Raw genomic sequence first — 56401 nt, 5'->3', positions numbered from 1 at the left:
CGACGTGCTCCGGCACGATCTGCGCCTGACCGGCACCCACGTCGGCTGCGAGCACGGCATCTGCGGCGCGTGCACGGTTCTGGTCGACGACCGGCCCGTGCGTGCGTGTCTGATGTTCGCGGCGCAGGCCGAGGGCGCCCGGGTCCGGACGGTCGAGTCCCTTGCGGACGGGACCGAACTGAGCGATCTGCAAAGGGCGTTCAGCGAACACCACGGCCTGCAGTGCGGCTTCTGCACCCCCGGCTTCCTGATGCTCGCCGAGGGGTTCCTCGACGAGCGGCCCGATGCGACCAAGGACGAGATCCGCGAGGTCGTCGCCTCCAACCTCTGCCGGTGCACCGGCTACCAGACCGTCGTCGAGGCGATCGACGGTTGCGCCGTCGCCCGGCGCTGCCCCAAGGAGTTCTGATGCAGCTCACCAACTCGGTCCCGGTCAAGGCCTCGCCGGACGAGGTCTTCGCCCTGCTGAACGACGTCGAGCGGGTCGCCTCGTGCATGCCGGGCGCGGCGCTCGACGGGCGCGACGGGGACGCCTGGCAGGGCACCGTGAAGATCAAGGTCGGCCCGATCAGCGCCGCGTACGCCGGTACGGTCCGCTTCCTGGAGGTCGACCAGCAGGGGCGGCGGCTGCGGGTCCAGGCGCGCGGCGCCGACACCCATGGGAGCGGCGACGCGGAGGCGGAGGTCGCGCTCGACGTGCTGGCGGCGACCGAGGGCACGCTGCTCAAGATCTCCACGGATCTGGTGATACGGGGCAAGATCGCGCAGTTCGGGAAGGGGGCCATCGCGACGGTGTCCGACCGCATCCTCCAGCAGTTCGCACAGAACCTGGGCAGTCTGCTCGACCAGGAGCGGACACCGGCCGCGCCTTCTTCCCTCCTGTCCGCCGCGTCCGCCCCGTCCGCCGTGTCCGCCCCGTCTGCCGCGGCTCCCCACGCCGCGCACCCCGCGGCACCGGCGGCAGCCGAACTCGACGGCCTGTCCATGCTGCTCGGACCGGCCGCCGCCAAGTACGGCGCCGTCGCCGGCGCCTTCGCCATCGGCCTCTTGGAGGGCTGGCTGCTCGGCCGGCTCGGGGCGCAGGCGCGGGAGCTGCGGGCCCTGCGCGCGCCGAGGAGGGCGTCGTGAACTACGGGCAGGAGACGGAACGTACCTATGAGCGAGCGGGATTCGGCGCCCCCGTGCGACGGGGCAGCCGCCCCGCCATTCTGGTCGTCGACCTCACCCGCGGCTTCACCGAGGACGGCTTCCCCTCGGGCGCCGACTTGACCGAAGTGGTGCGCTCGGTGGGTGAGTTGATCGAGAGCGGACGCCCCGCCGACGTACCCGTCGTCTTCACGGCGATCTCCTACACGCCCGCCGAGGCCACGGGTGACGCCGTCACCTGGCTGCACAAGGCGCAAGGCATGCGGTCCCTGGTCGAGGGCAGTGAGGAAGTCGCGCTCGACCCCCGACTCCCCCGTGACCCAGGGGACTTGATGGTGGTGAAGAAGGGTGCGTCGGCCTTCTTCGGGACCTCGCTCGCCGCCCTGCTCACCGGTCTCGGCTGCGACACGGTCCTGGTGTGCGGGGCGACGACCAGCGGCTGTGTGCGGGCGACGGCGGTGGACGCCGTGCAGAGCGGGTTCTCGGTGCTCGTGCCGCGCGCCTGCGTCGGCGATCGCGCCGCGGGGCCGCACGAGGCGAGCCTCTTCGACATCCAGGCCAAGTACGGCGACGTCATCGACCTGAAGGAAGCCGTCGACTACCTCGGCACCCTCGCGCACGCCAGGAGGAACGCATGACCCCGCCCGACCGCTGCCTGCCGCAGTCCGCACTCGCCGACCTGGCCGACGTCCCCGCCACCAGCCGCTGGGTCCGCTCGGGCGCCACGCGCCTGCACGTGCTGGACTACGGCGGCACCGGCGCCCCGCTCCTCGTCCTGCCCGGCATCACGAGCCCCGCCGTCACGATGGACTTCGTGGCACGTGCACTGACCGACGTCGTACGGCCGTTGATCCTCGACGTACGAGGGCGGGGGCTCTCCGACGGGGGCGGCTCCTACTCCCTCGATGAGTACGCCGAGGACGTCGAAGCCGTCGTCACGGGCCTCGGACTCGACCGGCCGATCCTGTTCGGGCACTCCATGGGCGCGCGCATCGCCGCCGTCACCGCGGTGCGCGCCAAGGTGGCGCTGCGCGGCACCGTGCTCGGGGACCCGCCGATGAGCGGCCCCGGGCGCGGACCCTACCCCACCCCCCTGGAGGCCTTCCTCGACCAGCTCGCGCAGGCCCGGCGCGGCACCGACGCGGACGAGGTGGCCCGGTCCTGGCCGCGCTGGCCGCGCCGGGAGCAGGAGCTGCGGGCCCGCTGGCTGGCGAGCTGCGACGCGGAGGCGATCGCGGCCACCCACCGCGGCTTCGAGAACGAGGACTTCTTCGCCTGGTGGCCCTCCGTGCCGGGGCCCACGGCGCTCCTGTACGGCGCGGACAGCCCCGTCGTCACCGCGGCGGGCGCCGCCGAGGCCGCGCGGCTGCACCCGTCGGCCGTCTTCGCCGGCGTCCCGGACGCGGGTCACATGCTGTTCTGGGACAGCACCCGCGCGGCGATCTCCGCGCTGCGCGAGGCACTGCGACCGATGCTGACCTGATCGTCCGAACCGATCAACCCCCGTGCTTAAGTGGGCTCCATGGCTGACGAAACCTCCACCACGACGCCTACGACGGCTACGAGATCCACGCAGCCCGGGCCGCCCGCCGCCCTCACGGCCGCACCCGGATACCAGGTACGGCGCCTGTACCAGGCCTACCTCGCGGTCTGGATCCGCGCGGTGGACCCGACCCTCACCGGACCGCAGTTCGCCGTGCTCCAGGCGGTGGACGCCTCGCCCGGCCACGACCAGCGGTCGATGGCGTCGGCGGTGGCCCTGGACACGTCGACGATGGCGGACGTGGCGCGGCGCCTGGAGAACCGGGGGCTGATCGTGCGCAGGACGGCCGCCGACGACGGCCGCCGCAAGCTGCTCTATCTGACCGAGGAGGGGGAGCGCACCCTCCACGACTCCAACCGTCGCGCCCGTGAGCTCGACGAGCGGCTCCTCGAACCGTTCGGCGACGAGCGGCGCGAAGAAGTCATGCATCTCCTCACGTCCCTCGCCGATCACTGGGAGGGGCTGACCGAGGGCTCATAGCCGTACGGACTGCCGTACGGGCAGCCCGTACGACACCATCCGGAGGATCCCGTGGCAGTGACCGCGACGCCCGCGACAGCGACCGACCACCACATCGGCATGATCGTGCCCAGCTCGAACCTGACGATGGAGACGGAGCTGCCGCGCATGCTGCGCGACCGCGAGGCGGTGGCCCCGCAGGATCGGTTCGTCTTCCACAGCAGCCGGATGCGCATGAAGCACGTGACGCCCGAGCAGCTGAGGGCGATGAACGCGCAGACCGAGCGTGCCGCGCTCGAACTCGCCGACGCCAGGCCCGACGTGGTCGCCACCGCCTGCCTCGTCGCGATCATGGCGCAGGGCCCCGGCCACCACTGCACGGCGGAGGACGAGATCACCGCGGCCCTGCGCTCCGAGGGCGCGCAGGCACCGGTGATCTCCAGTGCGGGCGCCCTGCTCGACGGCATCAAGGCGCTCGGTGCCGCCCGGGTCGCGATCATCACCCCGTACATGAAGCCGCTGACGCAGTTGGTCGCCGACTACATCGAGGACGCCGGGGTCGAGGTCGTGGACGCGCTCAGCCTGGAGGTCCCCGACAACCTGGCGGTCGCCCGGCTCGACCCCGCCGACCTGCGCGACCACTGGCGCCGCGTGGACCTGGGCCGCGCCGACGCGCTCGTCCTCTCGGCGTGTGTGCAGATGCCTTCGCTGGCGTCGATCCAGGCGGTGGAGGACGCGGCGGGCCTGCCCGTCCTGTCGGCGGCCACCGCGACGGCGTACCGCATCCTGACCGAGCTGGGCCTGCCGCCGCACGTGCCGGGCGCGGGCAGCCTGCTGCGGGAACCTCTCGACGCTTGAGCCCGGTAACGCTTGAGCCCGGTGGGGCGAGCGGGCACGATGACCGGACGCACGCGCCGTACGTGCGTCCGAACGCCCGCCGCACCTATGGGAGTTGACCCATGTCCGCGATCCCGCCGCCCGTGACCCAGCTGATCGACACCAGCAAGCCGCACCCCGCCCGCGTCTACGACTGGTTCCTGGGCGGCAAGGACAACTACCCGGTGGACGAGGAGCTCGGGCTCCAGATCGTGTCGCTCGAACCGCAGACCAAGTACTGCGCGCAGCACAACCGTTGGTTCATGCAGCGCGCCACGCGCCGCCTCGCGGGCGAAGAGGGGATACGCCAGTTCCTGGACATCGGCACGGGGATTCCCACCGAACCGAACCTCCACCGCATCGCCCAGTCGGCCGCCCCCGAGGCGCGCGTCGTGTACGTGGACAACGATCCCATCGTCCTCGCGCACGCGGAGGCGCTGTTGCGGGGGACGCCCGAGGGGGCGACGGAGTACCTCCAGGTGGACGCGCGCGAGCCGGACAAGATCCTCGAACAGGCCGATGGCGTACTGGACTTCACGCAGCCGATCGCGCTCTCGCTGATCGCGCTGCTGCACTTCATCAGCGATGACGACGGTGCGTACGACGTCGTGGAGCGGCTGGTGGCAGCCCTCGCGCCGGGCAGTCATCTGGTCCTGTCCCAGATGGCGGGCGACGTCGATCCGGAGCGGACCGAGCAGGCGGTCCAGATGTACAAGGCGGGCGGCGTCACGCTCGTGCCGCGCGCACGGGCCGAGGTGGAGCGGTTCTTCGAGGGCCTTGAGCTCCTCGACCCCGGCATCGCGTGGCTGCCGGACTGGCATCCGGAGCTCGGCGTCGACGAGGTCAGGAACGGCACGCCGGTGCCGCTGTACGCGGGGGTGGGCCGCAAGGCGTAACCGGTCGACGTCGTTCGCCGCGGAACCCCCCCTTTTAAGTCACCTTGACTATAAAGGCAGACCCTCATATCGTCGGCATGACGAAAACGGGGAGGGATTCCACCATGGCCGACATCACCCGCCGCCTGGGACTGCACCACCTGCGCTCCGCGCCCACCGCCCACATCCGCCACCACCGGCGCGGCCGGCTGGTGCACGAAGGGCCGGGGCTGAGCTTCTGGTTCCGTGCGCTCAGCGCCGCGCTCTCCGAAGTGCCGGTCGACGACCGCGAGTTGGCGGTCACCTTCCACGCACGCACGGCCGACTTCCAGGACGTCGCCGTGCAGGCCACGGTGACCTACCGGATCAGCGACCCGGCGCTCGCCGCGTCCCGTCTGGACTTCGCCGTCGACCCGGACACCGGCTCCTGGCGCGGCGCACCGCTGGAACAACTCGCCGCCCTGCTCACGGAGTCCGCCCAGCAGAACGCCCTCGACGTACTGGCCCGCACCCCGCTGGCCGAGGCACTCGCGGACGGTGTCACCGCGGTCCGCGAGCGGATCTCCGAAGGCCTCGCCCAGGAGCCCAGGCTGCCCGCCACCGGCATCGAGGTGGTTGCCGTCCGAGTGATCGCGATCCGTCCGGAGCCCGAGGTCGAGCGCGCCCTGCGCACCCCCGCGCGGGAGCGGATACAGCAGGACGCGGACCGGGCGACGTACGAACGACGGGCCGTGGCCGTGCAGCGGGAGCGGGCCATCGCCGAGAACGAACTCACCAGCCGCATCGAACTCGCCCGCCAGGAACAGGAGTTGGTGGAGCGGCGCGGCGCCAACGCACGCCGCGAGGCGGAGGAGAACGCGGCCGCCGACGCCGTGCGCGCCGAGGCCGAGGCCGCCCGCACGGAGCGCCTCGCCCGTGCCGAGGCCACCTCCGCGCGCACGGTCGGCGAGGCGAAGGCGGCGGCCCAGGCCTCCTGGCTCGCGGCGCACTGCGCGGTGGACGCCGCAACCCTGCACGCCCTGGCGGCCACCCGGCTCGCCGAGAACGTCCCGCGCATCGAGAGCCTCACCCTCTCCCCCGACGTCCTCACCGGCCTGCTCGCGAAGCTGGGACACGGCGCCCAGGACGGAGGCGCGCGGTCATGAGCCTGGCGCCGCGTGCGGTGCTCGTCCACCGCACCACCGAGTACGAGGAGCTGCTCGCCCGGCACGGCACCCACGGCCAGGCCGAGTTCTTCCTCGCCGCACGCGGCCGGAGCCTGCGGGAGGTGGCCGAGCGCCATCACCGGGCGCACCGCACGCTCGCCGACGTGGCGGCCGCGGTGCCCCGGCAGTGGCGCCGGGCCCGCGTGGAACGCGCCGATCTCGACCGCTTCCTCTTCGGCCCCGAGGACGTCGTGGTCGTCGTCGGCCAGGACGGCCTGGTCGCCAACGCCGCGAAGTACCTCGCCGGACAGCCGGTGATCGGCATCGACACCGAGCCGGGGCGCAATCCCGGAGTGCTCGTACGCCACCGGGGCGCGGACGCGGCCAAGCTGCTCCCGGCGGCGGTCGGCTCCGGGGCCCGGGTGGACGAACTCACCATGGTGGAGGCGGTGTCCGACGACACCCAGCGGCTGCTCGCCCTCAATGAGATCTACCTCGGCCCGCCGGGCCACCAGACCGCCCGCTACCGCATCGGTCCGGACACCGATACGGCCGTCCCCGAGGCGCAGGCCTCCTCCGGCGTCCTGGTCGGCACCGGTACCGGCGCCACCGGCTGGCTGCGTTCGCTGTGGCAGCAGAGCGGCAGCGCGTTGCCGCTCCCGGGTCCCGCCGAACAGCGCCTGGTGTGGTTCGTACGGGAGGCGTGGCCTTCGCCCGCCACCGGGACGTCACAGGTGGAGGGGGCGCTCGGGGCCTTGGAGCGGCTGCGGGTCACCGTGGAGTCGGACCGGCTCATCGTCTTCGGCGATGGAGTGGAGAGCGATGCGGTGGAACTGACCTGGGGTCAGTCAGTGGTGATCGGGATGTCTGATATCGCCCTGCGCCTGGTGAGTTGACGGCAGGGTGGGTGCGGGCCCCCGGCTAAGGCGCCGCACCCATGGGGCAGGATGACGCTCGCGCCGGACCGCGAACATACGTCCGGTGCGCCCGCACAACCTGGAGAATGAACTGATGGAGCGAGCCCTCACATGGCACGACCTGATCACCGCGGGCATCGCGGTGGCCGCCGGCATCGCGGCGGGTCTGCTGCTGCGCATGATCCTGCGGTGGCTGGGCGAACGGGCCAGCAGGACCCGGTGGAGCGGCGATGACGTCATCGTCGACGCCGTGCGCACGCTGGTCCCCTGCGCGGCGATATCCGCGGGCGCGGCCGTCGCCGCCGCGGCCCTGCCGCTCACCCCCAGGACCGGCCGCAACGTCACGATGACGCTGACCGCCCTGCTCGTCCTCGCCGCGACGCTGACGGCGGCCCGCGTGGTCACCACCCTGGTGAAGTCCCTCGCGCAGTCCCGGTCGGGCGTCGCGGGCTCGGCGACGATCTTCGTGAACATCACCCGTGTCGTCGTGCTCGCGATGGGCTTCCTCGTCGTCCTGCAGACGCTCGGCGTCTCCATCGCCCCGCTGCTCACGGCGCTCGGCGTCGGTGGCCTCGCGGTGGCCCTGGCCCTTCAGGACACCCTGGCCAACCTCTTCGCGGGCGTACACATCCTCGCCGCGAAGACCGTGCAGCCGGGCGACTACATCAGGCTCAGCAGCGGTGAAGAGGGCTACGTCGTCGACATCAACTGGCGCAACACGGTGGTGCGGCAGCTGTCGAACAACCTCGTCATCATCCCCAACGCCCAGCTCGCGGGCACGAACATGACCAATTTCAGCCGCCCCGAGCAGGACCTGTCGATCATGGTTCAGGTCGGCGTCAGCTTCGACAGCGACCTGGATCATGTCGAGCGCGTCACGACCGAGGTCGTGGAGAGCGTCATGAAGGACATCGACGGCGCCCTGCCCGACCACGAACCGGCCGTGCGCTTCCACACGTTCGGCGACTCCAGGATCAGCTTCACGGTGATCCTGGGCGTCGGCGAGTTCAGCGACCAGTACCGCATCAAGCACGAGTTCATCAAGCAGCTCCACCAGCGCTACCGCGCCGAGGGCATCCGGGTGCCCGCCCCGGTCAGGACGGTGAACGTCCAGCAGGGCGAGCTGCCGCCGGGCCTGATCCCGCACCAGCGTGAGGTCACGGCACCCACGAAGTCGATGCCGTAGCCGCCTCGGCCCTGCTCCACCATCTGCTGCCCGCCGGAGGAACCGGCGGGCAGCAGTCGTTTGACAGGGCCCTGCCGCGCAGATCATGATTCCATTAATTGTTTAATGGAATCGAGAGAGGCGCGCGTGGACATGACCCTTGCCGACCCCACCGAGGCCGCAGGCCCCCTGGGCGCGACCGCGCTCGAGGCCCGCGGCCTGGGCAAGCGCTATCGCCGCGGCTGGGCGCTGCGCGACTGCTCCTTCCGGCTGCCCGCCGGGCGGATCTGCGGTCTCGTCGGCCCCAACGGAGCTGGGAAGAGCACCCTGTTGGGGCTCGCTACCCGCCTGGTGACACCGACCGAGGGCGAACTGCGCGTCTTCGGAGTGCCGGTGGACGACCCGGCCGCGATGCCCCGCTTCGCGTTCCTCTCGCAGGACAAGCCCCTGTTCAAGCGGTTCACGGTGGCCGAGACGCTGCGGATGGGCCGCGAGCTCAACCCCGGCTGGGACATGGCCGCCGCCGAGCGGATCGTGCGCTCCGGCAACGTCCCGCTGAACGCCAAGGTCGGCACGCTCTCGGGCGGCCAGCGCACCCGCGTCGCCTTCGCGCTCGCCTTCGGCAAGCGGCCCGACCTGCTGCTGCTCGACGAGCCGATGGCCGACCTCGACCCGCTGGCCCGGGACGAGATGAGCTCCCTGCTGATGTCCGAGGCCGTCGAGCGCGGCACGACGGTGGTGATGTCCTCCCACATGCTGGCCGAGCTCGAGGACATGTGCGACTTCCTGCTGGTCGTCGCGGACGGCCGGGTCCGGATGGCCGGCGACACCGACGAACTGGTCCCGGCCCATGCCCTGGTGACCGGGCTCGCCCCCGACGGCCTGCCGCCCGCGGACCTCACCCCGCACACGGTGGTCGAATTCCGGCTCCAGGGGCGGCAGTTCCGTGCCCTCCTGCGCCCCGGCGGCCCGCTGGCCCCGGACTGGGAGGTCTCCGAGCCGAGCCTGGAGGAGATCCTCCTCGCCCACCTCCGCTCGCCGGACGCGGACCCGCTGTTCACCCAGGACGCCCGCATCGAGGCCGAAGGAATGACCGCCGCATGAGCACCACCCTCACCGAGAAGCCCCGCACCGGGCAGGCCGCCGTGAAGACGGGGCTGCTGCACGGGCTCACCTGGCTCGTCCTGCGCCAGCACCGCACCACGACGTGGATCGTCGTCGCCCTGGTCGTGCTCGGCGCGGGCGCGATCGTCTACGAGCGCGGCGAGATGGCCGACATGCTCGCCGGGCTGGGCTGGCCGGGCAAGGACGTCAGCCTGACCACGTCCCCGCGGAGCTACGACTACATCGCCGAGGCGCTGGGCGCCCTGCCCGTCGTCCTCGCCGTCTTCATCGGCGCCCCGCTGATCGCGAGCGACCAGGAGCACGGCACCGCGCAGCTGGTCACCACGCAGTCCGTGCCGCGCCGCCGCTGGCTCGCCGCCAAGCTGGCCTGGTGCCTCTCGCTCGTCCTGCTGTCCACCCTCGTACTCTCCACGCTGTTCTTCTGGTGGTGGGAGCCCTACCGCGCCCTGCTCCTCTCGGAGTGGCTCTCGGGCTCGGTGTTCGACAACACGGGTCCCATGCTGGTGGCGCTCTCCCTCTTCCTCACCATCAGCGGCATCGCGATCGGCATGCTGCTGCGCAGGGTGCTGCCCGCCATGCTGGCCACCTTCCTCTTCGCTCTGGTCGTCCAGGTGGCCTGGGGCGAGTTCCGTGGCCGCCTCGCCACCCCGCGTCTGATCACCTGGCCGCTGAACGCCGACACGCCGGGCATCGTCAACAGCAGCAGCGTCGTGGAGACGGACCGCTGGGTCGGCACCGCCGACGGGCAGCTCTACGGCTGGGGCATCTGCGCCGAGCCGACCGAGAAGGCCACCAACGCCTGCATCAAGGACCACGGCATCGTCAACAACGTGGTCGAGTACTTCGGCTACGACCAGATGCCGGGCATGCAGTGGACCGGCGCCGCCCTGCTGCTCGGCGGCACCGCCGCCGTGGCCGTCTTCGTCCTGTGGTGGGCGTCGCGGCGCCCCCTCTAGGACGGCCGTGACGGTGAGTACGTAAAGTGTCCGCAGACAAGCAGAGAGTGGGGACAGTGGTCGAATTCCGCATCGACCGGCGCAGCGGTGTGGCCACGTATCTCCAGATCGTGCGCCAGGTCGAACAGGCCCTGCGCATGGGCGCGTTGGAGGAGGGCGACCGGCTGCCCACGGCCGCGCAGGTCGCCGCGGCCACGAAGGTCAACCCGAACACGACGCTCAAGGCCTACCGCGAGCTGGAGCGTGCGGGCCTCGCCGAGGTCCGCCAGGGAGCGGGCACGTTCATCACCCGCTCCCTCGCCCGGCCCCGTTCGGGCCCCGACTCCCCTCTGCGGAGCGCCCTCGCGGAGTGGATGCGGCAGGCGCGGGCCGAGGGATACACCGGGCAGGACGTCACGGCGCTGTTCGAGGCCGTGCACGCGGCCACCTTCCAGGAGGACCCGCGGCCCTGAGCCGGCCGCCCGGAGCCTGCCGTATGGAGGCTGTCGCCGGGGCCGCCCTCGACAAACCCCATAAGCAACCGCTTAGTATCGGGTGTGCGGGGCTCCCTGCCCCGGGATCGGTACCGCCGTCACCGCATGGAGAATCCGCATGGCATCCCTGCTCCTGTCCCGTCGTGACCTCGAGTTCCTGCTGTACGAGTGGCTCGACGTGCCCGCGCTCACCGGCCGGGAGCGGTATGCGGACCACTCCCGCGAGACCTTCGACGCCGCCCTCGAGCTGAGCGAGCAGATCGCCACGCGGCACTTCGCCCCGCACAACAAGAAGAACGACGCCCAGGAGCCCACCTTCGACGGTGAGCGGGTGCACATCATCCCCGAGGTCAAGGAGGCCCTGCGGGTCTTCGGGGACTCGGGGCTGCTCGCCGGCGCCATGGACCACGAGATCGGCGGCGGGCAGCTGCCGGCCGTGGTGGCGCAGGCCTGCTTCGCGTGGTTCCAGGCGGCGAACGTCGGCACCGCCGCGTACCCCTTCCTGACCATGGGCAACGCCAATCTGCTCCTCGCGCACGCGTCGAAGGAGCAGATCGAGACGTTCGTACGCCCGATGGTGGAGGGCCGCTTCCTGGGCACGATGTGCCTGTCGGAGCCGCAGGCCGGTTCGTCGCTCGCCGATGTGCGCACGCGGGCCGAGGCGCAGGACGACGGGACGTACCGCCTCTTCGGGAACAAGATGTGGATCTCCGGCGGTGAGCACGAGCTCTCGGAGAACATCGTGCATCTGGTCCTGGCGCGCATCCCCGGCGGTCCGCCCGGCGTGAAGGGGCTCTCGCTGTTCATCGTGCCCAAGGTCCTGGTCGGCGAGGACGGTGCGCTCGGCGAGCGCAACGACGTCGTGCTCGCGGGCCTCAACCACAAGATGGGCTACCGAGGGACCACGAACACCCTGCTGAACTTCGGTGAGGGCGTCCACCGGCCCGGCGGTGCGCCCGGCGCGGTGGGCCACCTCATCGGGGAGGCGAACCACGGCCTCGCGTACATGTTCCACATGATGAACGAGGCCCGCATCGGCGTGGGCCTGGGCGCCACCGCGCTCGGCTACACCGGCTACCTGCACGCCCTGGACTACGCGCGCGACCGCCCCCAGGGGCGCCCCCTGGCAGCCAAGGACCCCGCGTCGCCGCAGGTCCCGATCATCGAGCACGCCGACGTACGCAGGATGCTCCTGGCCCAGAAGGCGTACGTGGAGGGCGCGCTGGCGCTCAACCTGTACTGCGGGCGGCTGCTCGACGAGCAGAACACCGGCACGTCGCCGCAGGCGCGCGACGAGGCCAGGCTGCTGCTCGACGTGCTCACGCCCATCGCCAAGAGCTGGCCGTCGCAGTGGTGCCTGGAGGCCAACAACCTGGCGATCCAGGTGCACGGCGGCTACGGCTACACGCGCGAGTACAACGTCGAGCAGTTCTACCGCGACAACCGCCTCAACCCCATCCACGAGGGCACGCACGGCATCCACGGCCTCGATCTGCTGGGGCGCAAGGTCGTCATGAACGGCGGCGCGGGCCTCGCGCTGCTGGGCAGGCGCGTCTCGGAGACGACCGCGCGGGCCGCGGAGGCGGGCGGTGACGCCGCCGCGTACGGGGCCTCGCTCGACGCGTCCGTACGCCGGGTGGCGAGCGCGACCGGGCGGCTCTGGTCGACCGGCGACCCGCGGACGGCCCTGGCCAACGCGAGCGTCTACCTCGAAGCGGTCGGGCACGTGGTCGTCGCCTGGATGTGGCTGGAGCAGCTGCTGGCGGCCGAAGGCGGCACCGAGGACGTCCACGCGGGCAAGCGCGGCGCCTGCCGCTACTTCTTCCGCCATGAACTGCCCAAGACCGACGCCCAGTTCACGCTCCTGGAGAGCCTGGACCGGACCGCGCTGGAGCTGGCCGAGAGCGCCTTCTGACCCAGAAGTACAGGACCACCGAGCACACGGCCGCGAACGCGCACCACGTGGAGATGTACTCCCGCTCCCACAGCGCCAGGCACACCGCCGCCCCGACGGCGACCAGGACGCCGAAGAGGACCAGGCCCCGGTCGCCGGAGAGGAGCAGGGCGCCGACGGTGGCGAGGAGGTATCCGGCGACGACCACCTCAGGGTGGGGCAGACCGAGGGAGTAGCCGACCGTGTGGCCGCGGATCTCGGCGCTCACGGTGCGGGTCGCCAAGTAGTAGGAGAGCGCCGCCGCCGTCGCGATCCCCGCCGCGAGCGGGATCAGGAGGCGGCGGCGTGCGCTCGGCGGCGCCGCGCACAGCACCGCCACGGGCATCCACAGCGCGAGCAGCGGCATGGCGATCACGGCCCAGGCGACGGTGGCGGGACCCGTCCCGCCGTCATTGCGCCAGACCTCGGACTCGATGATCTGGTGGGCGCCGAGAAGCAGCGGGAGCGCGGCGAGCGGCAGGTCGCCCGGGCGGGGTCCGCGGGCCGCCCGGGTCACACACGCGACCCCCACGGCTGCGACACCCACGCCCGCCACGAGATCGGCGGTCGCGCTCCAGCACATGGCCCTCACGCTAAGGCCCCCGGCGCCCGGGGGCGCGGCGGGCGGGCCGCCGGAGTTACGCGGGGCCGCGCGGGTCGGGCTCGATGTTCTGGTTGAGACGGAAGACGTTGTCCGGGTCGTAGGCGGCCTTGACGCGGGCCAGGCGCGGGTAGTTGTCGCGGTAGCTCGCCCGTACGCGCTCCTGCCCCTCGTCCATCATCATGTTCACGTAGGCGCCGCCCGCCGAGTACGGGTGCAGCGCGTCGAAGTAGTCGACGGTCCAGCGCCTGATCAGGTCGGCCTTGGCCGGGTCTGTGTCCACTCCCGCGTAGACGCAGGCCCAACGGGCGCCCCGGTAGCTCCAGGCGGTGTCGGCGGAGCCGTGGTCGTGGGCCGCGCCGTCGATGGGGTACAGGTGCATCGTCGACTTCATGGTCGGCACCTCGGGGCCGAACTTGGCGTGCAGGGCGACGGCGCCGTCCGGGATGGTGTCGACGAAGTCCGCGCGCCAGTACCACTGGTCGCCGGGTGGGTAGAGCCCGTCGAACATGGACTGGAGCACGGGGTGCGGCATCTCCGACACGGCGTGCAGGAGCGGGTCGGGCAGCGCTTGGAGCAGGGGCGCCATGGCGTGGGCCGCCGCTTCGGGGTCCGCGGTGGTGTGGCACCACACGACGCCGCAGACCTTGCGCAGATGGAGGCTCGCGGGGAAGGGCGGGGCCGGTGGCACGGTGCCGTACATGAAGAAGCCGTTCACCTCGCGGGGTGCCTGCGGCAGGAAGTCGCGGTAGGCGGCGAGGACTTCGGCTCCGCGCTCGGCGGGCCAGAAGGTGGGGCCAGCGACGACCGTGCTCAGCTCGTGCAGCCGGAAGAGGAAGGAGGTGACGACGCCGAAGTTGCCGCCGCCCCCGCGAATCGCCCAGTACAGGTCGGCGTTCTCCTCGGCGCTCGCCCGCACCTGCCGGCCGTCGGACAGGACGAGGTCGGCCTCCAGGACGTTGTCGACGCTCAGCCCGAACCTGCGGGTGAGGTGGCCGAGGCCGCCGCCGAGGGTGAGGCCGCCGACGCCGGTCGAGGAGATGATGCCGCTCGGCGTGGCGAGGCCGTGCTCGTGTGTGGCGCGGTCCACCTCGCTCCAGACGCAGCCGCCGCCGACCCTGGCCGTGCGGGCCCGCGCGTCGACCTCGATGGCCTTGAGCGGTGACAGGTCGGCGACCACGCCGCCTTCGACGGTGCCGAGGCCCGCTCCGTGGTGGCCGCCGCCGCGGACCGCGAGCGGCAGGCCGTGCGCGCGGGCGAAGCCGATGACGCGGGACACGTCGTCGGCGTCGGCGCAGCGGGCGACGAGCGCGGGGCGCTTGTCGGCCATCGCGTTGTAGACGGCGCGCGCTTCGTCGTACCCGGCGTCGTCCGGTCCCGTCAACTCCCCCTTGAAGCCCGCCAGTTCGTGCCGTGCAGCCTGTGCCGCCGTCATGGACATGTAATCCCCCGTTGGATCGGCGCATCCGATCAGCCCGTTCTAGTGCCGTCCCGGGCGCACCGATATCCGTGCCCGCCACCCAGCTCGCGTCCGGCGACTGCCTACTTTTCGCGGCCGATCTCCACTCCCAGCTGCGCGGCACGTGCGGCGACGTCGCGCCGGGTGCGGGCGCCGAGCTTCTCCAGGACCGCGCGGACGTGGTTGTCGACCGTGCGCACGGACAGATAGAGCCGCCCGGCGATCTCGATGTTGGTCAGGCCCTCCGCCAGGAGCCGTCCGACCTGGAGCTGGCGGCCGGTGAGGCCCGCGGGGTTGCGGCGGGTCGCCGCGTGCGGGCCGCGCGGGATCCGGGCGACGCCGAGGGCGCGCAGCTCCGTGCGGACGATCCGGGCCAGGGGGTCGGCGCCCAGCGCGTCGAGACCGGCGAGCGCGGCGAGCTTGTCCGCCGGGTCCGGGCTCTCCGCCAGGGCGGCGGCGTGCTCGTAGGGGCAGCCCGCCGCCCGCCAGGCATCGGCCGCCCTGCTCCACTGCCCGGCGGCCTGCAGGGCATAGGGATGGTCCAAGTCGTCCACCGGCACGGGCTGGCCCGCCTTCGCCAGCCAGTGGCCGAGCTCCGCGCGGTAGGGCGTGGCGGCCAGGCCGCGCGCCTGCACGTACAGGGGGCCGACGGCGTCGATCACGGCCGCGCGGTCGCCGCGCAGCCAGGCGGCCTCCGCCCGGGCGGCCGCGACCGGGCCGGTGCGCTGGAGCTCCCGGGTCCGCGCCGCGACCTCCCAGGCCCGGGCGAGGAGTTCGTCGCCGCCCTGCGCGCCCCGCCGGATCCGTACCCGCGCCAGGACGGTCAGGGCGGGGCAGCGGGCGGGCGCGAACTCGTAGGCGTCACCGGACTCGGCGTGCTTCTCCGCCTCGTCCCACTTCCCTGCGGCGAACTGCCGCAGGGCGAGTTCCACTTGGAGGTAGCGGAGGAATCCCAGATGCTCCGTGCGGTCCGCGAACTCCATGGCGGGCGCCAGGAAGTGGTCCGCCTCCGTGAACCGGAGGTTCTCCAGGAGCGTCCAGATGACGTTGGCGTAGGCGCGGCAGGCGTGCTCGGCCTCGTCCGCCTTCAGCGCCACCGCCAGGCTCTCCTCCAGCTGCGGGCGGCCCAGGGGGTCACCGCCGCGCCAGCGGGCGGTACCCACGTTGTTCAGCGCGTGCGAGAGGATCGCCGCGTCGCCCGTCCGCCGGGCCAGGGTGATGGCGCGCTCGCCGTACCCGATGGCCTCGGCGTACCGGTCGGAGAGCATGCGCAGCTGTGAGGTGTTGCTGAGCGCGAGCGCCAACAGCCGCTCGTCCCCGGCCTGTTCGAGTACGTCGATGGCCTCCCGGGCGGCCTCCTGCGCGGCGTCCGCGTCGCCCGCCCACCAGTGGATACGCGAGAGCCAGCGCAGATCGGCGCCGAGGGCCCGCAGGTCGCCGAGCGAGCGGCGCAGGGCGACGGCTTCCCGCTGGGCGCTGACGGCGGCCGGGGAGTCGGCGATGGTGTAGCTCTCCACCGCGTACCTCTCCAGGAGACCGGCGAGTTCGGCAGGGCCGTGGCGCCGGCGCTGGCGCAGGACGAGCCGCAGCTGGGCGGCGGCCTCCCGGTGCGCGCCGGTGCGGGCGGCGTCCCTGGCCGCGTCGGGGCCGTAGCGCGCGACGGCGTCCTGGTCGCCCGCCTGAGCGGCGTGGTGGACGATGCGGGAGGAGTCGGCGCCCGGCCGCCTGACCAGGACGGCGAGCACCTTGCGGTTGAGTTCGATCCGCCGCGCGGCGGGCAGCGAGTCGGCGATGGCCCGGCGGATGATCTCGTGCCGGAACACCACGCGCTCGGGGGTGACGACCAGCAGGCCGCGCCGTTCCGCCGAGGTCAACTGGCATACGCCGTCGGGCAGGAGCGCGTCGGCCAGGGAGCGCTCCGCCGCCGACGGCACCACGGCGAGCTGTTCGAGCGCGTCGCGCGCGGCGTCGTCGAGTCCGCGCAGCCTGGCCAGGACGGCGTCGACCACGGTCGGCGGCACGTCCCCGGTGCCGCCCGCCGCGACGACCTCGGCGACGTAGAAGGGGTTGCCCGACGTCACGGCGTACACCTGCGCGGGATCGAGGCCGCTCGCCGCGCTCAGCGTGCGCACCGCGTTCCGCGAGAGCCGGGCCAGGGGGAGACGGTCCACGCGCGCCGCCTGCGACACCTGGCCCAGGAGGTGCCGCAGGGGATGCTCGCGGCTCAACTCGTCGTCGCGGTAGGTCAGTACAAGGACGGCTGGCATCCGGTCCACCCGGCGTACCAGGAACCGCAGCGCGTCGAGGGAGGCCTCGTCCGCCCAGTGCACGTCCTCTACGACCAGGACCGTCGGATGCGGCGGGGCACCCAGCTCGGTCCGCAGCGCGTCGTACACCCGATGCCGGTCGCCGCCCTCGGTCACCGCCTGCGCCAACTCGGCCCGCACACTGCCCACAAGGTCGCGGAAGGGTCCGAGCGGGCGCCGCGTCGCGAGGTCGTCGCACTGCCCGACCAGCACTCTGGCCTGCGCGGACAGCGCACCCGGCAGGGCCCTCACGAGGCTCGACTTGCCGATCCCGGCCTCGCCGAAGACGAGCGTCACCGAGCCCGCGCCGTCGGCCGCTTCCCGTGCGGCGGCGGTCAGTCGGGCCAGCTCGAGATCCCGCTCGAGGATGCCCCCGTCCACGCGGAGGATTCTCCCACGCGGGCGTGTATTTCCGTTGCCGGTACGGCGGTTCGGTCAGCCCTGGATCAGGGCTCCTGGTGGTGCGGGTTGGCGTCCGCGCCTTCCGTGCTGAGCAGTACGAGGGTCGATGCGGTGCCGAGGCCGAGGGCCGCGCGGCGGCCGTCGGCGCCGTCGCCGGTCAGTGCGGCGCGGACGCCCGCGAGCGACGCGGCTCCGCAGGGCCCGGAGGAGACGCCGAGGGCGGCGAGCGCGCGGACCGCCCGTGCGCTGTCGGCGTCGGTGACGGTGACGGCGGCGTCGAGGCCGTCACGCAGGTAGGGCCAGGCGAGGCTGGAGGGGGTGCCGCAGTTCAGGCCGGCCATGGCGGTGTCGCCGGTGACGACGCCGGTGAGCTCCCCGCGGGCGAGGCTCTCGATGACGCAGGCCGCCGCTTCGGGCTCCACGGAGAGCAGGGCGGGGGCCGTCCTTCCCGCGGGGCGGCTGCGGTAGTGGGTGACGACGGCCTGGGCGAGCGAGCCCACGCCGACGGGCACGGCCACCAGGTCGGGGAACCCCGCACCGGCCGCGGCGAGTTGGGCGTCGATCTCGGCGAACAGGGTCGAGTACCCCTCGACGATCCAGCGCGGAATACGCTCGTAGCCGGGCCAGGCGGAGTCCTGGACGAGCACGGTGGCGATCCCTTCCGCCGCGGCGGCGGCCGCCCGGTGCACGGCCTCGTCGTAGGGCCCGGCGACCTCGGTGACCTCGGCTCCCTCGGCGGCGATCGCCGCCGTGGCGGCCGGATGCACGCCCTTGGACACGAAGACGTGGGCGCGCTGACCGAGCAGCCGGGCCATCCGGGCGACCGCGCGGCCGTGGTTGCCGTCGGTGGCGGTGATCAGCATGACCGGCTCCGGCGAAGCCTCACCGCCCGCGGCCCGCTCGGCGAGGGCCCGGTGCACCGCCCAGGAGGCGCCGAGCGCCTTGAACGCCGGGAGCCCCAGGCGCGCGGACTCGTCCTTGACGAAGACCCGGCCGACGCCCAACTCGGCTGCCAGAGACGGCAGTTCGTGGAGGGGCGTGACGGCGTAGCCGGGCAGCGAGGCGTGGAAGGCCTGGGCATCGGCGGGGGCCTGCGGGCAGGTCCAGGTGCGGGCGGCGGGCCGGGCGAACCAGGCCACCGGCTTCTCGGTGTTCTCAGACATGCGGCCAGCCTGCGGCCACCTCCACCCATCGGTCCAGCGAATGTTTCCGACCTATATTCATCAGAGTTTCCGACCGATGAAGACCCGTCCACCGCGAACCCGTGGACCCGAGAACCCACGCCCCCGTGAACCCGCGCCCCCCGTCCGATCCGAGCGGTCGGCCGCCGACGACGAGGACCAGCCCATGTTCGACCTTCACCGGCTGCGGCTGCTGCGCGAGCTCAAGGACCGCGGCACGCTCGCGGCCGTCGCCGCCGCCCTCTCGTACAGCCCCTCCTCCGTCTCGCAGCAGCTCTCGCAGCTGGAGTCGGAGGTCGGCGTCCGGCTCCTCGAACCGGTGGGGCGGCGCGTGCGCCTCACCCCGCAGGCGGAGATCCTCGTCGCCCACACCGAGGCGGTGCTCGAACGGCTCGAGCGCGCCGAGGCGGACATCGCCACCTCCCTCACCGACCTGACCGGGACGCTGCGCATCGCCTCGTTCCAGACGGCCGCCCGCACCCTGGTGCCGACCGCGCTGACCCTGCTGCGGGAGGCGCACCCCGGCCTGCGGGTCCACCTCACCCAGATGGAACCGGAGGAGTCCCTGTCCGCGCTGCTGGCCCGCGACTTCGACCTGGTCATCGCCGAGGAGTACCCGGGCCTGCCGAACCCCCGCCCCGCGGGCATCGAGCAGGAAGACCTCTGCGAGGACCCCCTGCACCTGGCACCGCCACAACCGGCGAGCCACCTGGCACCGCCCGTCCCGGCGAGCGACGCGCAGAGCCCGATCGCCGCGCTGCGCGCCCTCGCCGACCACCCCTGGGTCATGGAGCCCGCGGGGTCGGCGGCCCGGCACTGGGCGACAACGCTCTGCCGCCACGCGGGCTTCGAACCCGACGTGCGGTTCGAGTCCAGCGACCTCCTCCTGCACCTGCGCCTCGTGGAGCGCGGCCACGCCGCCGCGCTGCTCCCCGGCCTCCTCTGGGACAGAGAGCCCGCGACCGTCGCCCTGCGGCAGCTGCCCCGGGGGCAGCGCGCGCGTCGGCTCTTCACGGCGGTGCGCAGCGGTCGAAGCCACCACCCGGCGGTCGTCGCCTGTCGGAGGGCCCTCCGACAGGCGACATGAGCAAAGCGCGTACGCTTACGTCATCGATCGCAGATCGACCGCACCCTCATTCCCTGCCAGGAGGACGCATGACCTCGGCGTCGCAGACCGCCCGCACCCCCCAGACCCTCGACCGCCCCTTCGGCGTCGGCAGCCTCACCCTGCCCAACCGCATCGTGATGGCGCCCATGACCAGGGAGTTCTCGCCGGGCGGCGTGCCGGGCGCGGACGTGGCCGAGTACTACGCCCGCCGTGCCGCCGCCGGTGTCGGCCTGATCATCACCGAGGGGACGTACGTCGATCACGCGTCGGCCGGTACGAGCGACCGCGTCCCGCGCTTCTACGGCGACGACGCCCTCGAAGGCTGGCGCAAGGTGGTCGACGCCGTGCACGCCGCGGGCGGGAAGATCATTCCCCAGCTGTGGCACGTCGGCATCACGCGCGACGAGGGCACGGGCCCGGTGCCCTCCGCTCCCCCGGCGGGCCCCTCCGCGATCGGCCTGGACGGGCAGCCCAAGGGCAGCGCGCTGACGGCCGACGACCTCGACGACGTGATCCGGGCGTTCGCGGACGCCGCGGCGGCCGCCGAGCGCATCGGCTTCGACGGCGTCGAGCTGCACGGCGCGCACGGCTACCTGATCGACCAGTTCCTCTGGGAGCGCACCAACCAGCGCACGGACGGCTACGGCGGCGACATCGAGTCCCGCACCCGTTTCGCCGCGGAGATCGTCGCGGCCGTGCGCGCGGCCGTCTCGCCCGACTTCCCCGTCGTCTTCCGGCTCTCGCAGTGGAAGGCCGGCAGCTACGACGCGCAGCTCGCCGAGTCCCCCGAGGAGCTGGAGCGCCTGCTCACGCCGCTGGTGGACGCGGGCGTCGACGTGCTGCACGCCTCCACCCGCCGCTACTGGCTCCCGGAGTTCGAGGGCAGCGACCTCAACCTCGCGGGCTGGGTCAAGAAGGTCTCCGGGAAGCCGGTGATCACCGTGGGCTCGGTCGGCCTCGACCAGGAGTTCATCGGGCCCAAGGGCTGGGCCGCGCCGTCCGCATCCACCGGCATCGACCCGCTCCTCGACCGCCTGGAGCGCGACGAGTTCGACCTGGTGGCGGTGGGCCGCGCCCTCATCGCCGACCCGGAGTGGGCGGCCAAGGCCCTGGAGAACCGCCTCGCCGACGCGCTGCCGTTCGACAAGTCGCTGCTGAAGAGCCTGGCCTGAGCGACAGCCACCCGCGTACGGTCCCGGCGGTGCCGGGACCGTACGCGCGGGGTGCCTGGACCGTCCTCGCGGCGACACCCGAAGGCGTCTGCGCTGCGACCGCAGCTAAACCCATACACTGCTGTCACCCCCGGTCGCGTACGATATGCGCATGACCTGGCCTGCCACCGAGCGCTACTTCCCCACCGCCGTCCCCGGCGGCCTGGGGCTCGTGCAGGACATCCTGAACACCGCACCCTCCTGTGGTGTTCCCGAGGCCGATCTCCTCGAAGACGTGGCCGCCGCGCAGGACTGGGTCTCCGTGGCACTGCCCACCTGGGCCGAGCGGACGGGCCGCACTGCGGTGCGGCTCACCCTCACCGAAGAGGACCTGCCCAAGCTGCGACAGCTGCGCGAACAGCTGCGCCGGGCCCTGCTCTCGCGGTGCGGCACGACGAGCGGCGAGACCGCCCGCTTCACCTCGTGCGCCCTCCAGGTCAACCTGCACGGCGACGCGGCCCTGACCACCGAGCCCGAGGGCGAGGGCTGGCGCTGGCTGACGTCCGCCGTGCTGTGCGAGGCGCTGCTCGCCCAGACCACCGGTGAGTGGCGGCGCCTGAAGATCTGCCGCAACGAACGCTGCGCCACGGCGTTCTACGACCGGTCCCGCAACAACAGCGGCGTCTGGCACTCCACCCGCGGCTGCGGAAACGCCGCGAACCTGCGCGCCTCGCGCCAACGCCGCCGCGCGGGCGCCGAGGCGGAGCCGGCGCCGGACGGCCGGACGTAGCGTCAACTGCCGTACTCCACCAGGCTGGTGGGCGTCACGATGCGCCGCGCCGTGCCGGGCTCGGGCGGCTTCGTGATGTCGGAGCCCCTCCCCCGCATCCGGTCGGCGAGGAGCCGGCCCGCCACCCGGCCCAGCTCGTCGCTGTCGTACGCGACGAGGGTGACCGGCAGGCCGAGCGCGTCGGCCAGTTCGAAGTCGTCGAAGCCCGCGAGCGCGGTGTCGGTGCCCGAGGCGCGAAGGGCGCGGAACGCCCCTATCGTGTTGCGGTTGTTGGAGCAGAACAGCGCGGTGGGCGGCTCGGGCAGCGCGAGGAGCGCGGCGGCGGCCCGCCGGGCTTCGCGCGGTTCGGTCTGGCCCTGGCGTACGTAGCGTTCGTCGAAGGGCAGGCCGTGGGCGGCGAGGGCGGCGGCGTACCCGCGCAGGCGCTCGGTGCCGGTGTAGACGGCGGGTGGTGAGCCGAGGAAGCCGATCCGGCGGTGGCCGCGGATGATCAGGCGGGCGGTGGCGGCGAGGGCCCCGCCGAAGTCGTCGACCAGGACGCAGTCGGCCTCGAACCCCTCGGGCGGCCGGCTGGCGAGCACCACGGGCACGCCGTCGGCCGCCGCGGCGGCGAGATGGCGCTGGTCGGCGGCTGCGGGGACGGCGATGATGCCGTCGACGCGGCGGGCCACCAGGTCGGCGACGAGTTCCCGTTCGCTGTCCAGGTCCTGGCCGGTGTTGCCGATGACGGTCTTGAAGCCGTCGTCCGCGATGACGGAGTCCACGCCCAGGGCGAGGCGCGAGTAGAAGGGGTTGGCCAGGTTCGTGACGACGAGTCCGACCAGGCCCGTGCCTCGGCCCAGGCGCAGGCTGCGGGCCACTTCGTTGGGCCGGTAGCCGAGTTCCGCCGCCGCGTCGCGGATGCGTTCCCGGGTGGCCGGGAGCACGCGCGGGTCGTCGCGCATGGCCCTGGAGGCGGTCATCGCGCTGACTCCCACCCGCTCGGCGACGTCCCGCAGCGTGGGCGGGCCGTCTGCGGCAGGACGCGGTTCGGGCATCGTCATGTGGGTCCCTTCCCCCGGGCTCGCCTCACCGTCCGGCGCCTCCCGCGTACTCCGCCGCCCCGATCAGCGCCGCGTCCGCGCCCAGTGTGCCGGGGCGCGGCCTCACCGGAGTATCCCCGAGGCCGCTGCCGATGCCCGGCCCGACCAGGTCCCAGGACAGCGCCATGGCGCCGCCGATCACGACCGCCGACGCGCCGAAGTCACGTACGCACGGGGCCAGGACGGTGCCGAGCGCGCCGAGGGCGTCGGCGATGACCTGCCCGGCCCACCGCTCGCCCTCCCGCGCACGCGCCGCGATGTCCCGCACGTCCACGTCGTGGTCGCCGTAGCGGGCAAGGATCGCCCGCCGGGAGACGAAGCGCTCCAGCGGTGCGCCGGACCAGGTCATCAGGTCGATGCGGCCCTCGGGCGGCACCCCGGCACCCTCGCGGCACACCACGCCGTCCGCGAGGAACGCCGACCCCACCCCCGTGCCCAGGGTGATCCCCACACAGCGCCGATGGCCGACCGCGGCCCCCGCGTTCCACTCCCCGAGCGTGAACGCGTGCGCGTCGTTCAGGAACACCACGTCCGCGGGTCTGGGCCACACGCCGTCGAGCAGCACCGAGCGCACATCGATGCCGTAGAGGTCGTCGAACTTCCCCACGCCCTCGAAGCGGGCGATCCCCTTCTCGTAGTCGAAGGGTCCCGGCACGGCCGCGCCCCACACCTGGCCCGCGGGCACCTGGAGCTCCCCGGCACAGCGCACGACCGTGCCGAGTATGTGCTCGGCGTCGCCCCGCGCATCGAGCGGCCGCCGGATGCGGCGCCTCACCCGCGTGCGCAGCGGGTCCACCAGAGCGGCGGTGACATGCGTGCCACCGAGCTCCAGCACGGCTCTCACGAGGGCCCCGCGCCCGCGGCACGGCGGTCGCGCACGAGCGCCTTCACCACCTTCGCCGGGCCGCCCCGCGACTCCAGGCGGTAGCCGCCGACCGCGGCGGGCACCGTCAGCGTCTCCGCGTACGACAGCGCGTGCCGGTCCCCCGCCGCGGTCAGCACGGTGACACCCTCGCCCTCCACCACGTTCAGGACGTGGAAGCGGCCCGCCGTGTCGTCGGCGGCGATGGCGCCCGCGTCGAGCGCGTAGCGCCGCACCTCGTAGAACATCTCGTCGAGCGCGCCGAGCAGTTCCTCGCGCCAGCCGTCCCCGCGCCGCAGGACGCAGGGCTCCTGCACCAGGTCGCGCCGCACCGCGTCGCCGCGCCGCTCCGTCTCCAGGTTGGCCAGGCCGTGTTCGTAGGGCAGGGGGCGCGGCCGGCCGTCGGCGTCGGGTCGCAGCCAGTCGTAGAAGCGCAGGCTGTAGAGGTAGGGGGTCGCGCTGATCTCCAGTACGAGGTTCCCGGCGCCGCTGGCGTGCGGGGTGCCCGCCGGGATCATGAAGAGCCTGCCTTGTTCGGCCGGGAAGGTCATGACGTGGTCCTCGGGGGTCATCGGCACCCCGTCGTGCGCGGCTTCCTCGATCTCCTTGCGGAACAGCGCGAGGTCGGCGTCCTCGCGCAGGCCGAGATAGACGCGCGTGTCCGCGCTGCCGAGCGTCATGTAGTACGTCTCGTGCTGCGTGTAGGACCAGCCGAACCGTTCCCTCATGTACGGCTCCTTGGGGTGGCAGTGCACCGACAGATTGCCGCCGCCCACGGTGTCCAGGTAGTCGAAGCGGATCGGGAAGGACGTACCGAAGCGGGCGTGTGACTCCCGTCCCAGCACCTCGTCGGGGTGCAGGACACAGAGGAGTTGAAAGGGTACCTCCGCCTGGGTCTGCGGACCGTGTCCGATGAGGATGCCCGCTTCGGGGGCGATGAGTTCGTAGCCGAGAGCGGTGTTGCGTGCGCCGGAATTGAATCCGAGTGCATGCTGTGCCCAATGTCCGCCCCAGGGTGTGGAGTTGAAGAACGGTCTGGTGCGCACGGGGTGCCGTGCGAGGTCGGCGTAGTTCGCCCGCAGTCCGTTCCCGTCGAGGAACACGGGCCGCCCGGGGTCCTGTACGTCCACCCAGCCGTCCAGCTGGCCGACGACCGCGTCACGGTGGCGGTCGAGCATCGGCCAGTCCACGTAGAAGAGCCGCTTCAACTCGCCCCGCTCACCTGGCAGTCCGAGGTTGTCCGCCTCTCCGGCCGCCACCGCGGCCTCCGCGTACCGCTTGGGCAGATCGGCGTACCAGAGCACGTCGTGCAGGACCAGGGAGGCGCCGGGTCCGTAGACGAGCAGCAGTTCTTCCGTGCCGCGGTCTTCGCGGGGGAGTTCGTCGAACAGGTCGGCCAGCGGATTCTCCGCGAGCCGGCAGTAGTAGGGGTCGTCGGCGTCCGGTGCGCTCATGGTGCGGCGCCGCACCACGGCCGGGGACGCGTAGCGCGTACGGACGTCGAGGGTGCGTACGGGCAGGGAGCACGCGGCGGCGAGGCGGTCCGCGATGGTCTCCCAGTCGGCGGCCGGTGGTCCCTCGACCGCCACGATCGCGGGTTCGGAGGGAAGCTGGGCGGCCACGGCCTCCCAGCCGCTGATCAGTACGGTCCCCGGTGCCGGGGGGTATCGCGGGTCGAGCCGGTACACGCGTGCTCCTTCGTGCGGAGGTTCTTCGCTGGAGAATGCAGGGGGTTCGCTGGAAGACGTAGGGAGGATTCAGGGACGTACGAAGAGCACCGCGGTCGTACCGAGGGCGGGGACGTCGATGCTCAACGCCCCTCCAGTCACGGCCAGTTCACCGCCCGCCGTGCCCAGGTAGTCCGCGCTGTGGGCGGACGCGACCGGGAAGTGGGCGCGCACCGGGCAGGCCACCGGCTCCTGCGCGAAGGACTGGAGCCGCAGCAGGACCTCGCCGGGCCGCGGCGTCGTGAGCCCGACCAGGCGGACCCGCGCGTCCCCGAGCCCGACGAAGGCGAGCGAGGTCTGCCCGCCGTCCTCGGCTCCCCTGGCCCGCACGGCCCGCAGCGGGCGGCTCCAGGCCGCCGCCGTCCGGGGGCCGAGCCCGTCGGCGGCCGGGGCGCAGGCCAGGCTGTAGCGGTAGGTGAACTCGAAGCCCTGCTCGCTGGGGAAGTTGGTGTCCCACAGGTTGTTGTGGATCCAGGAGAAGACGGTGGCGGGCTCGTCGTGCCCCATGGTCCTGGGGAAGGGCGCGTAGGGCAGGGCGATGTTGCCGAACTGCACGAGCGGCGCGTCCTGCGTGGACCAGGCCACCGCGAGCCCGTCGTCGGCGAGGGTCACCCAGCGTCGCACGGCCCGCATGTGCAGGGCCGAACCCGGCACCACGGGAAGGGTGTTGCCCGTCAGGCCGCCGGATGCCTCCATCCGCACGACCGGCTCGTCGAAGGCGAAGGGGAACGCGAAGTAGGCGCTCTCCTTGCGCAGTGTCGCGTCCTTGTCGAGGCGGTTCTCGATGTCGAGGCGGGGCACGCCCACGGGCAGGGTGAGCGTGGTGCGCAGCCGGTTGGCCCCGGCCGGGCGGGTCTCGTACGTGATGGATTCGGCCGTAGCGGTGGAGGCGCGGGCGATGAGCGCGGCGGGCGGGGCGACGGCGCGGACGCCGAGGTGTTCGAGGCGGTCGGAGGCCGTCGTGCGGCTGGAGTTGTGGTTGAAGGCTCCGGCGGTGGTGTAGCTGTCGTGGATGTAGCCGTTGAAGCCGACGGTCGCGTCGGGGCGGACGAGCTCGCGGCCGGTCGCCTTGTCGACGACCGAGGCGATACAGGCGTGCGCCAGGTCCACGCGGACGGCGAGGTGCTCGTTCTCCAGGAGCGTCGGATCGGGCAGGGCGAGCGCCGCGGCGGCGGTCCGCGCCGGGTCGTCGCGCTCGGTGCCGCCGGTGGGGTTCCAGCCGGTGGCGGCCTTCACGACCGTGGTCCGCGTCCGCGCGTCGGCCCGCGTGGCGTCGGCGGTGATGTCCAGGCGCACGGACCCCGCGGGCGGCACCTCGTCCACGCGGACCAGCAGGAACCGTCCGGCGTCCCGGTGGTCGTCGTTGTTCTGCGGTTGTTCCTCGTGGTCGAGCCGGTGTCCGGCGCGGGCGTCGTGCACGGCGACCGGCTGCTCCAGCGGGACGCTGCTCTCCGGCAGGAAGATCCGTACGACGTCCGTGCGCGGCCAGGAGCAGGTGTTGACCACGTGGTAGGTCGCTGCCACGCCCGGCACCGTCGCGAGCCGCTGCCCGAGCCGGGCGCTCGCCCTGCCGAGAAGGGCGTTCCCGTCGTCGTGGGCGCGCATCGCCTGCCCGTACTTCCAGTGCCACTGGTGCTCGCCGCTGTGGCCGCCCTCGTCGCCGTGGGTCCATGGGTCGCCGGCGCCCCAGGTGTGCTCGTCGAAGAGCGACACCGCTTCGTAGACCCCGGCTGCGTCCGCGCTGTCTTCCTCCGCCCCCGTGGCGCCGAGGAGTCCGGCGAACGTGCCGATGGTCTGGGCGTCGGCGACCACGGACTGGGCGGTGCGGGCCAGGGACAGGGGCCTCGCACCCGAGCCGACTCCGTCGACCCACCAGTCGGTCCAGTCGCCCTCGAAGGACTGGATGGCGTCGCCGAGCCTGGCCTCGGCGTCGGTGAAGAAGTCCTCGTTGCGCGAGAGCCGCAGCTGGGGGTGGGCCCAGGTCTCGTTCCAGCGGCGGACGGTGTCGGCGATGATGCGCCGTGGCGGCGCGTTGTCGCCGAACTTGCCCTGGACGCGCAGGTGGAGCACGTCCCAGGGGTAGGGCTCGCGCTTGGTCTCCGTCTGGTCCATGGCCCAGCCGAAGATGCCGCCGCGGTAGGGGTACGGGTTGGTCGCGAGGGAGGTCAGATAGGCGGGAAGGAGGTCGTCGACGTCCGCGTAGTTGGTGTCGAAGCCGAGCAGCGGGCCTTCCATGTAGGCGAGGCCGTGCGGGGTGTCGGTGACCCAGACCAGGACGCTGTTGCCGCTGGGCGCGCGCCAGCGGAAGAGGCGGGGCAGCTTCTCGCCGCCGACCAGGTGGGGCACGGAGCGTCCGGCCCAGTTGTGCGCCACGGAGAGGTACTTGACTCCGGCGGCGGACAGCGCGTCGACCAGTCCGACGACCGCTCCGGGCACGTCGGTCTGCATGGCGGAGGTGAAGGTGACGCCGTGCCGGTCGCGCAGGTCGTGGGCGAGGCGCAGCAGTTCGTGCAGCTCGTCGGTGGAGCAGGTCTCGGTGTGCAGGTTGAACGGCAGCGCGGTCAGCTCGATGCGTCCCTCGCGCACGCGGCGCACGAACTCCTCGACCTGCTCGGCGGGGCGGGCCTCCGCCCACTGCCGGAAGGACCACAACGACTCGACGCACCAGCGGAACCGCGACTCGGCGGGCCAGTCGTCGGTGGCCCGGGTCAGCTCCAGGCAGGAGTCGAGGAAGGAGAGGTGCTCGGCCAGGACGTGGCCCTGGGGGTCGGTGTAGCCGATGTCGAGGTGGGAGTGGTGGACCAGGTGGAGGGTCCAGCGGCGCTGTGGGGTGAGACGCACGTCGATGCCCTCGGCGCCCTCGGGGGCGTCGGGCAGGCAGACGGTGAGGCGGGTCTCGGTGTCGACGGCGGGCACCATGAGGCGTACGGAGCCGCCGGGTCCGGCGAGCCGCTCGACGGGCAGCGCGGTCCCGGCCTCGGTGCGCACGGTGAACTCTCCCGGCAGGACCGACCCGTTGACGGCCTCGATCCGCAGCGACTGCGTGAGACCGCCGCCGTCCGCCGCCCTGCGCAGCAGTGGTTCCTCGGTGAGCCTCAGGGCGCTGTCGCCGAGGCTTCCCTCCGCGGTGACCACGGAGGAGCGCAGGCTGTCGCGTATGCGGTCGTTGTCCCAGTCGGTGGTGCGGACGAGGGCCCGTGTCGTCATGCGGTTCTCCCAGAGAGGGGCAGGTCAGCGGGCGGATGCGGTGACGCCGCGCAGGAACAGGCCGCGGAACACCAGGAAGAGGAGGAGCGTGGGCAGGGAGACGATCAGCGCGCCGGCCAGGATGACGGGCGGCCCGGTCGATGAGTAGGCGTTGTTGAGGGTGCTCAGGGCCGCCATCACCGGCTGGACGTCGGGACTGCGACTGAGCGTGATGCCCAGGAGCAGGTCGTTCCAGACGGCCGTGAACTGGAAGATGAACGCCGCGGCGAGCCCGGCTTTCATCAGCGGTACGTGGATGCGCCAGAAGATCCGCCGGAAGGAGGCACCGTCGATGAGGGCCGCCTCGGTCAACTCCGGCGGCATGGTGGTCATCTGATTGCGGATCAGGAAGAACGCGAACGGCACGGCCCACGCGGCGTAGATCAGCATGAGCCCGAGCCGGGTGTCGTACAGATTGGCGTCCGCGTACAGGCCGAAGAGCGGCGCGAGGAAGATCTGGAGCGGGAAGAGCGTGCCGGAGTAGATGAGCCAGAACCAGAAGGCGGGCCTGGGGATGGGCAGGACGACGACGGCGAACGCCGCCATGGCCGCGATGAGTACGGCGGCCAGGCCGCACACCACGGCGTAGAGCAGCGAGGCCTGGAAGCTGTCGCCGATGCCCGCCACGTCCCAGGCGGTCTCGAGGTTCTCGACGAGGCCAAAGCCCTGGACGGTCCAGTCGGGCCTGCCGGTGTACTCGGCGACGGGCGTCAGGGCGTTGACCACGAGGAGGTAGAGCGGGATCAGCCAGAGCAGCACGCATCCGGCGATGAAGACATGGCGCACGGTGCGACCCATGGGGTGCCTCCTCAGGCCTTGGCGTTGGCGGCGCGGGCGTCGGCCTCGGGCATCTGGCGGCGCAGGTACATCCACGAGGAGGCGACGACGATCACCGACAGGACGAGGGCGATCGCCGATCCGTAGCCGATGTGGAAGAGCCGGAACGCCTCGCGGTACATGCTCAGGGCGAGGGTCTCGGAGGAGCGGGACGGGCCGCCCTTGGTGAGGATCCAGATCATGTCGAACGCCTTGAGGCTGTTCACGACGGCCATCCCGACCACGACGACGGTCACGGCCCGCAGCTGGGGCAGCGTGATGTACCGGAACATCCGCCAGCCGCTCGCGCCGTCCAGCTGGGCCGCCTCGACGGTGTCTTGGGGAATGGCCCGCAGCCCGATCGCGAAGAGGACGACGTTGAGCCCGGTGGCCTGCCACGTGCTGGCGACGATCATCGACAGCGTGTTCTGCGGCCATTCCAGGAGCCAGGTCTGCGCCCACGAGTCCAGGCCGACCCCGCGAAGTACCTGATTGACCGCGCCGTCGGACGTCAGCATGAAGTTCCACAGGACCGCGGTGGCGGCCGCGGAGATGGCGTACGGCAGCACGATGACGAGCTGCGCGATGCCGCCAAGACGCGTCCGGTGTGTGGCGACGGCGATGAGCAGTCCGGCCAGGACGGGCAGCAGCAGGGTCCCGGCCACCCACATCAGGGTGTTGAGCAGCGAGCGGCCGAACATGGGGTCGTCGGCGAGGCGCGCGTAGTTGTCGAGGCCGGTGAAGCTGCTCGTGAAGCCGTTGTCCTCGAAGAAGCTGTCGTAGACGCTGCGGAAGAACGGATAGACGAGCAGGACGCCGACGAAGGCGAAGGCGGGCAGCGCCCAGGGCAGCGCGGCGAGCGGTCCGCCGAGCCTGCCGTTGCCTCGGGCGGCCTGGTGCGGGGTGCGGGTCGGGACGCGGCGGCGTACGCGCACGGGCTTCGCGGCGGTCTCGGCGGGGGTCACGATCTCGGTCATGTCTCCTCCGCCTCCCGCCACACCCGCCATGCCTCGTCCGCGCGGTCCTGCATGGTCCGCAGCACCTTGCGGTGGGAGGACGGGTTCAGCAGGAACCCGGCCAGGTCGTCGACGGTCGCCTCGACGAGTTCGGGCGGCCCCTGTTCCCAGAAGCGGTTGAGCAGCCAGAGCCTGTCGCCGCGGACCTTCTTCGCGAGACCGGCGATCACCGGGTTCGGGGGCTCCACCTTCGGGTTGGGGCAGCCGTCCTGGAGGCTGTGCGAGAAGGCCTTCATGACGGCGGGGTGCATCCAGTTGCCCGCCGCTTCCAGCGCCTCCGTCCGGTCGGGCCCTTTGACGGTGGAGACGAGACCGCTGGACTCGAAGACGACGCAGGGGCGGGCCTTCGGGTCCGCCATGGGCAGGACGAAGGCGCCGAGGTTCTTGCCCGGCTTCGCGCCCGCGCCCACGAGGGTGGAGCCGAGCCAGGTGCCGCAGGGGACCATCCCGACCTTGCCGTGGACGAGGGCCGGGGCGGCGGAGGCGTGGCTCATGTCCATGGGCGTGAACCAGTCCTTGTCGAAGAAGGACTCCACGGTGCGCAGGGCGCGTTCGGCGCGCGGGTCGGTGTACCGCTCGCGGCCGTTCATCAAGTCCTCGTAGAACCGCGGGTCTTGGCGGCTGAGGATCTCCTGGAACCAGATGAAGGCGGGCCAGCGGTCGGCCGCCGAGCCGTGCAGCGGGGTGATCCCGCTCTCCTTGAGGCGCTCGCAGGCGGTGAGGAAGTCGACCCAGGTCCTCGGGGCTTGGAGGCGGTGCTCCTCGAACACCTCGATGTTGTAGAAGAAGACCCAGTACGCGAGGTTCATCGGCAGGGCGTAGACCCGCCCCCGGTAGGTGAACGCGTCCCGTAACGAGGCGTCGACCCAGCCCTTCCCGACGGCCCGGTCCCACTGCCGGGTCAGGTCGACGATGCCGCCGGTGCGCGCGAGGTCCTGGAGCCGGTAGCCCGACCAGTACTTGAGCATGTCCGGCGTCTTGCTGGTGCGCAGCGAGGACTTGACGACCTGCTCGAACGACTCGAGGGACGGGTTGACCTCCGGCACGAGGCGCAGGCCCGCCACGGACTTCATGGCCGCCCCCGCGGCGGCCATGGGCTTCTCCCAGGCGGCGCTGTCGCCGAGCACGGCGACCTTGCCGGGAGGCTGTCCGCCGGCGGTCGCGCAGGCCGTGGCGAGCGCTCCTGCGGCGGCCGCGGCGAGGACGGTGCGGCGGTCGGGCGCGGGGCCTGGCACCGGATGAAGGCTGTGACGACTACCTGACATGGGTGGCTCCCCCAGGTGTGTCTCGGCCCGGTGTTAGCGTTAACACGGGCGTGATGGAGCTTCTCTATGCGGGGTTGGGATGTCAATGCCCCGCACGACGCCAAAACGCCTGTGACACAAGGGAGTTGGCGGCCCTCTTTGGTCCGCGGTCGGCGGCGATCAGCCCCGCTGGATGTTGGAGGTGTTGAGCAGGAACCCGCGTCGGCCGTCCTGGGTCTGCGCGACGAGCCCCTCGCCCCGCTGCTCGACCGCCAGGTACCACGTGCCAGGGCGCAGCTCCGCCACCTGTTCGAGGGCGCCGTCCTCACTCATCAGCGGGCGCGCGACCGGCACCGCGAACCAGAACGGCTCGAAGTCCGGATCGTCGGAGGCGGTCACCGCGCCGACAAGGCGCCGGGCCTCGCGCACGGCCCGCTGGGTGCGTCGCAGCGACTCGGTGTTGCTTCTGCCGTACGGACTGGGCTCCTTGCGCCCATCGGGTTCTTCGCTGACACCCCACTGGAGTTCCGAGACGTCGAGCAGAAGCCCGCGATGGCCTTCCTGGGTCATGGCGACAAGCGCTGTTCCGCGCCTCCCCACGGCCAGGTGCCAGACGCCCGAGGCCAGCTCCGCGATCGGCTGCAGCTTTCCGTCCTCGCCCATCAGCGGGCGCGCGACCGGCACCGCGAACCAGAACGGCTGGAAGTCGGGCTCGGGAGCGGCCGCCACCGCCGACGCCAGGCGTTGCGCGGTCTCGACGGTCTCCCGGGCACGCTGCTCCGCCTCTCGGCGCAACCCCTCGCTCTCCAGGCGCATCTGCTCCGCCCGCCGCTCCAACCGCGCGAGCCGCTCCTCCGCCTCCCGCTGCCGCAGGTCCAGGCTCGACAGGTCCGGCGGGGACGGTGCGCCGCGGGCCGCGGCCATGTTGCGGGCGATGGCGATGTCGCCGCCGAGATTGCGGTTGCGCTGCTGCGGCACCGGGCGGGACTTGGCGGTCAGCGCCCGCCGTACGTCCCGGTAGAGGGTGTCCATGTCCAGCGGATCGGGCTTGCCCGCGACTCCCTCGCCAAGGGTCGTGATGAGCTCGCCGGTGAACGCGGTGTACGTCTCGCCGGGCAGGGACAGCGCGGGGCGCGTCTCGGCGCAGGACACGATCACGCACGTCCCGTCGACGACGGCCTGGTCCGCGACGTGTGCGCTCGCGCTCATCTTGCCGACCAGGGCACGGCCGCTGTAGCAGCAGTCGAGGATCAGCACGGTGCGCCGGGCGCGGGCCCGCGGATCGAGCACGGCCCTGCGCAGGTACTCGTACCGCAGCCAGGTGTACTCACGTTCGCCGTCCGAGTCGGGCAGGGCCAGGTACAGCTCCTCGGTGTGCGGGTCCGTCAGACCGTGTCCGGCGAAGTAGACCAGCAGGGTGTCCAGGGCCCGGTGTGCCCGGTCCCGCACCACGTCAAGGACCCGTCCTGCGCTGCCCGGCTGGGAGATCACCGTGCAGGCACCCTCGGGAAGACCCCAGATGGCGGGGTCGGTCAGCACGGCTTGCAGCCCTTTCAGGTTGCGGGCGACGGCGGGCAGGCCTGCCAGGTGGGTGTAGTCGTGGACACCGACCAGTACGGCCTCGGAGCGGGCCGGATCCGACAGCAGCGCCACGGTTACTCGTCATCCCCGTCCGCCGGGGCGGGTGCGGGCGCCGGCTGCGGGGGCGGTGATGCGCCGGGGCCCTGGTTCCACAGCCGCAGGACCTGTTCGACGGTCTCCGGGGAACAGTCCCGCAGGGCGATCACGACGCCGTCCCGTTCGAGCCGCACCTGCGGCGGACGCGGACGCGAGCCCCTCCACGCGGCGACGGCCGTGACCAGGCCGCCCAAGGCGATGCTGTTGGCCAGGACGACGTTGACAAGGTCAAGACCGTCACCCATGCGTCCCTGCTCGGCCTGCCGCGTCCCGGTGGACACCCGGGCGTGACCGCGCAGTTCGGGCTCCGCCACCAGCCAGCGATACAGCGACAGCACGGACGCCGCGAACTCGTCGCTCTGTTCGTGGGCGCCCGAGGTTCCGTCGCCGAACGTGAGATTGACCTCCACGAGCCGGCCCCTTCCCCCTGAGGTGATGCGCGGTGCTCATCGTAGAACGCGCCTGGCGGGGGCACCGGGCTTTCCGGCGGCCTGATCGGGGCGTCCCGCCCGGCGGCGCGCTCAGGCGGGGATGGTGTCCTGGGGGGCCGGTTCGGGGAGGGATCGGGTGGCGGGGATCGGGGACGGCAGGAGCCACAGGATCGCAAGGACCGCGCCTGCCGTGCCGATCCAGAGCGTGGGGCGCAGGCCTAGCGCCGCGCCCAGGGCGCCGCCGAGCAGGGCGCCCAGGGGGCGGAAGCCGTGGTTCAGGGTGCGGAAGGCGCCCATCACCCGGGAGCGGATGGCCTCGGGGATCAGCACCATCTGGAGGGACGCGGAGGCGATGTCGATGACCATCACGCCGACGCAGCTGAGGAATTCGGCGGCGAAGAGCGTCACGACGACGAGCGGCACCGGCCCGTCGGCGAGCGGTACGAGCACCAGGGGCAGGGTGAACACCACGGACCCGCACAGGATCGAGGGGCCGATGCCGAAGCGGGCCACGATCCTGCCGCTGCTCACGGCGCCGATCAGACCGCCGACGGCACCGGCGCTCAGGATCGCGCCGAGAACGCCCGCGCTCAGGCCCAGTTCGACCGTCACGTACAGCACGAAGAGCGTGTGGAACATGTAGTTGAAGAACTGGATGGTCCCCGACCAGGCGAACAGCGCCCGCATCGACGGCTCCTTGACCACCCACCGCAGGCCGGCCGTGAAGTGCCCCTTGCCGACTGGCGCGGGCACGGGTTCGACGGGGTCGATGCGTGCGAGGAAGCGAGCCGACGCGAGATAGGTGCAGGCGTCCGCGAGCAGGGCGAAGGGGGCGGTGAGGAACTGCACCAGGAGCCCGCCGATGCCGGGTCCGGCCAGCCAGGACATCGAACGGCTTCCGTTGACCAGCGAGTTGGCCTGCACATAGCGCTCGCGCGACACCAGCGCCACGAACAGGCTGTTGTTGCAGGCCTCGAAGAGCACGGTCAGCGCGCCGATCCCGAAGGCCGTCACATAGAGCTGCGTCAGGGTCAGGACGTCGAGCAGATACGCGACCGGGAGCGACACCAGCAGTGCCGCGCGCACCAGGTCCGCGGCGATCATGGCGCGCCTCCGCCGGGCCTGCCGGTCGGCCCAGGCGCCCAGCGGGATGTTGAGGAGGAGCGCGGGCAGCAGCTCGGCCGCCTTCAGCCAGCCCATCTCGGCGGCGTCGGCGCCGAGGACGAGCACGGCGGCGAGCGGGATGGCGATCAGGGAGATCTCGTCGCCGACGAGCGAGACGGTTCGCCCGGTCCAGTAACTCCGGAAGGTCCGCTCGCGCAGCAGGACGGGTATGCGCTGCCGTATCCCCGCCCCCGCCCACATTCCTGCCCCTGCCCCTGCTCTCGCCTTTCTCATGCTCCGGACTCCCCTTCCGGGTCCCCGCCCGCCCCCTCGTCCGCCTCGCCGTCGCCGTTCGGGGCGCCCTCGGGGATCTCGCGGTCCACGAAAGCGAGCCGCACCACGCTGACGGTGCGCGTGCCCTCGGGGCGCCGGGCCGGATCGGTCCCCCGGTCCTCGTAAGGCCGCAGCAGCGCGTCGATGCGCTCGCCGATGTCGGTCAGCTCCTCGGGGGTGAGGTGCAGGACCGAGTCGCTGAACTGCTCCGCCTCCTGCCAGGCCCGCGGCAGCGTGTGGCGCTTTTCCATGGCCCGGGCGGCCCGATCGAAGTACCGCCGGGCGACCGCGGCGGACAGTGCGTCCGAAGCTTCGGCGACGGACGGGTCCTCGCTGTAGCCGGGCCAGTCGGTGAACCGGGCTGTCGCCCGCCACGGCTTTTCGCGCCCCCGGCCGCCGGGGGCCTCGTCGACGAGTCCGTACTTCGCCAGTATCCGCAGGTGGTAGGAGCAGCTGGCCACGGATTCGCCGGTCAGCTCGGCGGCACGCGTGGCCGTGAAGGGACCGCTCTGCCGCAGCAGGCCGACCAGGGCCATGCGCGTGGGGTGGGCGTAGGCCCGCAGGGCCCGGGGGTCGGTGAGCTGAATGCTGCGCTCGGTGGGGCTGGGGTTCTCCGGAGTCTCGTCCACCATCTAAAGCTATCTTTAGAAAGACTCCTTTACAAGGATGCGCCGACCGGCTCGGCCCGAGTGGCGGCGTCCCCTCCCCCTGCGCACCATCGAGGAAAACCGGCGGAAGGGGCCGCTTCGTGGCCAAGGACAAGAAGGACTCCAAGAAGGTCAAGAAGAAGCGGGGCAAGGAGGCCGGAAAGCAGTCCGGCAAGGCCTCCGCCCCCGCCCCGGCCCCGCTCCGCGAGCTGCTGCGCATCCCCGAGGGCGAGCGGGTGAAGCTCGCCTCGTACGCGGCCGACGCGACCCCGGCGGGCCCGGCGGACAAGGCCGCCGGAGTCCTGGCCACCGCCCGGATGGGCGAACAGCTCGCCGAGCTCCAGGAGCGCCTCTACGCGGCGAGCACCGCGGGCGACCGCCGCCGCGTGCTTCTCGTGCTCCAGGGCATGGACACCAGCGGCAAGGGCGGCACGGTCAAGCACGTCATCGGCCAGTTCAACCCCTCCGGCTGCCGCATCAGGGCCTTCAAGTCGCCCACGCCGGAGGAGCTGAGCCACCCCTTCCTCTGGCGCATCACGCAGGCACTCCCGCTGCCCGGCGAGATCGGCATCTTCGACCGCTCGCAGTACGAGGACGTCCTCATCGCCCGCGTCCGTGAACTGGTCCCGCCCAGCGACCTCGGCCGCCGCTACGGCCGGATCAACCAGTTCGAGCAGACCCTCGCCGAGGACGGCGTCACCGTCATCAAGTGCTTCCTGCACATCTCGTACGAACAGCAGCGGCGCCGACTGCTCGAACGCCTCGACAACCCGGACAAGCACTGGAAGTTCAACCCCGGCGACATCGCGGAACGCGCCCTGTGGCCCGCCTACCAGGAGGCGTACGAGATCGCGCTCGAACGGTGCTCGACGGCGCACGCCCCGTGGTACCTCATCCCGGCGGACCGCAAGTGGTACCGGAACTGGGCGATCAGCAGCCTGCTCCTGGAGCACCTGAAGATGCTCGATCCGCGGTACCCGAAGGCGGGCTTCGACGTCGACCTGGCCAGAAAGCAGCTCCTGGGCGACGGCTCCGCACAGGCACAAGATCGGACAGAAGTTACCTCTAGGTATGCAGTGACTTAATGCGCCAGTAGCAGTAGAACTCGTTCCCATTCCTACGAGAGTGAGGAACGTCACATGAGTGGCACTACCAAGCGCATCATTGCCCCAGAGGGCGTCACACGGCGAAGATTCATAGCTGGAACCGGTTCTATTCTGGGAGCCGTCACCCTCTCCGCCCAGGCCATCCCCCCGGCCTCCGCCCAGCCGGACGCGACGGCCGCGGCCGGACCCATCGGCGACGGGGCCCGCGTCCCCGCCCTGGTGATCGGCACCGGGTACGGCGGCTCCGTCGCCGCCCTGCGCCTGGCCCAGGCGGGCGTCGACGTCCACATGATCGAGATGGGCATGGCCTGGGACACCCCCGGCTCCGACGGCAAGATCTTCGCCCACACGACCTCGCCCGACGCCCGTTCCTTCTGGCTGCGCACCAGGACCAAGCAGCCCCTGAGCAACTTCCTCGGCTTCCCGATCGACAAGGACATCCCCCGCTACACCGGAATCCTGGACGCCGAGGAGATGGGCGGGATCATCGTCTACCAGGGCCGCGGCGTCGGCGGCGGCTCACTGGTCAACGGCGGCATGGCGGTCACGCCCAAGCGCGAGAACTTCGGCGCCGTCCTCCCGTCGGTCAACGCCGACGAGATGTACTCCACCTACTACCCGCGGGCCAACGCCGGTCTCGGCGTCAGCACCATCGACCCGGCCTGGTTCGACAGCGTCGACTGCTACCAGTACTCGCGGGTCGGCCGCAAGCACGCCCAGCGCTCCGGATTCCCGTTCCTCTTCGTGCCCGGCGTCTACGACTGGGACTACATGAAGCAGGAGGCGGCGGGAACGGTCCCCAAGTCGGCGGTCGCCGGCGAGATCCTCTACGGCAACAACCACGGCAAGAAGTCCCTCCAGAAGACCTACATCGCCAAGGCCACCGCGACCGGCAGGGTCACCATCTCCCCGCTGCACAAGGTCACCACGGTCTCCCCCGCGTCCGGCGGCGGCTACACCGTCGTCATCGAGCAGCTCAACACCACCGGCACCACCACCGCCACCAAGACCGTGACCGCGGACAGGGTGTTCTTCGCCGCGGGCAGCGTCGGCACCAGCAAACTACTCGTCAAACTGAAAGCCACCGGCGCTCTGCCGAACCTGAACGGGGAGATCGGCAAGGGCTGGGGCGACAACGGCAACGTCATGTGCGGCCGCGCCAACCACATGTGGGACGCGACCGGCAAGGTCCAGTCGGCCATCCCCACCGGCGGCATCGACAACTGGGCGGCCGGTGGCGCGTTCGCCGAGGTCGCGCCGCTGCCCACCGGAATCGAGACCTACGCCTCGTTCTACCTGTCGATCACCAGGAACCCGAACCGCGCCTCCTTCTCCTGGAACGCGGCCGCGGGCAAGGCCGAGCTGAACTGGCAGACCGCCTGGAAGCAGCCGTCCATCGACGCGGCCAAGACCATCTTCGACAAGATCAACTCAAAGGAGGGGACGATCTACCGCACCGATCTGTTCGGCACGTACAAGATCTGGGGCGACCATCTCACCTACCACCCGCTCGGCGGCGCCGTCCTGAACAAGGCCACCGACAACTACGGCCGGCTGCACGGACACCCCGGCCTGTACGTCATCGACGGCTCGCTGATCCCCGGCAACACGAGCGTCAACCCGTTCGTCACCATCACGGCGCTCGCCGAACGGAACATCGAGAAGATCATCGCGACCGATCTGTAGCCACGGCCCCTCGGCGCCGGGGCACTGCGCGTCAGTGCCCGGGCAGGACGCACACCGCATCGAGGCCGAGCACGTGGTTGAGCCGGCCGAACGCCAGCCAGGAGCCGATGCTCATGCTCAGCTCCACGATCTCGCGCTGGCTGTAGTGCGCGGTCATCCGCGTCCAGAACTCGTCGTCGAGGCCATGGTGATCCAGGGCGTACCGCTCGGCGTACTCGGCGGCAAGACGTGTCCGGTCGTCGAAGGCGTCGGTGGTGCGCCACTGGGTGACCGCTTCGGCGAACTCCTCCTCGACCTTCTGGCCCTCGCGCTCGGTCCGCCAGTCGAGGCAGAACAGGCATCCGTTGATCTGCGCGACGCGCAGCCGCGCGGCCTCGAACTCCCGCAGCCCCAGCGTCGTGTGCTCGTACACCGACAGCGAGAAGTTCGCGGCGGCCATGCCGATCCCGGGGACCATGTCGCCCCACACGTACCCGATCGGCTCCTGGCCCTCGGGGATGTCGATGTGCATCGAGCTCATTGCTTGCTCCTTCCGAGCTTGCCGGTCGCGGGACGCAGCGGGACGTCGAGCGCGTCGTAGAGTCCGGGTTCCGCGGCCACGAGCCAGTCGATGGCGCCGACCAGACGGCCGACCGCGGTGGCGTTGCCGCCCGCCGACCGGTTCTCGCCCTCGTCGGTGGCCTCGACCGTCACCTCGATGCGCGGGCGGCCCTCGACGATCACGCGGTGCGCGCCCGCGCCGTCGGGCGGCGACGGCCAGTCCGGTGCGCAGGACGGGTGGATGCGGGTGACGTGCTCGATGACGATGCGCGGTTCGCCGCCGACGATGCCCTGCACCTCGAAGCGCACCGCGCCCTGGGTGCCCGCCGCGAAGTCGCCCATCGTCCGCGTGCTCACCGAGGTGTCGAGCGCGCGCCGCTCCAACGTCTCGCGGATGTCGTCGAGTTCGGCGCCGAGCGCCCTGGCCATCAGCCGTATCTGGCCGCCCCACACCATGGTCGGGACGGTCTCGGCGAGCATCAGGGGCTCGTAGTCCATCGGATGCCCCATGCCGATCAGGTGGCGTACGGAATCCTCCTGGTCGTACGTGGAGTAGTCGAAGATCTCCTGGCAGCGGATCGCGTCGACGGTGCTGCCGAGGCCGCTGATCAGCAGCGGCAGGACGTCGTTGCCCCAGCCGGGGTCGACGCCGGACACGAAGAGGGAGCCGCCGCCGTCCGCGATGGCGGCGAGGAGCGGATCGCGCAGCTCGGGCGGGGCGTTGCGCTGGTCGTAGAGGGCGTACAGCGCGGGGGTGACGACGACGGCCCCGGCCCGGATCGCGCGGCCGACGTCGGCCAGGGCCTCGTCGGGGCGGATGTCGCCGGAGGCCGCGTACACCACGGCCTGGGGTGATGCCGCGAGGACGGCGTCGATGTCGTCGGTCGCCGCGACGCCGAGACGTTCGTCGAGCCCGGCGAGGTCGGCCGCGTCGCGGCCGACCTTGTCGGGAGTGTGGACGAGCACGGCGGTGAGCTTCAGCGCCGGGTGGGCCTCGACGGCACGGATGGCCGCTCGGCCGACATTTCCGGTTCCCCAGACAACCGTGGAAATCATGCGGCGGAGGGTAACCAGAGGGCGTATCAGTTCATAGGGCCATGACCGGAGAGATTTACGTCGAGGACGCGGGTCATGGACGGCTGCCCTAGCGGATGTTGACGTCGATGCACGCGTAGAAGGCGTTCGAGGTGTCGCCTATGTTCCAGACCGCGAGCACCTTGTGCCTGCCGGTGGCGCTGCCGAGGTTGACCTGGTGCGAGACGGTGGCGGGTGGCTGCTGGTTGCCGCCGTCGATCGTGGCGACCTTCGTGCCGTCGACGAAGTACTCGTAGTTCGCGGTGCGGTGCCGTGCGGTGAACGTCCAGGTGAAGGTCTGCGTCCTGCTCACGTTGCTGACCTTCCACCCCTTGCTGTCGTCGTTCAGCTCCGCGAACCGCGCGTTGCCGCCGTTGCAGCTGCGCAGGCCCTTGGGGCCCTCGACGCTCTGCGGTTCGTACTTGATGTCGCCGCACGCGATGGTGCGCGCGGCGCACTGCGCCTGGCGGCTGGCCGGTGCGTTGACATACCCGTGCGCACTGGCCGAACCGGTGGGCAGCGTGAGCGCGAGGACCGGGGCGAGGCCCGCACCGATCATGGCGGCCAACTTCCGCTTCCTGTGCATGCGTGACTCCTTCACGGCGCTGTGAGTGGGGGGCGTGCGTGAAGTGCTGAGGCCAGATGTTCTCGTTGGCCGATTAGTCCAGACCATAGACTTCGGCGAGCCTCGGTCAAGGCCGCTTTCGGGCCACGTGCGGGCGGCGCGGCGGGAGGCGGCTACGCCGTGCGGCGCAGGTGTGCCGAGAGGTGGTGCTGCAGCGGCTGGCCGACCGCTTCGAGGTCGTGGACGAAGGTCAGTTGGCCGTCGTCGGTGAGCGTGTAGCGGCGGCGGGTCGCCTTGACCTCCTTGGCGGTGGGGGTGCGGGCCACCTCGCTGGTGGAGAGGTCGATCGTGTTGCCGGCCGCGTGGCCCACCGCGATCTCGGCGATGCCGGTGGGCTGGGTGATCAGCGCCTCCACCCGGCCGTCGGGCTGTAGCCGCCACCAGCCGCTCTCCCGGGCCGAGGGCCGCAGCGGTGCGTCGTCGGCGTCGAGGAGCCAGGCCCGTGCCTCGTACCGGAGGAAGGGGCGGCCGTCGTGGCTGAAGGTGACCTCCTGGGCGTACGTGAAGTCCGCCTCCAGGGTCGGGTACTCGCCCTGGCCCCGCCCGTGCCAACTGCCCAGGAGTCCGAGCACGGGCGTGAGCAGCGCGTGCGGTGCCGGTGCCTCGTCCGGCCGGTGAGCGTCGGGGTACGGGTGCTGCGCCGGTGCGGGGTCGAACACGGTGTGCGCTCCAGGGAGTCGGGGTCGGTGCCTGGAGGAAGCCTAGGGGTCCACGGGGGCAGGGGTCCGACGGCGACGGCAGCGGCGGGGCCCTCACCGGCGGTGGCCGAAAAGTTAGGGTAACCTCATCGACCGGCCCGACTGTGGCGGAGATCGCGCCCCGCATCACGTCCAAGTCCCGCCGCCCTCAAGGGAGTTGGCAGTTGGAGACCGCAAGGTGACACGGAGCAAAAGGGCCCGTCCAGCCCTTCTCGTGGCTCTGCTCTGCACCGCCCTGGCCGCGCTCTGCGTCCTGTCGATCGCCCTCGGTGCGGCGAACGTTCCGCCGGACCAGGTCGTGCGGGCGCTGTTCGGCCACGCGCCCAGCCGGCTCGTGGAGAACATCGTCTGGTCGGCGCGCGTGCCCCGCACCACGCTCGGCCTCGCGGCGGGCGCGGCCCTCGGTCTCTCCGGCGCGCTCATGCAGGCCCTGACCCGCAATCCGCTCGCGGACCCGGGCATTCTCGGTGTCAGCGCAGGTGCCTCCTTCGCCATCGTCCTGGCCGTCGGGGTGCTCGGCGTCGGCTCGTTCCACGGGTACGTCTGGTTCGCCTTCGCGGGCGCCCTGGTGGCGAGCGTCGTGGTCTATCTCCTCGGCAGGCTGGGCCGCTCCGGTCTGACGCCGGTCAAACTGGCGCTCGCCGGCGTCGCGGTGACCTCGCTGCTCTCCTCGCTCACCAGCGCGATCGCGCTCACCGACCCCGACGCCCTGGACCGCTACCGCTTCTTCTCGGCCGGTTCGATGGCCGACCAGGACGGCGCGACGGTCCTGCGCATCCTGCCCTTCATCGCCGTGGGCGCGGCCCTCGCCCTGGCGTGCGCACCGGCCCTCAACAGCCTGGCCCTTGGCGACGACGTGGCGGCCTCGCTGGGGCGGCGGCTCGGACTGGTCCGGCTCCAGGGCGTCGCCGCGGTCACGCTGCTGACCGGCGCGGCGGTCGCGGTGATCGGTCCCGTCGTCTTCATCGGGCTGATCGTCCCGCATGTGGCGCGCGTGCTCGCCCAGTCGGCGGGGATCGGCCCGGACCACCGCTGGCTGCTTCCGCTCTCCGCGGTGCTCGCCCCGTGCCTGCTGCTCGCCGCCGACATCGTCGGACGGGTCGTCGCGCGCCCCACCGAGATCCAGGCGGGCGTCGTCGTCGCCTTCATCGGCGGCCCGTTCTTCATCGCCATGGTCCGCCGACGCCATCTGTCGGAGGTATGAGCATGAGTGCTCCGAAGACCGCGCTCGGCTCCTCTTTCCGCACCTACCGGCTGACCGTGCCGCCCGTCTCCGGGGTCCTGCGCCCCCGGCTCGTGGCGCTGGGCGCCGTACTCGCCGTCGTCGGCTTCCTGCTGTTCTGCTGGGGCCTGTCGATCGGCGACTATCCGATCGCCATCGCCGATGTCGTACGTGCCCTGGCCGGTTCCGGCGACCCGGGCACCGTGCTCGTGGTCCAGGAGCTGCGGCTGCCCCGCGCGCTGGTCGGGCTGCTCGCCGGATTCGCCTTCGGCGTGTCCGGGGCGCTGTTCCAGACCATGACCCGCAATCCGCTGGCCAGCCCCGACATGATCGGCCTGACCCAGGGCGCGGGCACCGCCGTCGTCGCGGGGATCGTCCTTGGCTGGGACGGCGGCCTGGGCACGCAGGCCCTCGGGCTGTTCGGCGCGCTGGCCACGGCGCTCATCGTGTACGCCCTGGCCTGGCGCCGCGGCGCCACCGGCTACCGGATCATCCTGGTCGGCATCGGGGTGGCCTGGATCTGCACCAGCGCCACCGACTATCTGGTGGCCAAGGGCGGACGCTTCCAGGCACAGGCCGCCCTGGGCTGGCTGGTCGGCAATCTCAACGGCCGTACGTGGGGCCAGGTCGGGCCGCTGGCCATCGCCCTCGCGGTGCTGCTGCCGACGGCGCTGCTCCTCGGACGGCTGCTGCGCACCCTGCAACTGGGCGACGACGTGGCCACCGGGCTCGGCACGCGCGTACAGCCGGTGCGCCTGGCCGTCCTGCTCACCGGGGTCGGGCTCGTCGCCTTCGCCACCGCGTCCGCCGGGCCGGTGGCCTTCGTGGCGCTCGCCGCACCGCAGATCACCCAGCGCCTGGCCCGCACCGCGTGGCCGCCCGCCCTCGCATCGGGGCTGACCGGGGCCGTGGTGGTCCTCGGCAGCGACCTCGTCGCCCGCACCCTCGTCCCCGGCACGGAACTGCCGGTCGGCATCGTCACCGGCGTGCTCGGCGCGCCGATCCTGCTCTGGCTGCTCGTCCGCGCCAACCGCGCGGGCTCAGGAGGTTGATCCCCATGTCGGCTGACTCCCTGTCGACCGACCCCGTCCCGGCGGGCCCCGCGCCGGCCACCGCCGTGGACCTGCGCGCCAGTGACCTGCGCCTGTCCTACGGCAACCGGCTCGTGGTGGACGGTCTGGACCTGTCCGTCCCGCCGGGCCGGATCACGGCCATCGTGGGCGCCAACGCCTGCGGCAAGTCCACCCTGCTGCGTGCCCTGGCCCGGCTGCTCGCGCCCCGCGACGGCGCCATCCACCTGGACGGCCGCGCCCTGCACTCCATACCCAGCCGCGAACTGGCCCAGCGCCTGGGCATCCTGCCGCAGAGCCCGGTCGCCCCGGAGGGTCTCACCGTCGTCGACCTCGTCAACCGCGGCCGTTCACCGCACCAGACCTGGTGGCGGCAGTGGTCGAAGTCCGACGAGCGTGCCGTCCACGAGGCGCTGGCCGCGACCGGCATGACCGATCTCGCGGACCGTCCCGTCGACGAACTCTCCGGCGGGCAGCGCCAGCGCGCCTGGATCGCCATGGCGGTCGCCCAGGGCACCCCCGTCCTGCTCCTCGACGAGCCGACGACCTATCTCGACCTGGCGCACCAGATCGACGTGCTCGACCTGATCACCGACCTGAACCGCCGCGAGAACCGCACCGTCGTGATGGTGCTGCACGACCTCAATCAGGCCTGCCGCTACGCCGATCACGTCGTCGCCATGAAGGCGGGGCGGATCGTGGCCGAAGGCACCCCGGCCGAGGTGATCACCGTGGACGTCGTGCGGGTCGTCTTCGAGCTGAAGTGCCGCATCACACCGGACCCCGTCAGCGGGACTCCGCTGGTCATTCCCATGGGCCGTCACCACGGCGAACCAACTTAGGGTAGCCTCACCTAGATTTTCCAATGTCCGGCCCTGGAGGGGTGGCGGGTGAGTTCTTCAAGTCCGTCGGGGCGGGACGTCCTGAAAAAGTCGGTACGGGGGCAGCGGCGCGACGTCGCCGTCGGCTCGGTGCTGGGCTCCGGCCATCAGATAGGCGAGGCGCTGGTCCCCGTCCTGATCGGCGTCGCGATCGACCAGGCCGTCACCGACTCCGACACCGGCGCCCTGCTCGTCTGCCTCGGTGTCCTGGCCGTCGGCTATGTGGCCCTCGCGCTGAGCTTCCGCTTCGGCGCCATGGCCGGCGAGCGCGCCGCGGCCCGCGCCGAGCACACCCTGCGCATCTCTCTCGTACGCCGCATACTCGACCCCGGCGGCGGAGCCGAGGAAGGCCGCCTGCCGGGAGCCCTGGCCAACATCGCGACCGAGGACGCCAAGCGGGTCGGCGCCGTCAACATGGCCCTGATGGCCGGGATCTCGGCGCTGATGGGCATCCTCACCTGCGCCGTCGTCCTGCTGCGGATGTCACTGACGCTCGGCCTCGTCGTCCTGCTCGGCACGCCGGTGCTGCTCTGGCTCGGGCATCTGCTGAGCAAGCCCCTCGAAAGCCGCAGCGAGGCCGAGCAGGAGCGCGCGGCGCACGCGTCCGCCGTCGCCGCCGACCTGGTGACGGGCCTGCGGATCCTCAAGGGCATCGGCGGCGAGTCGGCGGCCATCGCCCGCTACCGCACCACCAGCCGCGACTCCCTGGGGGCCACGCTCAAGGCCGCACGCGCGCAGGCCTTCCAGAGCGGTGTGGTCCTCGCCCTCACGGGGTGCCTGATCGCCGCCGTCGCGCTGGTCGGCGGCAGGCTGGCCGCCCAGGGCAACATCAGCCTCGGCGAGTTGGTGTCGGCGGTGGGCCTCGCGCTCTTCCTGATCGGCCCGCTGGAGACCCTCGCCTGGGTCAACGCCGAGCTCGCCCAGGGCCGTGCGTCGGCCGGCCGGATCGCGGAGGTCGTCGCCACCGCGCCCGCCGTCACCGCCGGGGACCGGAGCCTGCCCCAGCCGGTGCGCGGCGCCGTCCGCCTCGACGGCGTACGGCACGGCGGGCTGCACGGGGTGGATCTCGACGTCGCGCCCGGCGAACTGCTCGGCATCGTCGCGACCGATCCCGCCCACGCCACCGATCTGCTGCGCTGCCTGGCCCGGCGCACCGACCCCGCCACCGGGACCGTCACACTGGACGGCATATCCCTGCGGGACCTCGACCCGGCCGAGCTGCGCACGGCGATGCTCGTCGCCGATCACGACGCGGACCTCTTCGCGGGCACCGTCCGCGAGAACGTCACGGCCGCCGCGCCCGACGGCACCGACCCGGAACAGGCGATGGCGGCCGCCGGAGTGGCGCAGGTCGCCCAGACCCTGCCGGACGGCGAGGACACACCGGTCGGCGAGCGCGGCCACGCGCTCTCGGGCGGGCAGCGCCAGCGCGTCGCCCTGGCCCGTGCGCTGGCGGCCGAGCGGCCCGTCCTCGTGGTCCACGATCCGACCACCGCGGTCGACGCCGTGACCGAGGCCCGCATCGCGGCCGGTCTGCGCGAGATCCGCAAGGGCCGCACCACGGTCCTGGTGACCACGAGCCCCGCCCTGCTCTCGGTCACCGACCGGGTGGTGCTCCTGGACGAGGGACGGGTCACCGACTCGGCCCCGCACGCCGACCTGATCCAGCGTCACGAGGCCTATCGCACGGCGGTGTTGGCATGAACGAGACCCGTTCCGACATGAACGAGACCGCCTCCGAGCAGCAGCAGGACACCCGCGAGCTGCTGCCCACCGCCACCGCGCCGCGCACCCGCGCCGCGGTCCGCGAGCTGGTGCGACCGCACCGTGGCCTGGCCGTCGGCGGCTTCGCGGTGATGATCGCGGCGACCGGCGTGGGACTCCTGGTCCAGCCGCTCCTCGGCCGCATGGTCGACCTGGTGGCCGACCAGCGTCCGCCGGGGGACCTCACGCTCCCGGTCGTACTGCTGGTCCTGGTCGCCCTCGCGCACGGCGCGACCACCGCGCTCGGCCTGTCGCTGATCTCCCGGCTCGGTGAGACCGTGCTCGCGCAGCTGCGCGAGCGGTTCGTCGAGAAGGCCCTGCGGCTGCCGCTGGAACAGGTGGAGAAGGCCGGGGCCGGAGACCTCACCGCCCGCGTGACCCGGGACGTCTCGGTGGTCGGCGAGGCGGTGCGCAGCGCCCTGCCCGAGCTGGCCCGCTCCCTCCTGGCCATCTTCCTGACGCTGACCGCGATGGCGGTCCTCGACTGGCGCTTCCTGGTCGCGGCCCTCCTCGCGGTGCCCGTCCAGGCGACCACCGCCCGCTGGTACGTCCGCCACGCCGTCCCGCTCTACGCCCAGCAGCGCATCGCCACCGGGGCCCAGCAGCAACAGCTCCTGGACACCATCGCCGGCGCGGGCACCGTGCGGGGCTTTCGCATCGAGGAGGAGCACACCGCGCGGGTGACCCGGCGTTCGTCGACCGCGGTCGCGCTGAAGATGCGCGGCATACGGCTGGTCCTCGACTTCTACAACCGGCTGCACGTCGCCGAGTACACCGGCCTCACCGCGGTCCTCGTCACCGGTTTCCTCCTCGTCCGCGCGGACTCCGTGTCCATCGGCACCGCGACCGCCGCCGCGCTCTACTTCCACAGCCTGTTCACGCCGGTCAACTCCGCACTCGTACTCCTCGACGACGCCCAGTCGGCGACCGCCTCGCTCGCCCGTCTGGTCGGGGTCGCCGACGAGCCGACCCCGGAGCCCGCGGCCACACAGGCGCCGCGGCCGCGCGAGCCCGGTGCGCGGCCGGACGGCACCGTCACCGTGATCGGCATCGACCACGCGTACGTACCCGGACAGCCCGTCCTGCAGAACGTGGACCTCACGCTCCGGGCCGGGGAACGGGTGGCGCTGGTCGGCCCCAGCGGCGCGGGCAAGACCACCCTGGCCAAGCTCATCGCCGGGGTGCACCGGGCGACTTCGGGCTCGGTGCAGCTGACCGGGACGCCGGGCCGGGGCAGCGGTCTGCCGGTGGCCCTGGTCACCCAGGAGACGCACGTCTTCGCCGGGCCGCTGGCGGACGACCTGCGCCTGGCCCACCCCAAGGCCACCGACGACGAGCTGCGCAAGGCGCTGACCGACGTCGACGCGCTGGAGTGGGTCGAAGCGCTGCCCGACGGCCTGGACACCGTCGTGGGCGACGGAGGCCACCGCCTCACCTCCGCCCAGGTCCAGCAACTGGCCCTGGCCCGGCTGATGCTGGCCGACCCGCCGGTGGCCGTGCTCGACGAGGCGACGGCCGAGGCGGGCAGCACCGGCGCGCGGCTCCTGGAGAAGGCCGCGGGCCGCGCGGTCGAGGGACGTACCGCGCTCGTCGTCGCGCACCGCCTCACCCAGGCCGCGACCGCCGACCGGATCGTCGTCATGGACGGCGGCCGGATCGTGGAGAGCGGCACCCACGACGAACTGCGCGAGGGCTCCGGGCCCTACGCCTCCCTGTGGCAGGCGTGGTCCGGCACCCGTACCGCGCCCGACAAGACCCCCACGCAGCATGCCGGCCCCGACACCTCCACCGTGAAGGACGACGACTGATGCTCGGCTCCCCCAGACGCGTACGCCTCTCTCCCCGACGCCCGGCGCGTCTCGCCACCGCGCTCGCCTCCGCGCTCCTCCTCATCGGCACCGCCACGGCCTGCGGCTCCGGGGACGACGCCGACACGGGCTCGGACGGCGCCGCGTCCGCGGACGGCGCCTTCCCGGTGAGCATCGCGCACAAGTACGGCAGCACCACCGTCAAGGCCGAACCCAAGCGGATCGTCACCGTCGGCCTCACCGACCAGGACGCCGTGCTCGCCCTGGGCAAGGTGCCCGTCGGCACCACCGAGTGGCTCGGCGGCTACAAGGGCGCCATCGGCCCCTGGGCATCCGACGAGCTCGGCAAGGCCAAGGCGCCGACCGTCCTGAAGGACACCGGCACCGGACCGCAGACGGAGAAGATCGCCGCGCTCCGCCCCGACCTGATCCTGGCCGTCTACGGAGGCCTCACCAAGGAGCAGTACACGACCCTGTCGAAGTTCGCCCCGGTGGTGGCCCAGCCCAAGGAGTACAACGACTTCGGGGTCCCGTGGCAGCGGCAGACGGAGACCATCGGCAAGGCGCTCGGCCAGGAGGCCGAGGCGAAGAAGCTGGTGACGGGCGTCGAGGCCGACTTCAAGACCGCGACCAAGAAGAACCCCGCGTTCGCCAAGTCCAGCGCCGTGATGGCCACTCCGTACGAGGGAATCTTCGCGTTCGGCAGCCAGGACCCCCGCTCCCGGGTCCTGACCGGCCTCGGCTTCACCCTGCCCGGCGGCCTGGACAAGGTCATCGGCGATGAGTTCGGCGCCAACATCAGCAAGGAGCGCACCGATCTGCTGGACACCGACGCGATCGTGTGGATCGCGTCCGACCCGGCGAAGGACGAGGCCAAGCTCGACAAGAACGCCCTCTACGCCGATCTGGACGTGGCCAAGGAGGACCGAGAGGTCTACGTCGCGGAGAGCAGCGACTACGGCAACTCCGTCTCCTTCGTGACGGTCCTGAGCCTGCCGTACATGCTGGACCGCCTGGTGCCGCAGCTGGCATCGGCCGTCGACGGCGACACCGCGACACGGGTGAAGCCGCACGCCGGGAACCAGTGAACGTATGATCAGCCGATGTCTGACACGACCGAAACCACGCCCGGCTGGCTGACCTCCGACGAGCTCGAGCAGGCCCGTAACCGCATGCCGATCCTGTACGTCGAGGCCGTGCCGGTGCGCGTCGACGACAGCGGCGAAGTCACCAGCATCGGACTGCTGTTGGGGATGGGCCGGGACGGGTCGGTCAGCCGCTCCCTCGTCTCCGGCCGGGTCCTGCACCACGAGCGGGTCCGGGACGCCCTGCTGCGCCACCTGGAGAAGGACCTCGGCCCGGCGGCGCTCCCCCGCGTCCCGGCCTCCCTTCAGCCCTTCACCGTCGCCGAGTACTTCCCGACGCAAGGCATCACGCCGTTCCACGACCCCCGCCAGCACGCGGTGTCCCTCGCCTACATCGTCCCGGTCGCCGGCGACTGCCGTCCCCGCCAGGACGCTCTGGACCTGGCGTGGTTCAGCCCGCAGGAGGCCTTGTCGGTGGTGGTCCAGAACGAGATGCCGGGCGGTCACGGCGTCCTGCTCAAGCAGGCCCTCGCGCACGCGGGCTGCCTGTCCTGAGCAGAGCCGGGATCCGGGAAGAGCTGACGGGAGGGGCCTGACGGATTAGGTAAGGCTCGGCTAAGTTGATCGGCGAGTGCCTTCCTCCGGAGGCACATCTGCCAAGGAGATCGACGCAGCATGAGCTCAACCATCCGCCGGGCCCGCCGTACCACCGCGATCACCGTGTCGCTCGCCGCGGGAGGTGCGCTGGTCTCGACCGGCACCGCGGGCGCCGACACCGCGAGGACCGGCTCGCCCACCGTCACGGTGCCGATCAGGCAAGGCCTGTACCAGTCCGCGTACTCCGAGCGGAACGACGCGCTCTGGATGACCTCCTCCGTGGGCATGCCGCCCGCCACCGTCACCGACTCCCGGTTGCTGCGGGTCGACCCGGACACGCTGAAGGTCGAGAAGGCCTACGCGCCGCCGGTCACCGACGCGGCCACCGGCGCCGTCGAGTCGGTCTACGGCGTCACCGTCGACGACGAGCACAACACCGTCTGGACGACGAACACCCGCGACAACTCCGTCGCCGTCTACAGCCAGCGCACCGGCAAGCGCCTCGCCACACTGCCGAACGTCAACCACGCCCGCGAGATAGTCGTCGACGAGCGGCGCGACACGGTGTGGGCGAGCTCCTTCGCCGACGGCAGCCTCGTCGCCTTCGACTCCAAGACCTTCAAGGAGAAGAAGCGCCACACCGTCCCCGGGACCGGCCCGACGGGCATCACCGTCAACGAGCGGACCGGATCGGTGTACGCCGCCGACTACCACGGCGCCCAGATCATCGAGGTCTCCCCCGGCGCCGGGAGCCCGCGCCTCATCCCGGCCGGCAAGGGACCGCTCTCGATCGCCCTCTCCAAGAACGGCCGCACCGCCTACACCGCCGACCAGACCTCCGGCACGGTCACGGTCGTCGACCTGCGCAAGGGTGCGGTCACCCGGTCCGTGGCCACCGGCGGCGGCACCAAGTCCGTGGCCGTCGACCACCGCTCGGGCCACGTCCTGGCCGTCAACCGCACGAGCGCCACCGTCACGATCGTCGACCCGTACAAGGGCGTCGTCGTGAAGTCCGTGGCCACCGGCGCCAACCCCAATCACGTCCAGGTGGCGGGCGGCCACGCGTACGTGCTCGACAAGTCGGGCTCGGGTCCGGCGGGCGAGGATCTGCTGACCCGGGTCCGGCTGCGCCGCTGACCGGCCCGGGGAGGGTTCGGCGCGAGTTCAGGGCGAGTTCAGGGCGAGGGCTGCGGGGTCATCCGGTGCAGCCCCTTGCGGTCGTAGTAGCGGGTCATCGCGAACCCGAAGGCCGCGGCGATCACGCTCCCGATCGCGATCATGATCCAGGCGCGGCCGAGGCCCGCGTCGGCGCGGGCGTCGAAGAAGAGGATGGAGCGTACGCCGCCGCTGAGTTGGCGCATGGGCTCGAAGATGCCGAGGAAGCGGTAGAAGCCGGGGACCGCCTCCAGCGGGATGGTGGCCCCGGACGAGGGCAGGCCCAGGACGATGAACACGAACATGGACACGAGCTGGCCGATCCCGCCGAAGGCCGCGTTGATGGCCTGGACCCCCAGGCCGACGGCGAGGCTCGCGCAGTAGGAGAAGATCCACAGCAGTGGCAGGTGGGTGGCGTCCATCCCGAGGATCGCGACGGTGGCCAGCATGATCAGGGTGGTGGTCAGGGCCGTGATGCCCGCGGTCATGGCCATCTTCAGGAGCAGCGTCTGCGTGCGGCTGATCGGCACGGTCGGGCGGCGCGTGTGCCAGGGGCCGATCTCGCTGTCGGCGTAGCCGAGGGCGGTGTCGACGCCCATGCTGATCATGTTGGCGCCGAGGAACCCGGCCAGGACGAGCAGCAGGGTGTAGTAGAACGCGCTCAGGCCCAGGCCGCTGTTGTCGCCGATGGGGTGGCCGACCTGGGTGGTGATGCCGACGGGGTCGGCGAGCAGCAGGCCCGCGGTGGAGCCCGCCTGCCGGTCGGCGCCCGCCTCCTTCAGCTGCTTGCCGATGGCCTGGGAGGACTGCTGCGCCGCCGCGGTGGTGATCCTGCTCCCCAGGGAGGAACCGAGGCTGCCCATGCCGGGGTTGGTCAGCACCGTCATCGTCGGCCGCTCGGTCGCGCGCGTGGTGGTGAGCGCGGCGACGGAGTCGCTGAAGTCGGCCGGGATGAGCAGGGCGCCGTAGATCTTGCCGGAGTCCAGTTCGTCCTGGGCCTGCGCCCGGGTGAGCCGGCGCCAGTCGGCCTTGTCGGTCGAGGTGTCGGCGAGGATGCTCTCGGCGACCTGCGTCCCCAGGTTCTGCTTCTGTCCGGCCGGGGGCTTGCCCTGGTCCGCGTTGACGATGGCGAGGGGCAGGTCGCGCAGGTCGCGGTTCGGGCTGATGATGCCGCCCATGTAGAGCAGCGACAGGAGCAGGGCGAGCATGCCGGTCAGAACGGTGGGCACCAGCCAGAGCTTGGGGCGGCGCAGGAGTGCGGAGGCGCGGGCTTCGGTGCCGGTGCCTGCGCTGGTGCCCGCGCCTGCGCTTGTGCCTGTGTGACGGGGAGCGTTGTCGTCGTCCATGCAGCCCACCTTCGGTGCCGCGCGGGGCACCGAAGGCGAACAACACGTTCAGGAGCGAAGGACCAGGCGAATGGGTTCGGGCGGGTTCGCGTCGACCGCGGACGAAGTCAACCGCGGACGAAGTCCCGCACCCCCGCCGACACCCCGTCGTCCCCGAGCAGGTCGTTGTGTTTGAGGCACCCCGCGGCGTTGTTCGTCGCCCCGCCGAGGCGCACGCTGTCGTCCGGGTTGATGATCTCGTCGCAGTTGGACCACCAGGTCGCGTAGGCGACGTCTCCCGGCGTCTCGTCGCCCTCCGCGAGCCCGTCCTGGACGTACGAACCGGGCGTCATGTCTCGGCAGGCCTGGGACCAGGCGGCGCAGGCCCAGGCCGTCGCGGTGCCGTGGTTGGGGCCCGCGAGGGAGGCCCAGTGGGCGACCTTCCCGGTGCCGCCGCCGTGCTTGACGTACCAGCGGGTGACCAGGCTGCCGAAGGAGTGGGCGACGATGTCCACCTCCTCGGCTCCCGACCGTGCGCGCACCTCGTCGACGTACGCGGCGAACCGCCCGGAGAGCACTTCGTTCACCGACTTGCTGGTGTCGTAGCCCCAGGAGAACAGCTCCGCGTCCGTGTACCCGGACGCCTTGAAGTCGTCGCGCAGGGAGCCCCACACGCCCGGGTCGGCGTTGTAGCCGTGGACGAAGATCACCGGAGTGCGGGCGGACTTCGGGGCCTCGTCCGCCCGCGCCGCGGTCAGCGGCGTCAGCAGGGCGGCGGCGGCCGCGATGGTCAGCGGGACGGAGATTCGGCGCAGCACAGGTTCCCCCTCGGGCCGGCGGACGTCACGCGCTCGCGGTCGCCAGGACTCGTTGCGCGTGAGCAGTGCCGAGAATGGTGAGGTCTCCGCCGCCGAATGAACAGCCCTGTGCGGCGGGGAAGTTACCGCGGGTACTGCCTGGGTGCCGCCGGGTGCTGCCTGGTACCGCCGGGTACTGCCTGGTGCCGCCGGGTGCTGTCAGGTGCCGCCCGGCCCTACGCCTCGGAGTGGTCCGGAGCGCTCGCCTCGTCGTCCGGGTTCCAGTCCAGGAGCCGCACCTTCGCGACCGTCCGCACGTGCCGGCGCATCGCGGCCGCCGCCGCCCGGCCCCGGCCGGCCTCGATCGCGTCGAGGATCGCGTGGTGCTGGGCGAGGGACCGGGCGGGTCGGCGCACCTGGCGCAGCGACTCGTTGCGGCTCTCGGTGATCTGCTCGGCGATGGAGCGCATGAAGTCGGCGAGCAGCACGCTGTGCGCGGCCGCGGTCACGGCGGCATGGAAGAGCCGGTCGCCCTCGACGCCCCGCTCGCCCGCCTCGATCTCCCGCGCCATCGTGTCGAGGGCGCGCCGCATCGCCCGCAGGTCCTCGTCCGTGCGCCGCTCGGCGGCCAGTTCGGCGAGTTTGGTCTCCAGGGCCTCGCGCGCCTCGAGGACGTCGGGCAGCCGCCGCCTGCGCTCCACCAGCCGCTCCACGGGCTCGGCGTCCAGGCTGTCCTTGACCAGGTAGGTGCCGCCGCCGTGCCGCACCTCGACCAGGCCCTGCACTTCGAGCACGACGATGGCCTGCTTGACGGAGGCGCGGGAAACGCCGAGGCGCTGGGCCAGTTCACGCTCGGGCGGCAGCCGGTCGCCGGAGCGCAGGCCGCCTTCGCCGACGTAAGCACGCAGCCGGTCGAGCACCTGCTCGTACAGCCTCGTCCTGCCCATGGGGCGCAGCGCGTCAGACATCCCAACCCCCCATTTCGGTCCCCGCCCGGTCGCCGTGCCGAATCCCGGCCCCCGTGCCGATGGATTCGCAGCCTAACAGCGGCCGACGCGGTGGACGAGTGGCCAAGTGGTTCAGCCAATTTGCGTCCGATCCCTTGACGGCCGAAACCGATACCCCGACGCTGAGTTCCGCCAACAGCCGGATTGGCTCAGCCACTTGGCCAATGAAGGACGGCCCCAGGGACGGGAGCCCCCCGATGTCCGCCGAACTCATCTCCATCCTCGTACTCGTGGTGGTCTTCGTGATCGCCACCACCCGCTCCATCAACATGGGCGCGCTCGCGTTCGCCGCCGCCTTCGCGGTCGGCGAGCTGGCCGCCGACCTCGACGCGGACGGCATCTTCGCCGGTTTCCCCGGCGATCTGTTCGTCGTCCTGGTCGGCGTGACCTATCTGTTCGCGATCGCCCGCGCCAACGGCACCACGGACTGGCTGGTGCACGCCTCCATCCGGCTCGTGCGCGGGCGGATCGCGCTGATCCCCTGGGTGATGTTCGTGATCACCGGGGCGCTCACCGCGATCGGCGCGGTCAGCCCGGCCGCCGTGGCGATCGTCGCGCCGATCGCCCTGAGCTTCGCCGCACAGTACGGAATCAGCCCGCTCCTGATGGGCGCCATGGTGGTGCACGGCGCCCAGGGCGGCGGCTTCTCGCCCATCAGCATCTACGGCTCGATCGTCAACGGCATCGTGGAGCGCGAGAACCTGCCGGGGAACGAGCTCGCGCTCTTCCTCGCCTCACTGATCGTCAATGTGCTCATCGCCGGGATCGTCTTCGTCCTCTTCGGCGGGCTGAAGCTGGGCGGCCGCGACACCGGCAAGGGCGCCGAGGGGATCGACGGGGACGGACCCGAAGGGGCCGAACCAGCCGGGAACGGCGCGAGTTCGCGGCTCGATCCGGCCAAGATCGCCACTCTCGCCGCCCTGGTCGCCCTCGTCGTCGCCGTGCTCGGCCTCGATCTCGACGCCGGTCTGAGCGCCATCACCCTGGCCGTGATCCTGAGCGCGGTCTGGCCCGACTCCAGCCGCAAGGCCGTCGGCGAGATCGCCTGGTCGACCGTGCTGCTGATCTGCGGCGTGCTCACCTACGTCGGCGTCCTGGAGGAGATGGGCACCATCGACTGGGCCGGAGAGGGCGTCTCCGACATCGGCGTCCCGCTCCTCGCCGCCGTGCTGCTCTGCTACATCGGCGCGATCATCTCCGCGTTCGCCTCCTCCGTCGGGATCATGGGCGCGCTCATCCCGCTCGCGGTGCCGTTCCTCGCCCAGGGCGAGATCGGCGCGGTCGGCATGATCGCGGCGCTCGCCGTCTCCGCCACCGTCGTGGACGTCAGTCCCTTCTCGACCAACGGCGCGCTGGTGCTCGCCGCCGCCCCGGACGTCGACCGGGAGCGCTTCTTCCGCCAGCTGATGGTGTACGGCGGGATCGTGGTGGCCGTGGTGCCCGCCGCGGTGTGGCTCGTCCTCGTGGTGCCAGGATTCGGGTAGGACGAACGAACCCACAGGGCACGACAGCACGGCAGCACACCGGCACGAGAGCACGACAGCACCTCGATGACAACCAAGGAGATACGCAGCGTGAGTTCTCCCCGCCCGGCCCCTTTCCCGCCCGACTTCCCGCCCCTCTTCCCGGCCCTCGTCGCGGGCCCCGGCATCCCCGCCCTGCGCTTCGGCGAGCGCTCGCTGACGTACGCCGAACTCGCCGCCACGGCCGGGTCCCTGGCCGCCTCGATCGGCTCGGCCCGCCGGGTCGCGCTGTGGGCGACGCCGACGCTCGAAACCGCCGTCGGTGTGGTGGCCGCGCTGCTCGCCGGTGTGCCCGTCATCCCGCTGAACCCGAAGATCGGCGAGCGCGAGCTGGGGCACATCATCACGGACAGCGCCCCGTCGGTGGTGCTCGCCGCTCCGGGGGACGAACTCCCCGCGCCCCTGCGCGCGTTGGAACGTACGGACATCACCCTCACCGGCACCGCGGTGCCGGCGGAGCTGCCCGCGGAACCGGACCCGGAGTCCCCCGCCCTGGTCGTCTACACCTCGGGCACCACGGGACCCCCCAAGGGCGCGGTACTGCCCCGCCGGGCTCTCAGCTCCACCCTGGACGCCCTTGAGGACGCCTGGCAGTGGACGTCCGACGACGTGCTGGTGCACGGGCTTCCGCTGTTCCACGTG

51 protein-coding genes (2 of these 51 only partly in view) are annotated in these 56401 nt (G+C 72.0%); 29 read left to right on the top strand and 22 right to left on the bottom strand.

Annotated features, from left to right (window positions below; translation table 11 throughout):
- The 14 genes from ACZ6ZP_RS11325 to ACZ6ZP_RS11260 all read left to right on the top strand — a co-directional run.
- On the top strand, positions 1-409 hold the 3' portion of the coding sequence (locus ACZ6ZP_RS11325) for a (2Fe-2S)-binding protein (RefSeq protein ID WP_469406465.1). 152 nt of this gene lie to the left of the window's left edge; 409 of the gene's 561 nt are visible here — the last part of the coding sequence; the start codon falls outside the window, past its left edge; its stop codon occupies positions 407-409.
- Positions 409-1128 (top strand): SRPBCC family protein, encoded by a 720-nt coding sequence (locus ACZ6ZP_RS11320; protein WP_469406462.1) that lies wholly within the window; start codon positions 409-411, stop codon positions 1126-1128. The genes ACZ6ZP_RS11325 and ACZ6ZP_RS11320 overlap by 1 nt, the downstream gene beginning before the upstream one ends.
- Positions 1125-1784 carry an isochorismatase family protein gene (locus ACZ6ZP_RS11315; protein WP_351161508.1) on the top strand — a complete coding sequence of 220 codons (660 nt, stop codon included), beginning with the start codon at positions 1125-1127 and terminating at the stop codon, positions 1782-1784. The genes ACZ6ZP_RS11320 and ACZ6ZP_RS11315 overlap by 4 nt, the downstream gene beginning before the upstream one ends.
- Positions 1781-2629 carry an alpha/beta fold hydrolase gene (locus ACZ6ZP_RS11310; RefSeq protein ID WP_469406460.1) on the top strand — a complete coding sequence of 283 codons (849 nt, stop codon included), beginning with the start codon at positions 1781-1783 and terminating at the stop codon, positions 2627-2629. The genes ACZ6ZP_RS11315 and ACZ6ZP_RS11310 overlap by 4 nt, the downstream gene beginning before the upstream one ends.
- Before the next feature lie 39 nt (positions 2630-2668).
- A complete protein-coding gene (locus ACZ6ZP_RS11305) occupies positions 2669-3169 on the top strand; it encodes a MarR family winged helix-turn-helix transcriptional regulator (RefSeq protein ID WP_351161504.1) in 501 nt (166 codons plus the stop codon).
- 99 nt (positions 3170-3268) lie between these two features.
- A complete protein-coding gene (locus tag ACZ6ZP_RS11300; protein WP_469406572.1) occupies positions 3269-4006 on the top strand; it encodes a maleate cis-trans isomerase family protein in 738 nt (245 codons plus the stop codon).
- Between the two features lie 101 nt (positions 4007-4107).
- Entirely contained in the window at positions 4108-4920 is an 813-nt protein-coding gene (locus ACZ6ZP_RS11295; RefSeq protein WP_351161502.1) for an SAM-dependent methyltransferase, read from the top strand.
- 104 nt (positions 4921-5024) lie between these two features.
- Positions 5025-6044 carry an SPFH domain-containing protein gene (locus ACZ6ZP_RS11290; protein WP_383823498.1) on the top strand — a complete coding sequence of 340 codons (1020 nt, stop codon included), beginning with the start codon at positions 5025-5027 and terminating at the stop codon, positions 6042-6044.
- Positions 6041-6940, top strand: a complete 900-nt coding sequence (locus tag ACZ6ZP_RS11285) for a hypothetical protein (protein WP_383823495.1) — start codon at positions 6041-6043, stop codon at positions 6938-6940. Before ACZ6ZP_RS11290 ends, ACZ6ZP_RS11285 begins: the two co-directional genes overlap by 4 nt.
- Before the next feature lie 115 nt (positions 6941-7055).
- A complete protein-coding gene (locus tag ACZ6ZP_RS11280) occupies positions 7056-8147 on the top strand; it encodes a mechanosensitive ion channel family protein (RefSeq protein ID WP_351161493.1) in 1092 nt (363 codons plus the stop codon).
- A 132-nt stretch (positions 8148-8279) separates the two neighbouring features.
- Entirely contained in the window at positions 8280-9230 is a 951-nt protein-coding gene (locus ACZ6ZP_RS11275) for an ABC transporter ATP-binding protein (RefSeq protein WP_469406458.1), read from the top strand.
- Positions 9227-10207, top strand: coding sequence for an ABC transporter permease (locus tag ACZ6ZP_RS11270; protein WP_469406457.1), 981 nt, complete (start codon positions 9227-9229; stop codon positions 10205-10207). Before ACZ6ZP_RS11275 ends, ACZ6ZP_RS11270 begins: the two co-directional genes overlap by 4 nt.
- A gap of 47 nt (positions 10208-10254) precedes the next feature.
- A complete protein-coding gene (locus ACZ6ZP_RS11265) occupies positions 10255-10659 on the top strand; it encodes a GntR family transcriptional regulator (RefSeq protein WP_366462803.1) in 405 nt (134 codons plus the stop codon).
- A gap of 139 nt (positions 10660-10798) precedes the next feature.
- Positions 10799-12595 (top strand): acyl-CoA dehydrogenase, encoded by a 1797-nt coding sequence (locus ACZ6ZP_RS11260; protein WP_366462793.1) that lies wholly within the window; start codon positions 10799-10801, stop codon positions 12593-12595.
- On the opposite strand, the gene ACZ6ZP_RS11255 is transcribed toward ACZ6ZP_RS11260, so the two are convergent.
- The 4 genes from ACZ6ZP_RS11255 to ACZ6ZP_RS11240 all read right to left on the bottom strand — a co-directional run bounded on the left by ACZ6ZP_RS11255 (position 12537) and on the right by ACZ6ZP_RS11240 (position 18544).
- Positions 12537-13196 carry a DUF6629 family protein gene (locus tag ACZ6ZP_RS11255; protein ID WP_361461169.1) on the bottom strand — a complete coding sequence of 220 codons (660 nt, stop codon included), beginning with the start codon at positions 13194-13196 and terminating at the stop codon, positions 12537-12539. The two genes, ACZ6ZP_RS11260 and ACZ6ZP_RS11255, sit on opposite strands and share 59 nt — an antisense overlap.
- Positions 13197-13251: 55 nt before the next feature.
- A complete protein-coding gene (locus ACZ6ZP_RS11250; protein ID WP_469406454.1) occupies positions 13252-14655 on the bottom strand; it encodes an FAD-binding oxidoreductase in 1404 nt (467 codons plus the stop codon).
- 101 nt (positions 14656-14756) lie between these two features.
- On the bottom strand, positions 14757-17360 hold the full coding sequence (locus ACZ6ZP_RS11245) for an ATP-binding protein (protein ID WP_469406452.1): 2604 nt from the start codon (positions 17358-17360) through the stop codon (positions 14757-14759).
- A 65-nt stretch (positions 17361-17425) separates the two neighbouring features.
- Positions 17426-18544, bottom strand: coding sequence for a diaminopropionate ammonia-lyase (locus ACZ6ZP_RS11240; RefSeq protein ID WP_469406451.1), 1119 nt, complete (start codon positions 18542-18544; stop codon positions 17426-17428).
- A 184-nt stretch (positions 18545-18728) separates the two neighbouring features.
- Between ACZ6ZP_RS11240 and ACZ6ZP_RS11235 the strand changes: the two genes are divergently transcribed.
- From ACZ6ZP_RS11235 to ACZ6ZP_RS11225, 3 genes are all read left to right on the top strand, one after another.
- Complete coding sequence (locus ACZ6ZP_RS11235; RefSeq protein WP_468617571.1) at positions 18729-19649, top strand: LysR substrate-binding domain-containing protein; 921 nt, start codon at positions 18729-18731, stop codon at positions 19647-19649.
- Between the two features lie 68 nt (positions 19650-19717).
- Positions 19718-20842, top strand: a complete 1125-nt coding sequence (locus ACZ6ZP_RS11230) for an NADH:flavin oxidoreductase (RefSeq protein WP_351161470.1) — start codon at positions 19718-19720, stop codon at positions 20840-20842.
- Positions 20843-20993: 151 nt separating this feature from the next.
- Complete coding sequence (locus ACZ6ZP_RS11225) at positions 20994-21611, top strand: CGNR zinc finger domain-containing protein (RefSeq protein ID WP_351161467.1); 618 nt, start codon at positions 20994-20996, stop codon at positions 21609-21611.
- Between the two features lie 2 nt (positions 21612-21613).
- On the opposite strand, the gene ACZ6ZP_RS11220 is transcribed toward ACZ6ZP_RS11225, so the two are convergent.
- The 11 genes from ACZ6ZP_RS11220 to ACZ6ZP_RS11170 form a co-directional block, all read right to left on the bottom strand.
- A complete protein-coding gene (locus ACZ6ZP_RS11220) occupies positions 21614-22648 on the bottom strand; it encodes a LacI family DNA-binding transcriptional regulator (protein ID WP_469406571.1) in 1035 nt (344 codons plus the stop codon).
- Between the two features lie 31 nt (positions 22649-22679).
- Entirely contained in the window at positions 22680-23537 is an 858-nt protein-coding gene (locus ACZ6ZP_RS11215) for an ROK family protein (protein WP_351161465.1), read from the bottom strand.
- Positions 23534-25243, bottom strand: a complete 1710-nt coding sequence (locus tag ACZ6ZP_RS11210; RefSeq protein ID WP_469406448.1) for a class I mannose-6-phosphate isomerase — start codon at positions 25241-25243, stop codon at positions 23534-23536. Before ACZ6ZP_RS11210 ends, ACZ6ZP_RS11215 begins: the two co-directional genes overlap by 4 nt.
- A 69-nt stretch (positions 25244-25312) precedes the next feature.
- Positions 25313-28489, bottom strand: a complete 3177-nt coding sequence (locus tag ACZ6ZP_RS11205) for a glycoside hydrolase family 38 N-terminal domain-containing protein (protein WP_469406447.1) — start codon at positions 28487-28489, stop codon at positions 25313-25315.
- A 24-nt stretch (positions 28490-28513) separates the two neighbouring features.
- Positions 28514-29326 (bottom strand): carbohydrate ABC transporter permease, encoded by an 813-nt coding sequence (locus ACZ6ZP_RS11200; RefSeq protein ID WP_351161455.1) that lies wholly within the window; start codon positions 29324-29326, stop codon positions 28514-28516.
- An 11-nt stretch (positions 29327-29337) separates the two neighbouring features.
- On the bottom strand, positions 29338-30321 hold the full coding sequence (locus tag ACZ6ZP_RS11195) for a carbohydrate ABC transporter permease (protein ID WP_366462807.1): 984 nt from the start codon (positions 30319-30321) through the stop codon (positions 29338-29340).
- The gene (locus ACZ6ZP_RS11190) at positions 30318-31595 is read right to left on the bottom strand and encodes an ABC transporter substrate-binding protein (RefSeq protein WP_469406445.1); all 1278 of its coding nucleotides are present in this window, start codon (positions 31593-31595) and stop codon (positions 30318-30320) included. Before ACZ6ZP_RS11190 ends, ACZ6ZP_RS11195 begins: the two co-directional genes overlap by 4 nt.
- Positions 31596-31784: 189 nt before the next feature.
- Positions 31785-33257, bottom strand: a complete 1473-nt coding sequence (locus ACZ6ZP_RS11185; RefSeq protein ID WP_469406443.1) for a caspase, EACC1-associated type — start codon at positions 33255-33257, stop codon at positions 31785-31787.
- 2 nt (positions 33258-33259) lie between these two features.
- Positions 33260-33691: an effector-associated constant component EACC1 gene (locus ACZ6ZP_RS11180; protein ID WP_469406441.1), complete on the bottom strand. Its 432-nt coding sequence runs from the start codon at positions 33689-33691 to the stop codon at positions 33260-33262.
- 111 nt (positions 33692-33802) lie between these two features.
- Positions 33803-35110 (bottom strand): MFS transporter, encoded by a 1308-nt coding sequence (locus ACZ6ZP_RS11175; protein ID WP_469406439.1) that lies wholly within the window; start codon positions 35108-35110, stop codon positions 33803-33805.
- Positions 35107-35781: a helix-turn-helix domain-containing protein gene (locus ACZ6ZP_RS11170; RefSeq protein ID WP_468617507.1), complete on the bottom strand. Its 675-nt coding sequence runs from the start codon at positions 35779-35781 to the stop codon at positions 35107-35109. The genes ACZ6ZP_RS11175 and ACZ6ZP_RS11170 overlap by 4 nt, the downstream gene beginning before the upstream one ends.
- 116 nt (positions 35782-35897) lie before the next feature.
- On the opposite strand from ACZ6ZP_RS11170, the gene ACZ6ZP_RS11165 reads away from it, so the two are divergent.
- Positions 35898-36881, top strand: a complete 984-nt coding sequence (locus ACZ6ZP_RS11165; RefSeq protein ID WP_469406438.1) for a PPK2 family polyphosphate kinase — start codon at positions 35898-35900, stop codon at positions 36879-36881.
- Positions 36882-36935: 54 nt separating this feature from the next.
- Positions 36936-38588 carry a GMC oxidoreductase gene (locus tag ACZ6ZP_RS11160; RefSeq protein WP_469406436.1) on the top strand — a complete coding sequence of 551 codons (1653 nt, stop codon included), beginning with the start codon at positions 36936-36938 and terminating at the stop codon, positions 38586-38588.
- A gap of 31 nt (positions 38589-38619) precedes the next feature.
- Here the strand turns inward: ACZ6ZP_RS11160 and ACZ6ZP_RS11155 are convergent, their stop codons facing one another.
- From ACZ6ZP_RS11155 to ACZ6ZP_RS11140, 4 genes are all read right to left on the bottom strand, one after another.
- Positions 38620-39099, bottom strand: coding sequence for a carboxymuconolactone decarboxylase family protein (locus ACZ6ZP_RS11155; protein ID WP_351161712.1), 480 nt, complete (start codon positions 39097-39099; stop codon positions 38620-38622).
- Positions 39100-39104: 5 nt separating this feature from the next.
- Positions 39105-40184: an NAD(P)H-dependent amine dehydrogenase family protein gene (locus ACZ6ZP_RS11150; protein ID WP_351161435.1), complete on the bottom strand. Its 1080-nt coding sequence runs from the start codon at positions 40182-40184 to the stop codon at positions 39105-39107.
- Positions 40185-40272: 88 nt separating this feature from the next.
- The gene (locus ACZ6ZP_RS11145; RefSeq protein ID WP_351161432.1) at positions 40273-40788 is read right to left on the bottom strand and encodes a lytic polysaccharide monooxygenase auxiliary activity family 9 protein; all 516 of its coding nucleotides are present in this window, start codon (positions 40786-40788) and stop codon (positions 40273-40275) included.
- Between the two features lie 152 nt (positions 40789-40940).
- Entirely contained in the window at positions 40941-41486 is a 546-nt protein-coding gene (locus ACZ6ZP_RS11140) for a nitrobindin family protein (RefSeq protein ID WP_351161429.1), read from the bottom strand.
- Between the two features lie 217 nt (positions 41487-41703).
- Between ACZ6ZP_RS11140 and ACZ6ZP_RS11135 the strand changes: the two genes are divergently transcribed.
- The 8 genes from ACZ6ZP_RS11135 to ACZ6ZP_RS11100 all read left to right on the top strand — a co-directional run bounded on the left by ACZ6ZP_RS11135 (position 41704) and on the right by ACZ6ZP_RS11100 (position 51089).
- On the top strand, positions 41704-42729 hold the full coding sequence (locus tag ACZ6ZP_RS11135; protein ID WP_351161427.1) for a FecCD family ABC transporter permease: 1026 nt from the start codon (positions 41704-41706) through the stop codon (positions 42727-42729).
- Positions 42726-43799, top strand: a complete 1074-nt coding sequence (locus ACZ6ZP_RS11130) for a FecCD family ABC transporter permease (protein WP_383823444.1) — start codon at positions 42726-42728, stop codon at positions 43797-43799. Before ACZ6ZP_RS11135 ends, ACZ6ZP_RS11130 begins: the two co-directional genes overlap by 4 nt.
- 5 nt (positions 43800-43804) lie before the next feature.
- Complete coding sequence (locus tag ACZ6ZP_RS11125) at positions 43805-44659, top strand: ABC transporter ATP-binding protein (protein WP_469406432.1); 855 nt, start codon at positions 43805-43807, stop codon at positions 44657-44659.
- Positions 44660-44707: 48 nt separating this feature from the next.
- Entirely contained in the window at positions 44708-46402 is a 1695-nt protein-coding gene (locus tag ACZ6ZP_RS11120; protein WP_399974104.1) for an ABC transporter ATP-binding protein, read from the top strand.
- The gene (locus tag ACZ6ZP_RS11115; RefSeq protein ID WP_469406430.1) at positions 46399-48270 is read left to right on the top strand and encodes an ABC transporter ATP-binding protein; all 1872 of its coding nucleotides are present in this window, start codon (positions 46399-46401) and stop codon (positions 48268-48270) included. The genes ACZ6ZP_RS11120 and ACZ6ZP_RS11115 overlap by 4 nt, the downstream gene beginning before the upstream one ends.
- Positions 48270-49358 carry an iron-siderophore ABC transporter substrate-binding protein gene (locus tag ACZ6ZP_RS11110; protein WP_383823439.1) on the top strand — a complete coding sequence of 363 codons (1089 nt, stop codon included), beginning with the start codon at positions 48270-48272 and terminating at the stop codon, positions 49356-49358. The genes ACZ6ZP_RS11115 and ACZ6ZP_RS11110 overlap by 1 nt, the downstream gene beginning before the upstream one ends.
- Positions 49359-49373: 15 nt before the next feature.
- Positions 49374-49910: an NUDIX hydrolase family protein gene (locus tag ACZ6ZP_RS11105; protein ID WP_351161410.1), complete on the top strand. Its 537-nt coding sequence runs from the start codon at positions 49374-49376 to the stop codon at positions 49908-49910.
- A gap of 120 nt (positions 49911-50030) precedes the next feature.
- On the top strand, positions 50031-51089 hold the full coding sequence (locus ACZ6ZP_RS11100; protein WP_469406429.1) for a YncE family protein: 1059 nt from the start codon (positions 50031-50033) through the stop codon (positions 51087-51089).
- A 38-nt stretch (positions 51090-51127) separates the two neighbouring features.
- Here the strand turns inward: ACZ6ZP_RS11100 and ACZ6ZP_RS11095 are convergent, their stop codons facing one another.
- The 3 genes from ACZ6ZP_RS11095 to ACZ6ZP_RS11085 all read right to left on the bottom strand — a co-directional run bounded on the left by ACZ6ZP_RS11095 (position 51128) and on the right by ACZ6ZP_RS11085 (position 54197).
- Positions 51128-52453 carry a YhgE/Pip domain-containing protein gene (locus ACZ6ZP_RS11095; protein WP_469406428.1) on the bottom strand — a complete coding sequence of 442 codons (1326 nt, stop codon included), beginning with the start codon at positions 52451-52453 and terminating at the stop codon, positions 51128-51130.
- Positions 52454-52560: 107 nt separating this feature from the next.
- On the bottom strand, positions 52561-53250 hold the full coding sequence (locus tag ACZ6ZP_RS11090; RefSeq protein ID WP_469406426.1) for an esterase/lipase family protein: 690 nt from the start codon (positions 53248-53250) through the stop codon (positions 52561-52563).
- Positions 53251-53465: 215 nt separating this feature from the next.
- Positions 53466-54197, bottom strand: coding sequence for a FadR/GntR family transcriptional regulator (locus tag ACZ6ZP_RS11085; RefSeq protein ID WP_469406425.1), 732 nt, complete (start codon positions 54195-54197; stop codon positions 53466-53468).
- Between the two features lie 236 nt (positions 54198-54433).
- Between ACZ6ZP_RS11085 and ACZ6ZP_RS11080 the strand changes: the two genes are divergently transcribed.
- The gene (locus ACZ6ZP_RS11080; protein WP_469406423.1) at positions 54434-55720 is read left to right on the top strand and encodes an SLC13 family permease; all 1287 of its coding nucleotides are present in this window, start codon (positions 54434-54436) and stop codon (positions 55718-55720) included.
- A 90-nt stretch (positions 55721-55810) separates the two neighbouring features.
- Positions 55811-56401 carry the 5' end (the start) of an acyl-CoA synthetase gene (locus tag ACZ6ZP_RS11075; protein ID WP_469406420.1) on the top strand. 885 nt of this gene lie beyond the right edge of the window, so 591 of the gene's 1476 nt are visible here — the first part of the coding sequence; it begins with the start codon at positions 55811-55813; its stop codon lies beyond the right edge, outside the window.

This window comes from Streptomyces sp. NPDC054047 (assembly GCF_055585065.1).
The sequence above is the reverse complement of the archived record's forward strand: the minus strand, read 5'-3'. Positions and strand labels throughout refer to the sequence as shown.

Coding starts and splice junctions, on each gene's coding strand:
- ACZ6ZP_RS11320 (WP_469406462.1), top strand. CDS start 409: ATGCAGCTCACCAACTCGGTCCCGGTCAAGGCCTCGCCGGACGAGGTC.
- ACZ6ZP_RS11310 (WP_469406460.1), top strand. CDS start 1,781: ATGACCCCGCCCGACCGCTGCCTGCCGCAGTCCGCACTCGCCGACCTG.
- ACZ6ZP_RS11305 (WP_351161504.1), top strand. CDS start 2,669: ATGGCTGACGAAACCTCCACCACGACGCCTACGACGGCTACGAGATCC.
- ACZ6ZP_RS11300 (WP_469406572.1), top strand. CDS start 3,269: ATGATCGTGCCCAGCTCGAACCTGACGATGGAGACGGAGCTGCCGCGC.
- ACZ6ZP_RS11295 (WP_351161502.1), top strand. CDS start 4,108: ATGTCCGCGATCCCGCCGCCCGTGACCCAGCTGATCGACACCAGCAAG.
- ACZ6ZP_RS11290 (WP_383823498.1), top strand. CDS start 5,025: ATGGCCGACATCACCCGCCGCCTGGGACTGCACCACCTGCGCTCCGCG.
- ACZ6ZP_RS11285 (WP_383823495.1), top strand. CDS start 6,041: ATGAGCCTGGCGCCGCGTGCGGTGCTCGTCCACCGCACCACCGAGTAC.
- ACZ6ZP_RS11280 (WP_351161493.1), top strand. CDS start 7,056: ATGGAGCGAGCCCTCACATGGCACGACCTGATCACCGCGGGCATCGCG.
- ACZ6ZP_RS11275 (WP_469406458.1), top strand. CDS start 8,280: ATGACCCTTGCCGACCCCACCGAGGCCGCAGGCCCCCTGGGCGCGACC.
- ACZ6ZP_RS11270 (WP_469406457.1), top strand. CDS start 9,227: ATGAGCACCACCCTCACCGAGAAGCCCCGCACCGGGCAGGCCGCCGTG.
- ACZ6ZP_RS11260 (WP_366462793.1), top strand. CDS start 10,799: ATGGCATCCCTGCTCCTGTCCCGTCGTGACCTCGAGTTCCTGCTGTAC.
- ACZ6ZP_RS11255 (WP_361461169.1), bottom strand. CDS start 13,196: ATGTGCTGGAGCGCGACCGCCGATCTCGTGGCGGGCGTGGGTGTCGCA.
- ACZ6ZP_RS11250 (WP_469406454.1), bottom strand. CDS start 14,655: ATGTCCATGACGGCGGCACAGGCTGCACGGCACGAACTGGCGGGCTTC.
- ACZ6ZP_RS11240 (WP_469406451.1), bottom strand. CDS start 18,544: ATGTCTGAGAACACCGAGAAGCCGGTGGCCTGGTTCGCCCGGCCCGCC.
- ACZ6ZP_RS11235 (WP_468617571.1), top strand. CDS start 18,729: ATGTTCGACCTTCACCGGCTGCGGCTGCTGCGCGAGCTCAAGGACCGC.
- ACZ6ZP_RS11230 (WP_351161470.1), top strand. CDS start 19,718: ATGACCTCGGCGTCGCAGACCGCCCGCACCCCCCAGACCCTCGACCGC.
- ACZ6ZP_RS11225 (WP_351161467.1), top strand. CDS start 20,994: ATGACCTGGCCTGCCACCGAGCGCTACTTCCCCACCGCCGTCCCCGGC.
- ACZ6ZP_RS11220 (WP_469406571.1), bottom strand. CDS start 22,648: ATGCCCGAACCGCGTCCTGCCGCAGACGGCCCGCCCACGCTGCGGGAC.
- ACZ6ZP_RS11205 (WP_469406447.1), bottom strand. CDS start 28,489: ATGACGACACGGGCCCTCGTCCGCACCACCGACTGGGACAACGACCGC.
- ACZ6ZP_RS11200 (WP_351161455.1), bottom strand. CDS start 29,326: ATGGGTCGCACCGTGCGCCATGTCTTCATCGCCGGATGCGTGCTGCTC.
- ACZ6ZP_RS11195 (WP_366462807.1), bottom strand. CDS start 30,321: ATGACCGAGATCGTGACCCCCGCCGAGACCGCCGCGAAGCCCGTGCGC.
- ACZ6ZP_RS11175 (WP_469406439.1), bottom strand. CDS start 35,110: ATGAGAAAGGCGAGAGCAGGGGCAGGGGCAGGAATGTGGGCGGGGGCG.
- ACZ6ZP_RS11170 (WP_468617507.1), bottom strand. CDS start 35,781: ATGGTGGACGAGACTCCGGAGAACCCCAGCCCCACCGAGCGCAGCATT.
- ACZ6ZP_RS11160 (WP_469406436.1), top strand. CDS start 36,936: ATGAGTGGCACTACCAAGCGCATCATTGCCCCAGAGGGCGTCACACGG.
- ACZ6ZP_RS11155 (WP_351161712.1), bottom strand. CDS start 39,099: ATGCACATCGACATCCCCGAGGGCCAGGAGCCGATCGGGTACGTGTGG.
- ACZ6ZP_RS11150 (WP_351161435.1), bottom strand. CDS start 40,184: ATGATTTCCACGGTTGTCTGGGGAACCGGAAATGTCGGCCGAGCGGCC.
- ACZ6ZP_RS11145 (WP_351161432.1), bottom strand. CDS start 40,788: ATGCACAGGAAGCGGAAGTTGGCCGCCATGATCGGTGCGGGCCTCGCC.
- ACZ6ZP_RS11130 (WP_383823444.1), top strand. CDS start 42,726: ATGAGCATGAGTGCTCCGAAGACCGCGCTCGGCTCCTCTTTCCGCACC.
- ACZ6ZP_RS11125 (WP_469406432.1), top strand. CDS start 43,805: ATGTCGGCTGACTCCCTGTCGACCGACCCCGTCCCGGCGGGCCCCGCG.
- ACZ6ZP_RS11115 (WP_469406430.1), top strand. CDS start 46,399: ATGAACGAGACCCGTTCCGACATGAACGAGACCGCCTCCGAGCAGCAG.
- ACZ6ZP_RS11110 (WP_383823439.1), top strand. CDS start 48,270: ATGCTCGGCTCCCCCAGACGCGTACGCCTCTCTCCCCGACGCCCGGCG.
- ACZ6ZP_RS11105 (WP_351161410.1), top strand. CDS start 49,374: ATGTCTGACACGACCGAAACCACGCCCGGCTGGCTGACCTCCGACGAG.
- ACZ6ZP_RS11100 (WP_469406429.1), top strand. CDS start 50,031: ATGAGCTCAACCATCCGCCGGGCCCGCCGTACCACCGCGATCACCGTG.
- ACZ6ZP_RS11095 (WP_469406428.1), bottom strand. CDS start 52,453: ATGGACGACGACAACGCTCCCCGTCACACAGGCACAAGCGCAGGCGCG.
- ACZ6ZP_RS11085 (WP_469406425.1), bottom strand. CDS start 54,197: ATGTCTGACGCGCTGCGCCCCATGGGCAGGACGAGGCTGTACGAGCAG.
- ACZ6ZP_RS11080 (WP_469406423.1), top strand. CDS start 54,434: ATGTCCGCCGAACTCATCTCCATCCTCGTACTCGTGGTGGTCTTCGTG.